Raw genomic sequence first — 55,793 nt, forward strand, 5'->3', positions numbered from 1 at the left:
TCGCCAGGCTTCTAAACCCAATCCCGCAGTGCGTCAGTGCTGCGGGATTTTTTATGGGTGACGAATGTGCTGGATCGACGCCTCTTTGCGCATAGTGTGTTGCACCGTGAGAGGGGATCAGCGTATTCTTCCCTCGCGTCACTGCCTCGCAGGTTAGGCGCTTGTCACAAGTGCAGATTCATAATTCATAGCAGGCATGCCCAATGGAAAACTCTCCTGGCCTAATAGGTTTGCTCCCCATCGCTCTCGTTATCGGCGTCTATTTGCTGGTGCGGTTCTACCGTCGCTGGAAGGAGAAAAAGATCCTTGTTACGCCGCTTCCGCGAGACATGATCAGGTGTCTTGAAGGCTCTGTGCCCTTTTACATCGCGCTTGATCTGGAGGCTCAGGAACGCCTGAGGGTTAAGATAAAGCGCTTTCTTGCAGAAAAAACGTTCTATGGCTGCGCCGGGCTGGTGATTACCGATGACATGCAATTAATCATCGCAGCCGAAGCCTGTCTCTTGATTCTGAATCAGGAGGGTCAAATTTATCCTGGCCTAACCTCGATTCTGGTCTACCCCAGCACCTTTGTCGCGAAACGTGAGGAGCTATCGGAGGATGGCACCCGTTCTGTCTCATCACGCGATTTACTCGGTGAATCGTGGGATACGGGAAAGGTCGTTCTTGCCTGGGACGCAGTAGCGAAGGGAGTCGCTGATTTTGCCGACGGTAACAATGTTGTGCTGCACGAGTTTGCTCATCAACTTGATTCAAGCTCCGGCCGAGCAAACGGCGCGCCGCCATTATCAAACAATAGTTACAAGAACTGGGCGAGGGTTTTGTCAGCCAATTACGAGGACCTCAGGTTGCGCAGTCAGCGGGCCTTGCCCACTGTTATTGATACCTACGGCGCCACCAACCCCGCTGAGTTTTTTGCTGTGGCGACCGAGACATTTTTTGAGCGCCCCCATGAGCTGCATCATCGGCGTCCTGAGTTGTTTGAACAGCTCAGTATTTATTACCGTCTTGATCCGAGAGACTGGGCCCCGCGTGAGGATCCCTGATCAAGTCTCTGTTCGGTAGTGCTTGATTTGCACTTCTTCGCCATAGTCTCCGTAATCTCCCTGGGCTCGCAGCTCGCGAAACTCTCGCCAGGAGAGCCGGCGATAATGAGGCTTATCTCGGCTATTGATGGCTGAGGGGAGGGGTGTGACGACGCAGTCCATAGCCGGGTTCAGAAAGAACACAATGCTGTATCGGTCGCTTCCTGAACTTGCGCGCACTCGGTGTAGCGGCGCTTTGAATCGGTCGTTGGACCAGACTTGCAGCATATCGCCGATATTGATCGTTAGGGCACCCTTCACGGGGCTAACATCATGCCACCCGTCGTGGTAAATCTGCAGACCAGCCACATCACCTTGCTGCAATACTTTAAGCCCGCCTGCATCTGTGTGTTCACTGATACCGAGCGGGCCTGCCGCCGGCGCATCGGTGTCGGCCAGCGCGTCATTCACCGGGTAGTAATTGAGTCGCGTGAAGGAAGAATGGGCCGGATCGAAAGCGTTTCGAAGCGCACTGCTCTCGGCGCCCAGCGCCTGGCTGAACGCGTCCAGAAGATCGAGAGATAAGTGACGACAGCGATCTGAGTATAACTCCATCGTGCGCCGAAAGTGCTGCCGCCCCGCAGGCCACGGAATCGAGAACCCGGGCCCGAAATCGAAGATTTCCTTGCGATCGCGGCGCTGCTTCGTGAGTTCCCGGTCGTAGTAGCCCCAGGGATTGTCTAGAGTTCGAACGACCGCCTGCTTTTCCGCCATGGACTGGGTAAAGAACAAGGTAGTTTCACTCAGTGCGTCACGGTTGATGTCGTTTGCAAGCGGATGGTTAACCAGGTTGAAAATCCCATAGTCCTCGCAGGCCTCTATGATTGCCTCCCGCACGGTGGCTGGGTCGTCCTCGAAATTAATCAGTGGAATTTGGGTCATAGCACTACGGCAACTGTCTGCCAGGTATTGTTATTGCAGGGGTGTTGTTCATTGCGTTTTTATACCGCGAGGTATTTGTCCAAATCAAGTACCTCCGGCGCAGTATCGTGCAAAAATTCTTTCGCATAACGTAAATAGATTTCTTCGCGCAGGAAGAGTTCAAAACAATCCCGGTCGAGATGGTCATCCAATACCATCTTGTGCAGGATATCGATGGCTGCAGCAACTGTTTTGGCTTTTTTATAGGGCCTGTCGGCCGCTGTGAGTGCTTCGAACACATCTGCAATGGCCAGCAATCGCTCGGGAATACTCAGTTGATCGCCGGGCAAACGGCGCGGGTAACCTGTGCCTTTCAGAGTCTCGTGATGTGTTGATGCATAGCGGGGTACGTTTTTTAGTTCCTCCGGAAACGGCAGGCTCTCGAGCATCTTGATGGTGCTGATCATGTGCTCGTTAATCTTGAAGCGATCCTCTTTGGTCAGGGTGCCACGTGAAACCGTCAGATTATAGATTTCCCCCTGGTTATAAAGATTGTCCGGAATGTCCATGTCTATGCCGAGAGCAGGCGGATAATCAGCCGACTGTTCGCGACCGATGACGTGCTCGGGCTTGTCAGCCAGCAGGTGTTCCGTTGCGGGCAGGTCTTGTCTGGTGGTTTTGTTGCGCAGTTCTTCCAATGGTGATAACCCGAGACGGTTGTCGAAGTGGCGTTGCCAGGTGCGTTGGGCAATGGTCTTGATCCTCTCCTGCTTGTCCGCGTCAAGAAACTCTCCGCCGATATTACAACTGGCAACGAAGGCAAAATCTTTCATTAGCTGAGTCTGTTTTTCCTCTAGCCGATCGAAATGCATCGGCTGCAGATCAGGCGCTGCTGCGCATTGTTTCAGGTAGTCAATTTCTGCATCTCGCCAAAGCACCTCAAAGCGCATCCGGATTTCGTGTATCCGGTTGTAGATGGTTTCCAGCTTACTTCCCTTATCTACAATGTGTTCCGGCGTGGTGATCTTGCCGCAATCGTGCAGCCAGGCAGCGATGCGGAATTCACGCCACTTATCGTCCGAATCAATATGGAACGCCTTAAATGCAGGATGATCACTGGCCGAAGCGCTCTCTGCCAGCATAAGCGCGAGCTCGGGTACGCGCTTGCAGTGTCCGCCGGTATAGGCTGATTTATCGTCGATTGCCTGTCCGATCACTTCGATAAAGGCATCCATCAGCGCGCGCTGGGCCGTCTCGTGTGTCTGTATCGCGCTTACCATGCTCACCATGGATTCAGACAAATCGTCGAGCTCGCGGATATGGGAATTCACCCGGGTGACGCTGGCGTATTCCCGTCGCCGCACCTTGTCGTTCTCCAGTGCCAGCTGTTTTACCGGTCGAACAATCGGATTGGCAAGAAACCAGGTGACAGGAACGAGTAACAGCAGAAATAGTGCCGTGGCGATCATTGATACTCTGACTTGTTCAAGAAACGGCCTGACCACGGCATCTCTGGGGGACAATACACCCAGAAACAGCTGGTGCTCCCTAGCGCCTGTCGAGGCCGCATAGGCCAGATAAATATCGTCATTTAACGATGTCTCGACCAGTGTGCCCTGGAGCTCGGGATTGTGGGCGATGGTTGTGAGTATTTGGGTGGGAATTGCCTCCGAGCGATGCCCGGCGGGCGTCTTGTCTGTGGCGCTCATAGCGCGAAGGTCCGGTTGGGTTACGATAGAACCTCCTGCATTTTCGTGCGCTGTACGTATCGGTAACGGAGGGGCAGCTACTGCAGTCTTATCGGCCTTACTGGAAGCGATCACCTCGCCCGCGCGATTAAACAGGTAAATCTCTCCCTGGTTGGCGACATGATGTTGCCGCAGGTACGCGGAGACCGTCTCCATCGTCATATCGATGGCGACCACAGTGCCCGTCTCTTGCAGCCGTTTCGACATCGTACGACCGGGAATGCCCAGCTGCGCGAACATATAGGGGGACGTGACGTGAACTCCGGTGGCTGCCATTGCGCTCGAATACCAGGGGCGTGACCGTACATCAAAACTAGTAGGCTCCGATCTACTGATCCGTGTCTCCAGTTCTGCGTTGAGGTAGCGATAGTGTCGCTCCTTACCATGTTTTTTTATCTCATCGGAGATGACGACCCAGCGGTCGGCGGGTGCTGCCTGTAACGATGTGCGTGCGAGTTGACTGGCATTGAGGTTAATCACCTCGTAAAAGCTGTCGTCTTTCCTGCCCAGGTAGATGCCGTGGTACAACGGGTTTTTCAGTAATACTTCGGTGAAGATCGTCAGGTGCGCGGATTCCGACTGCGGATCTTGCAAGGCCGGGTTATCAGCAAGCAGGTCGATAATGTTGGCGTTGATAAGGCCGATGTTACGCAGTTCGCCGGTCACCCTGTTGGCGGTTGCGGTGTAAATATCGGTGGCGACCTCGCGCGCCATGGCCTGACCAAAATAGTACTGCAGGCCAATCGCCAGGCTCGCGGTAAGCAGTGTGACAACAATAAAGGCGGTCACCACGGTAAAGCGAATTGTGGAGTGCGTTTTTCGAAAAAATTGCAGCATCAGTTAGCGTACCACAGCGTTTTGTGTAGACACCATGCGCTAATTTTATTATCAATCAGTTTTGCTTGCTGCGTATTGAGGTTGCAGCCAGATGGGAGATGGGAATGAAAAAAAGCCGCAATGTGATCATTGCGGCTGTCTGTCGTGAAGATGAAGCGCAGCATCGCGTGCTATTGGCGGCTCCTCGAATGTGAGTAGAAGCCGCTAAAATAAACTAGCGGTGACGTTAAATATCTGCAGCCTCAAGATCAAATGTCTTTTGGTCTGTTGTCTCTGAATTGGTGACTTTAATGGTGACTTTGTATTGCCCCGCGACGATGTTACCGGCCGCCCACCCCAGCACCCCCGTAGAGGCATTACCGGGTGGCGTAAAGTTGGGCCCGTTTGCAATCGTGGGCACGGTGTTTACCACTTCCCAAGTGCTTGTGGGGCCGCCGCCGCTTGAGCTTATTGTTGTGGTGTATTCCACTCCCACCGCAGCATTTGGCAGCGGGTTGCTGCTGACGATCTGTATGCCCGCCGGGCTGACCATGAGGATAAAGGATGACTGAACGTCGGTGGTGCCATCGAAGACTTGTACTACAAGTCCATAATCGCCTACCGCTGCAGGCGTCCCAGATAAAACGCCGTATTGACTGAGCGTAAAGCCTGTTCCGTCATCATCGACGATATCCCATATGTAATTGGCCTCCACACCCCCCGATGCTTGCAGCACAGCAACGTATCTTGTGCCGACTTCGGCTTCGGGCAAAGATGATGTTGTGATTGTCAGTGGATTGCCACCTACGTCCAAGATAAATGTCTTGGTGTTGGTGCTCACTCCATCCCCCACCGACACTGTCAATGCATATTGGCCGTTAGTAGGCGCGGTGCCGTTGAGGAGGCCGTCGGGCCTCAACTGCAGGCCGCTGCCACCACCATTTTCCAGGTTCCACTGATAGTCGTCGCTTTGACCACCGGTAGCGACAAGGAGTGCGTTATAGTCGGCACCCGGAGTGGTGGATGGTAACGAATCAGTAGCGATCTTCAGCGGTCCGGGGTCGCGGCCTCCCGTCACCGTGAGAAGATAAGAGGTCCGATCTGTACTGCCCGCATTATCTCGAACTTGAATAGTCAGTCCATAAGTGCCGCTTTCGAGCACTATACCGTTGAGAATACCGGCGTCGTTGATCGTAAGTCCGGTGTTGTCATCATTGAGGATGACCCATGAATAGGACCCTTCTCCCCCGTTAGCCTCGAGCAATACAGTATATTCGACGCCTACAATGGCCGTAGCTAATGCGGTGGTCGCGATGGTGAGCGGCGGAGGCAGTGGCTCATTACCATCAGGGTCGTAAAAGCTGCCACCGCCGCCACCGCCACCACAGGCGATGAGGGTAAACACGACGGCGAAGAAAATAGCCAGACGGCTGATGATGTGGGCGCCTCTGATGATCATTGTTATCCCCTGCTGTCTGCCATTATTTAGCAGATCGTGTGGCTTTATCGGCTTTTGTCGGCCCCGCAGCGTTTGCCTCTGGGATCAACCTGTAAACACTTCGACTCGTTAGAGCTTAGCACGACACCGCACAAAAACTCGATTTATAACATAATGATAGGCGCTTTTTGTGATTATTTACACAAGGTTTATGGCGGCGCCTCGGCAGGCGCTTATCCTGCGGCCCCCAGGGTGTCTGCTACGCTGTTGGCGGGTATCTTGCAAGTGCGCCGCCGTGGCGGTTTCAGTGGCTTCGATGCTTGCGCCGCCACGGGCAACTGCTACCATCGGCGCGATGGCGGCCCCCTCTACATTATCTGTTCAGCTCTCCGTATCGATTGTTCTGCACGACAGCTGCCTCAGTCTTTTGCACAGGACCCTGAGCAGCCTGTCGGTCGCCGCAGGGCAAGCGCAGGAGTCAGGCTTGTTGCGGGGTCTCACGGTGACCCTTGTCGACAATGCGTCAGGCGCGACTTACCGCGAGCAATTAGCGGCGCTGGTGAATGAGTGGCCCAGTGATGACTTACGACTGCAATGCGAGTGGCAGTCAACTAATCGGGGTTTCGGTCCCGGCCACAATGTGGTGATCCGCGAGCTTGATAGCGATTACCACCTGGTCCTTAACCCGGATGTGGAGCTGCAGCCAGACACCCTGCAGGCGGGTCTGTCCGTCCTGCAATCACACAGTGATATTATCCTGGTTAGCCCCTGGGCGGCGGGCGGGAGCGGCGAACAGGAGTTCCTGTGCAAGGACTACCCAAGTGCACTGGTACTGCTGCTGCGAGGCTTTGCCCCGCTGGCGGTGAGACGGCTGTTTCGACGGCGCCTGAACGCTTATGAGTTGCGTGACCGGTGCAGTGGTAAGGCGCGAGTGGAGGTGCTTATAGCCAGCGGCTGCTTCATGCTCGCCCGAACCGCTGAGCTGCGCGCCGTCGGGGGGTTCAATGAGCAGTTTTTTCTCTATTTTGAGGACTTCGACCTGTCATTGCGGCTGAAAAATAAGGGCCGACTGGTGTTTGACCCTTCAGTGCGTATTGTGCATCACGGTGGTTACGCGGCCAGCAAAGGCTGGAGGCATCTGCGCTATTTTGTCGCATCCGGCATCCGTTTTTTCAATCATCACGGCTGGCGATGGATATAGTGCAGTCGTCTTTACTGTTAAACTACCCATTTACGAGGTCGTATTGTCATGGATAGTGGTTCGCAGGAAATGCGGCGGCTGGCGTATCTTGACGCACTGGGTGTCGACACCTATGTCTCGCGCGAGCAGCTGCCGGGTGCTGCACCAACGCGGAGGCTGGCCATTGTGCCACCTGCTCACCCTGTGCAGCCGGCAGGTCGCCCGGAGTCCACCGCCCAGCCCGCTACGCCACCGATGCCGCGACTGAACGCGGATCAGGCTGCCAGGTCATCGCAGCCTGACAGCGGGGTCGGCGTAACAGCTGTTACCCCGGCTGCGTCGGTTGACGTGCCGCGCTTTAGCCTCGCCGCGATTGAGGCAGGAAACTGGCTATGGGTAGAGGAGCTGGCGGGCATGCCCCTTACCACTGAGCAAGTGCAGCTGGTTAAGTCCATGGCAGGTGCTCTGGGCCACGCTGAGGGCGCGGTCGAGTCCGCTCCCGGGCAGCCGCAGGTGCAGCAGTTCGACTGGCCGATGCACAGTAATCAACAGTTGGATCAGGGTGAAGCATCCGCCCGTGCCGCGGTTGCCGGTTTTATCGGGCGCAAGCTGGATGAATCGGGTTGCCGTGGCCTTGTCATGCTGGGGGGAGGGTCTGCGCAGCGGCTGCCCGATTTGGGGTTCCGGACTGTCAAAATCGAAAGCAGCGCGGAACTCCTGCAGCGCCCGGATCTGAAGCCCGCCGCCTGGCGGGCGTTGCTGACGTTGGTCTCAGCAGCGTGAAACGGTCGCAGTGCTGATATGACAGTACCTTTTGGCTCTGGCCGCGCTCAACCCTATATAACCCGTCCAGGCACACCGCAGGAGGCCGCGATTATGGCGACTATCGCCGCCGCGGTCAGCCTGTCGCCGTGGTCTGAGGAGCGTCTGTTGGCCGCCTGCATGGACGAGCGGACGACCGGCCCTGTGGTCAGGGTCATCGAAGAAGCGGGCGAGGTGCTTGGCTTTATGGTTTACGCCCGCGTGCTGGACGAGGTGACCGTGCTCGAAATCGCCGTGTGCGCCGAGTATCAGGGACGAGGCCTCGGCCAGGCTCTGTTGTGCAGCGCCCTGCAGGAGATGCGGCGAGTCGGTGCGGTTCGCTGCCTCCTGGAGGTGCGCGAGTCCAATCAGCCCGCTCGCCGTCTGTATCAGCGCAACGGGTTCAGCATAGACGGAACGCGCAAGCAGTATTATCCGTGTGCGGACGGGCGAGAGGACGCTCTGTTAATGTCCGCGCCACTATGAGGATTGACCGATGAATGTGCTGGATACCGAGTGGTGGAGTATGGCGATTCCACCGGAGTGGTGGGCAGATGCCGAGGACGATAGCGTTCTTGTCGGTGACAGGGACGATGTGGGTTGTATTCAAATCAGTACACTGCACCGTGATTCGGGCGAGTTCGGGCGAGACGAGCTGGCTGCTATCGCGCAGCGTGAGTCGGAACAGACCCTGTCATGGGAGGCGGTAACATTGGGGGAGTTTGCGGGTGTTACCAGCCGCTACCGCGAAGAGGACAGTGCGATGCGCGAATGGTACGTCGCCAGTGGGTCGCTGTTGTTATTTATTACCTACAGCTGCGACACGGAGAACGAGGCAATGGATGACGCCGCTGTAAACGAGTTGCTGGATACACTGATGGTGCTGGAAAACGCTACCTAGGATACCGCGCCGGTAACCCTGACCCGTTTTGAGCCTTTGATCGGCCTTTCCTTTAACGCGTCTTGGCGTTTCTTGATCATGCTGTCGATCAGGTTTTTCAGCACAATGATCAAGCCGGTGAATATGAATGCGCCGGGCGGAAGAATCGCCAGCAGAAAGGGCTCGTAGTTCGGTAACACAACAAGTTTCCAGTCAGCGGCCACCGGACCGAACAGTAAATCCATGTTGGCAAACAAAGCGCCGGTTCCGGCCAACTCCCGCATCCCTCCCAGTACAATCAGCACAGCGGCAAAGCCCATGCCCATGGCAAAGCCGTCGTAAAGCGCGGGCCCCACTGAGTTCTTGGCAGCAAAGCCGTCGGCGCGACCGAGAATGACACAGTTGGTGGTAATCAGCGGTAGGAATATCCCGAGAATTTGGAACAACTCATAGGTAAACGCCTGCATGAGCAGCTCGATACAGGTGACCGCCGCAGCGATAATCATCACGAATGTTGGCAGGCGTACCGCGTCCGAGACCACGTTGCGAATAAGTGAGACTGACGTATTGGAGATAACCAGTACCATGATGGTGGCAAGGCCAAGGCCAATGGCGTTTACCACGCTACCGGTGACAGCCAGTAGAGGGCACAAGCCCAGCAATTGGACGATTGCGGGGTTATTTTTCCAAAGGCCATTGACCGACAGGTCCTTGTAACTGACTTCCGCCATTAGGATTTATCTCCGGTGGGGCCGAGCTCCTGCTCGCCAAACAGCGTATTCCTGTTTGCCTCGACAAATTGTAAAACCCTGAAGGTTGCTGACACAACCGCTCGCGGGGTGATGGTGGCTCCGGTGAACTGGTCGAACACCCCCTTGTCTTTTTTCACGGCCCAACCTTCCTGTTCCGGGTTTTGCAGGGAGCGGCCATCGAAATCCATTATCCAATCGGATTTCTTCAGGTCTATCTTGTCGCCCAATCCTGGCGTTTCACGGTGCGCCAGAACTCTGACGCCGGCGATACTGCCATCGCGATTTACGCCGACAATCATATCGATCACGCCGCTGTAGCCGTCGGGAGCGACGGCGGGAATAATGGCGGCGACTACCTGGCCCTGCGCGCGAGCGAGATAGATTTTGCGGCCCTCCGCCAGCCCCAGTCCGTCAGCGTCGGGCCCGGCATCCAGAGTATCGTCCAGCATGGAATTGTCGTGGCGGGAGCGTGGCACGATTTCCAGTAGTGCCCGTTCTTCCGCCATACGTTTCTGCAGGGTGATCTTGTCTTTGGTAAACAGGAAGGTTCCCGCAATCAACGCGGTGGTGCAGACCGCGAAGAGCGCAAGTAGCAAGCTGTTCCTGCTAATGGACTGCCCTAACATTATGGTTCGCCCCGCTCGCCGTGCCCGTAGGTTCTTGGTTGCGTGTAGTAATCGATAAACGGAGCGGCAAAATTCATGATTAACACCGCGAAAGCCACTGCATCCGGATAGTTTCCTCGTACCCGGATGATGTAGATCAGTGCACCTATCAATGCGCCATAAATCAGCCGCCCGCGCAGTGACACAGCGGAGCTGACGGGGTCGGTAATGATGAAGAATGCCCCAAACATGGTGGCGCCGCTCAGCAGGTGAAATAGCGGGGATCCGCCGCTGGCGGAGCTGCCGCCATCATAAAAAAGGGCGGACAACAAAGTGAGGGTGGCCAGCATGGCGATGGGTGCGTGCCAGGTAAACACGCGCTGCTGCATCAGCCAGAGACCACCAGCAAGAAAGGCTATGTTGACCCATTCCCAACCGAGGCCGCCCCAGCGGCCAAACAAGGGATTCTGCGTCCAGAGATCTTCGATGAGCAGGCTGCTATTTTGCTTTAACAAGTCCAGTGGTGTTGCCATCGTGATACCGTCAAAGGCCGCCGGTATGAAACATGCTTGCACGGATTCGAGAAAACCCGGTGTAGCCGCGAGCCCGCGCGGTGCGGCCCAACTCGTCATTTGTACCGGGAAAGAAATCAGCAATATGACATAGCCGACCATCGCCGGGTTGAAGGGGTTGTAGCCCAGTCCGCCGTAAAAATGTTTAGCCAACAGAATGGCACTGGCCATACCTGTGGCGATCAACCACCACGGTGAGTAGGGCGGAAGTGCTATACATAAGAGAAAGGCCGTGACCAGCGCGCTTAGGTCGGACAGGTAGAAGCCAATGGGCCGCCCTCTCAGCTTCAGCGCAAGTGCTTCAAAGGCGAGTGCGACCACGCTGCCGAACAGGATGTTGACAAGGGTGCCGTAACCAAAGAACCACGTCAGTACTATAATGCCGGGGACGGTTGCCACTAGCACCTTGAGCATAACCCGCTGAGTGCTTGCTGGCCCGTGGGCGTGTGGTGACGAGAGTCGCATTAAGGCCATATCAGTTCGTCTCGCCCAGTGCCTGTTGCGCGGCGTCGACTTTTTGCTCGAGTCGTTGCACCGTGGCGGCAAGTGCCTCGATCACTTTCTCTTCCCCGGCGGACGCTTGGGTTTGTGCCAGTTTGTTGCGCGACTTTTCCAGTCGCTGCTCGAGTTTATCGAGATCAGACTTTGCTTTTTCGGCAGGGCTTAATGCGGTCTCGGCTTCTCTGGCGGCCATGGCCCTCTGGATAGCGGCTTGTGCCGCGTCGGTAGGTTCGCTCTCGGTTGCTACAACCGCATTTGCTTCCCCAAGTGCGGCGAGTGCTTTCTCCGCGGCATTCAATTTGGCGCGAGTTTTGTCCAAGCCGGTCTGCAGCGCGTCGACCAGCTCGCTGCCCTGGGCTTTGGCTTCCTCAAGTTTTGTTGAGGCGGTGTCCAGACGCCTACGTGCGGCAACTACCGTTTTTTCCAGTTTTTCCTGTTCGCTCTCATCTTCGCCAGCCTGTTGTGCGGCTTTCTTCGCCTGTGCTCGCGCGATCGCTGCCTGTATTGGGTCTTCCCCGTCGCCGTCGTCTACTGCGGACTTGGCACGCGCTTCAGCGGCTTTTTTGCGGGCGGCCCGCTTGGCTTCTTTGTCTACTTCCGCCTGCTCGAGGCGCTGTTGTCGAGTTTCAAAGCGCAAGCGCGCTTGTTCTGCTTTCTCCTGCTCCTTGCGCTGATGCAGTATGTCGGCTTTGGATGCGCGATAGTACTGTACCAATGGAATGCTGCTGGGGCAGGCGTAAGAGCATGCGCCGCACTCGATGCAGTCGAACAGGTTGTGGTGTTCCAGCTTCTCGAATTCCTTGCCTTGGGCGAACCAGAACAACTGTTGCGGTAGCAGACTTGCGGGGCAGGCTTCCGCGCACATGCCGCAGCGGATGCAAGCTTGCGCAGGGGGTGGAACCGGTAATTCCTGTGGCGTGGGTGCGAGCAGGCAATTGGTCGTCTTGACTACCGGCACGGAGGGATCTGGTACGGTAACACCCATCATGGGCCCGCCCATAATGAGCCGGTTGTTTTTTGATGGTTCGTAGCCCGCTTTTTCCAGCAGGTAACTGACGGGCGTTCCAATCAAAACCTCGAAGTTCTGCGGCTCATCCACCGCATCGCCTGTTACCGTGGTGATGCGTGAAATCAGTGGCTTGCCTTTCACCACCGCCTCGTAAATCGCCACCGCACTGCCCAGATTCTGGCAGACGACACCCACATCAGAAGGCAGGCCACCACTGGGTACCTGCTTGCCGGTCAAAATTTCTATCAGCTGCTTCTCTCCACCGGAGGGATACTTGGTAGGAAAAGAAGCGATTTCGATACCGCTGCCTTCAGCCGCTTTGCGCAGTGCGGCGATACCTTCCGGTTTATTGTCCTCCACCCCTATGATTGTTTCTCCGGGCGCGATCAGGTGACGCAGGATTTTCGCACCCGCGATAATGCGGTCGGACCGTTCGCGCATCAGCACGTCATCGGCGGTAATGTAAGGTTCGCATTCGGTGCCGTTGATGATCAGGGTATCGATGGTGATGCCGGCTTTCACCGATAGCTTCACAGCACTGGGGAATCCGGCGCCGCCCATACCCGCGATGCCAGCGTGTCGGATAAGCTCTAGCAGTTCCGATTTATCAAGAGACTCGTAGGGGCGGGTGTCTGCTAGTGGCGCCCACTCATCATTGCCGTCGGTAGCGATCACGATACACGGTGCCGAATGGCCGGAAGGGTGCGCGATGAGCCGCTCTTCAATCGCTATAATTGTGCCAGAGCTCGGCGCGTGTTTGGGTACGCTGACAAAGCCCAGCGCTTCAGCAATGACCTGACCTTTAAGCACGTGATCGCCGACCCCAACGACTGGACTGCTGGGTGCGCCAATATGTTGCGAAAGCGGAATCACCAGCTCTGGCGGTATACCAGCATTAGCAATAGGTGTACGCACAGACTGGTGCTTGTTCTCCAGCGGATGGACGCCACCATGAAAATCAAACACTTTTCTCATGCTGCCCTGTCCCGGGGCGCGTCGCCCTCTGTGCTGTCAGTGGCAATGATTTCAACCTGGCGACCCACGGGATCAGGGAGGTGCCAGTGCCAGTTTTGCAGAGACGGTGACTCGTGAATCATATCGATGCAATCGACTGGGCAGGGCTCCACGCACAGATCACAGCCCGTGCACTCGCTGGCGATCACGGTATGCATTTGTTTTGCCGCGCCAAGGATGGCGTCTACCGGACAGGCCTGAATACACTTGGTGCAACCGATACATTCATCCTCTCGAATGTAGGCGACCGCGGGTGTATTTGCCTCTTCCCCGTGCTCCTCGTCGAGGGGCAGTGGCTCCACGTCGAGCAGGTCAGCCAGGGCTTGTATACCGGCTTCTCCGCCAGGGGGGCACTTGTTGATATCTTCCCCATCGGCGATGGCCTCAGCGTAGGGGCGGCAGCCGGGATAACCGCACTGACCACACTGGGTTTGGGGCAGGATATTGTTGATCTCATCCGCGATCGGGTTGCCCTCGGTTTTGAAATGGACAGCGGCAAAGCCAAGCAAGGCTCCGAAGGCGGCGGCCATGCCTACCAGGGCAAGCAGAGCACTGAACAGCGGAAACTGTAGGAGTAAATCGATCACGTGCGTCTATACCAGCCCTGCAAAACCCATAAAGGCCAGGGACATAAGCCCGGCGGTAATCATGCCGATGGCCGGCCCCTTGAAAGGTTCCGGTACATCTGCCACGGCAAGCCGTTCACGCATGGCGGCAAAGAAGACCAGTACGAGTGAGAACCCCGCGCCAGCCCCAAACCCATAGAACAGTGCTTGCAAAAAATTATGGTCTTTGCTGACGTTGAGCAGTGCTACGCCCAGCACCGCGCAGTTGGTGGTGATCAGGGGGAGATAGACGCCCAGAACCCGGTGCAGAAGCGGACTGGTTTTGCGGACCACCATTTCCGTGAACTGCACTACGACAGCGATGACCAGAATAAAGGCGATGGTTTTCAGATAGCCGAGTCCCAGGGGCATCAGCAGCAGGTGGTAAGTCAGGTTACTGACTGCCGACGCCAGGGTGAGTACAAAGGTAGTCGCCATTGCCATACCCATGGCTGACTCCAGTTTATTCGAGACACCCATGAACGGACACAGTCCGAGGAACTGCACCAATACAAAGTTGTTGACCAGGATCGCGCCGATCAACAGGATTGAATACTCTGCCAGCATGAACGTGTCACTCGTGGCCTCGCACCCTTCTACAGGCGCAAGCCAACTCGTTGATTTAAGGTAGCTATTTTAGCGATTTTGAAAAACGAAACCAGTCTAATTTTGTAAACTAATATCCATTAGTCTATTGTTGCCGCCCCGGTTACTTCACCTGCATGCCGGGCAGGGCGCCATCGTGGGGTTCCAGCAGGAATATGTCCTTGCCCCCCGGGCCTGCCGCCAGCACCATTCCCTCGGATAGTCCGAAGCGCATTTTCCGCGGAGCCAGGTTTGCCACAACCACCGTCAGCTTACCTACCAGGTCTTCCGGCTGATAGGCGCCCTTGATACCAGAGAATACCTGGCGGTGGTCCTGCTCATCACCCAGGTCGAGCATGAGGCACAAAAGCTTATCCGCGCCTTCAACGTGCTCGGCGGAGACGATTTTGGCGACACGCAGGTCCACTTTGGCAAAATCTTCGAATTTGATGGTGTCTCCCTCGATGCCTTTTTCCGCTTGTGCGCTCGCAGGCGCTTTGGTCGGTGTGTTCGATGATTTGCTGGCTTCCACCATCGCCTCCACCTGTGGCATCTCTATCCGTGTCATCAGCGGTTTGAACTTCGCAAGCTTGTGCTCCAGCAGGGGCCCCTTAAGGCTCGTCCAGTCGAGCGAGCAGTTGAGAAAAGTCTCGGCCTTTTCGCTCATCGCGGGCAATACCGGTTTCAGATAGGTCATCAACACGCGGAACAGGTTAATACCAACACTGCACGTGTCATGCACTTCCCGCTCTGTGCCTTCCGCTTTCGCCAATGCCCAGGGTTTTTTCTCATCGATGTATTGATTGGCCCGGTCTGCGAGAGAGATTACCTCGCGTATCGCCTTGTTAAATTCCCGTTGCTCGTAAAGCGCGGCAATTGTGTCACCACGCGCGGCAAACTCATCCCAGAGCGCCGGCTCGGCGCAATCGGTTGACAGAGTGTTGTCATAGCCCTTGCGCAGGAAGCCAGCACAGCGGCTGGCGATGTTGACAACCTTACCTACGACATCGGTATTGACCCGCTGCACAAAGTCCTCAAGGTTCAGGTCGATGTCATCAATCGAGGCGCTCAGTTTGGCGGCAAAGTAGTAGCGCAGATACTCTGCGTCCAAATGCTCGAGATAGGTGCTCGCGTTAATGAAGGTGCCCCTGCTCTTCGACATTTTGGTGCCGTTTACGGTCAGGAAACCATGAGCGCAAATGGCGGTTGGAGCGCGCAGTCCCGCAGAATCGAGCATAGCGGGCCAGAACAGGCCGTGGAAATTGATGATGTCTTTGCCGATAAAGTGATAGAGCTCGGCGACACTGTCCTGGCGCCAGTACTCGTCAAAATCGCGTCCACTTTGGTCGCAGTAATTCTGGAAGCTGGCGATATAGCCGATCGGCGCATCCAGCCAGACATAAAAATATTTGCCCGGCTCGCCGGGAATTTCGAAGCCGAAGTAGGGCGCGTCTCTGCTGATATCCCACTCTTGCAAGCCCGCGTCCAGCCATTCCCGTAACTTGTTTGCCACCTGCGCTTGCAGAGTGTCAGACTCGAGCCAGGATGTGAGCAGGGCTTTAAACTCAGGGAGCTTGAAAAAAAAGTGGGTGGACTCCTTCTCTATCGGCGTAGCGCCCGACAATGCGGACACAGGATCGATCAGATCGGTGGGGCTGTAGGTCGCCCCGCAGGCTTCGCAATTATCGCCGTACTGGTCAGGCGTCTTGCAGCGAGGGCAGCTGCCCTTGATAAAGCGATCAGCAAGGAATAGTTTTTTCTGTGGATCGAAGGCCTGAGTAATCGAGCGCGATGTAATGTGGCCATTAGCCTGCAGGCAGTCATAAATGGTTTCGCACCAGTAACGATTCTCCTCGCTGTGGGTGGTGTGAAAATTGTCGAAGCCGATCAAAAATCCAGCGCTATCGCGCATGTGTTCCCGGCGAATTGAGTCGATCTGCTGCTCAGGTGTGATCCCACGCTTTTCTGCGGTGAGCATGATTGCCGTGCCGTGGGCGTCATCGGCGCACACGTAGAGGCAGTCGTGGCCGCGAGATTTTTGGAACCGCACCCAGATGTCCGTTTGCACCTGTTCCAGTAGATGGCCGAGGTGCAGTGGCCCGTTGGCATAAGGCAGGGCGCTGGTGACCAGTATCTTGCGGGGCTCGAGTGCCGGCATGCGGGGCTGTCTGTATACGGGAAAGGAGCAGTACTATAGCGTTTTTGGCGTGGCTTTTCATCACTCCGGGCACGATGATTATGCACTTGCGGGCCGGGGTAAAAGCGGGCGCAGTGCGCTGCAGTGTTAAGACCCGGCATTGTTGATCGGTAGCCAACTCCCTATACTAGGCGCACAAGGGTGGACCTTTTTCCAGCCCCTCCAGCCACAGACATGCATCAATGAATCAGATCAAGCACATTATCGCCATCGCATCCGGGAAAGGTGGGGTTGGCAAGTCCACCACCGCAGTGAATCTGGCCCTTGCATTGAAGGCGCACGGATTTTCAGTGGGTCTGCTGGACGCCGATATTTACGGCCCCAGTCAGCAGGTGATGTTGGGTATTCCTGATGACCAGCGTCCTGAACAAAAGGATGGCCAGTTCCTGCTACCGGTGGAGGCCCATGGCCTCAAGACGATGTCTATGGGGTATCTTGTCACTGAAAGTACACCGATGGTGTGGCGCGGGCCCATGGCCGGCGGTGCGCTGGCACAGATGTTGGAGCAAACCCTGTGGGGAGAACTCGATTACCTGGTGATTGACATGCCACCGGGGACAGGCGACATCCAGCTGACTCTGTCTCAAAAAGCCAAGGTATCCGGCGCCGTGATCGTGACCACCCCGCAGGACATTGCCCTGCTGGATGCGCGCAAGGGTATAGAAATGTTCCGGAAGGTCGATGTGCCGGTGCTGGGCATCATAGAAAATATGGCGGTACACGTGTGCAGCAAGTGCGGTCACCGGGAGCATATTTTTGGTGAAGAGGGCGGCGTGCGTATGTCGAGAGACTACGACCTGCCTCTGCTCGCCAGTTTACCGCTGGCGCTTGCCATTCGCGAGCAGACCGATGCAGGCACGCCCACTGTGATAATTGAACCGGATTCAGATCTGACAAAAATGTATCTCGAAGCCGCTGCAGCGGTAGATGAGTCACTGGCGAGTAACGCCGGAGATGCGGGACATCAGTTCCCGGAAATAAAAATATTGGATGATTAGGAACAGGTGAACAACACGTGAGCATCAAAGCAGATCGCTGGATTCGCAGAATGTCCAATGAGCATCGTATGATCGAGCCCTTTGAGGCTGGACAGGTACGATCTACTGCCGAGGGTGAAAGACTGATTTCTTACGGCACGTCCAGTTACGGATATGACGTGCGCTGTGCCCGCCAATTCAAGGTGTTCACCAATATCAATTCTGCTACGGTAGACCCTAAGGGGTTTGACGAGGGCAGTTTTGTCGATGTTGAAGACGACGTTTGTGTGATACCGCCCAACTCATTTGCACTGGCGAGTACGGTGGAGTATTTCCGTATCCCACGCAATGTGTTGACAATTTGCCTGGGTAAATCTACCTATGCTCGCTGCGGCATTATTGTCAATGTGACGCCGCTGGAGCCGGAGTGGGAGGGTCATGTTACGCTGGAATTCTCCAATACCACCACCTTACCAGCCAAGATCTATGCTAACGAGGGCGTAGCGCAGATGCTGTTCTTCGAGTCGGATGAAGTCTGCGAGGTGAGCTACAAGGACCGCGGGGGCAAGTACCAGGGCCAGCGCGGAGTGACATTGCCCAAGGCTTAATCCTGTTGCTGTGCGGTGCTGGCTCACAAGTTGACCTGGCTAGATAACGATTAACTAAACGGATAAACAATCGATGGAAACTATTATTAGACGGAATACAACGCCAGCGGCGGTCTATTTATTGATCGCTTTTATAGGGTGCATGCCGATCACCGTCGCCTGGTCGCAGTCAGGTCTGGTTGAAGAACGCGTGACTAATGAAAATGGCTTCATTAAGACCTGCGGTATAGGCGAAGGCCTGTCCCCCTGCCGCGACATAAATGGCGAGACCTATGAAGATGAAATCAAGGGTCCCGATATCGACAGCGAATCGACTGACGAACTCGCTGCCGAGGCGAAGCGGATTCGCAACGAATCCCCCGAACAATTAGATAACACGATCAGTGAGCTGGAGCAGGGCATCAACCCTGATGACCGCGCCACGGAAGGTCTTCCGCACTAGATGCTCTATCCGCGCTGTCCCCGGTAACGGGTAAGAGTCCCGAGACCGCTGCGAGTCGACGCGGGTTCAGCCCGCGGGACAGTCGGTTTCCGCCACGATGCCTGTGGCGGGAATCACTGCCCCGTCCAGTGTGGCTTTAGTCCCGCGAAGCGCCACCCGGCCCTCCAGGAACCACTGCGCAGCCAGCGGGAAAATAGCGTGTTCCTGCATCGTGACCCTTTCTGCGAGTGATTTCGCAGTATCCCCTTGCGCCACAGGGACTCGTGCCTGAACAATGGGGGGGCCGCCATCCAGTTCTGCGGTAACGAAATGCACCGTTGCTCCAGCTTCCTTGTCGCCCGCGTCCAGCGCGCGCTGGTGAGTGCGCAGGCCGGGGTATTTGGGCAGCAGAGAGGGGTGGATGTTCATCAGCCTCCCCAGGTAAGGCTCGATCAGCACGGGGGTCAGAATACGCATGAACCCCGCCAGAATGACCAGATCGGCATCATGTGCTTGCAGCGCGTTGACCAGCGCTGCGTCGAATTGCTCACGTGACGCATAGTCTTTATGGTTGATGCAGATATGGGGTATGCCGCTTCGCGCAGCTCTCTGCAGACCGGCGGCATCGGGTTTGTTGCTAATGACGAGACTGATATTTGCGAGCAGCTTGCCACTGGCGCAGGCATCAATAAAGGCTTGCAGGTTGGAGCCGTGCCCGGAAATGAGGATAGCCAGGCGAGGCAGCTCCGTCGTGGTCACGACAGCAGGTCTACCTGGTTGTCGCCGGTGACGATGCGACCTATTTCCCAGGTGTCATGTCCCTCAGTCTGCAGAATGGCGATGGTTTTTGCTGTATCTTCGCGAGCGACGCAGATGACCATGCCCACGCCACAGTTGAAGGTGCGATACATCTCGTGGGTTTCGACGTTGCCCTGCGACTGCAGCCACTGGAACACCTCTGGCCATTGCCAGCTTGCGGTATCAATTTGAGCGTTGCAGCTATCCGGCAATACCCGCGGCAGGTTCTCCAGCAAGCCGCCGCCGGTAATATGAGACAGGGCTTTCACTTTTACCTGACTGAACAGTGACAGGAGCGCTTTGACGTAAACCGTGGTGGGGGTCAGCAGGGTTTCTCCGAGAGTGCTCTCGCCCATGGGTTGTTGTAAATCGGCAGCGCTGACCTCGATGATTTTTCGAATCAGGGAATAGCCGTTGGAATGGGGCCCACTACTGGCGATGGCAAGCAAAGTGTCCCCCTCTTGGACACTACTGCCATCAATGATGTCTGATTTTTCCACCACGCCGACACAGAATCCGGCGAGGTCGTAGTCGTCGCCCTCATACATGCCGGGCATTTCGGCGGTTTCGCCGCCGACCAGGGCGCAGCCCGCCAGCTCGCAGCCATGGCCAATGCCTGTTACGACGTCCGCAGCGGTATCCACGTTGAGTGCGCCGGTGGCGTAATAGTCAAGAAAAAACAGGGGCTCGGCGCCGGCCACCACCAAGTCATTGACGCACATGGCGACAAGATCAATACCGATAGTGTCGTGGATGCCGATATCCATGGCGAGCTTGAGCTTGGTCCCCACGCCGTCGGTGCCAGACACTAGCACGGGCTGTTTATAGCCCTCGGGGATTTCGCACAGTGCGCCGAAACCGCCAAGCCCGCCCAGCACCTCGGGCCTTGCGGTGCGCGCAGTAACGCCCTTGATGCGCTCAACGAGTGCGTTGCCGGCATCGATATTGACGCCCGCGTCTTTGTAGCTGAGGGCAGATTTGCCCGCCTTGTCGCTCATGGCGTAATGTCCAATCAGTATGCGGGTGGTACGAAGTGCACTATTTTATCCTGCATGAGGTATTAGCGCACTCCCCAATTGTGCCCGCAGTTCGCTCGGGCTGTTACAATACGACGGTTTTTGGGTCGATGGAGAGAGTGCTGTGCGTAGTAAATCCTTGTTAGTGCTGTGTCTTTTCTCGGCGTTTTTGCCCGCGCTCAACGTCCGCGCCGAGATGGTCACAGACTTGTATGGCGCCACGGTATCGGTAGCTGACCAGGGTTCCAATGCCCTTGCCGGCGCGTCCCGACGCGGCCTGTCGGAAGTGTTGATAAAGGTCACCGGATCCAGGGCGGTGCTTAAATCCCCGGCGGCGACCGAGGCGCTCCAGTCCGCGCGAGGCCAGGTGCAACGCTTCGCGTATGTCCGTAATAAGCCGCCACAGCCGCCTTTATCGGTGCGGCTGGAATTCGACAGTGTCTGGGTGATGGGTGTCGTGCGCCGGTCGGGCGCGCCCCTGTGGACGGCAAATCGCCCTGTGGTGCTGGCCTGGGTGGTCATGGAGGGCGCAGAGGGCAAGCAATTCGTGACGCCGGAGGGCACGCCGGCTGAGGCCGATCTGTTACGCGCCGCATTTTCTCGCCGGGGCGTACCCGTGCAGCTGCCGGTGTTCGACCTTGCCGATATGGCGGCTCTGACTCCGGACGCGGCTTGGCGGCTCGATTCGGCTGCGCTGGCTGCGGCGTCGGCTCGTTACAATGTGAATCATGTGGTGGCGGCGCGCATGACCACCCTCACGAACGGCGAAGCCACCGGTGACTGGAGTTACCAATTTGAGGGAGAACGAATAAATCGCGCTCTCAGCGTGCCCGACATAACCGCATTTTATGCCAGCGGTGCGGGATTAGTCGCCGATGAAATGGCGGCCCGCTATGCTGTGTTGCCACGCGCAGACGGCGCGGGAGAAATTCATATGCAGGTGATGGGCGTGACAAGTTATGCAGACTATGCCTCGGTGGTGCGCTTCCTGGAAGACCTCGAACTGGTAGAGGCGGCGACGGTCCTGCGAGTGCAGGGCAGTCAGTTGGAACTCAGCCTGCAAGTGTCTGTGGATGCCGCGCAGCTGGCGAACCTGATCGCGCTGAATGATCGCCTTTTGCCCATGCCTGCTGTTGGCACGACGGCCGAACTGAGTTACCAGTGGCGGAATTAGGCCACGGCACTGGCGCAAAGGCGGGGCAAAAACAGCTCCCTCTGAAGGTGCAGCTGCGTGACGACGCCACCCTGGATAATTTTCTCGCGTTATCCGGCTCCCAGACACTCGTGGATGCCTTGCAGTGCCAGCCGGGCGACGGGGGTGAACCTATTATCTATCTCTACGGGCCGCCCGGCGCTGGTAAATCCCATCTTTTGCAGGCGGCCTGTCACTTCGATGGTGCTGACACCCTGTACTTACCGCTGTCTGACCTGGTGCAGTATCCTGCCGAAGAGGTCTTGCAGGGTGCGGAGTGCGTTGATCGCATCTGTCTCGACGATATCAATGCCGTGCTTGGGATTGCAACCTGGGAGCGCGAACTGTTCAACCTGATTAATGTCGCCCGGGAGAGGGGGTGCCGGCTGGTGTTGTCAGGGCTGGCCGCCCCGCGCGCGCTGCCGGTTGCGCTGGAGGACTTGCGCTCGCGTCTTTCCTGGGGAATCGTTTACCGGTTGCATGAGGGTGATGACAAGGACAAGGCGATGATTTTGCAGTTTCGCGCCGATCGCAGGGGTATTGCCCTGCCGCAAGGAGTGGCTAACTATATTGTCAGTCGAGCGCCCAGGGCGATGGATGCGCTGCTCGAAGTGCTCGATCGGCTGGATGAGAATTCCTTGGTGCACAAGCGATCCTTGTCCATACCGTTTGTGAAAGAGACCATGGGCTGGTAGGCCGATGTATTCAGCTGAATTGTTAGGTCAGGTCGAAATCATCGGCATCAAGGTGGCAGGGAAATGAATTCCGATAGGCAGTGAGAGCCGCGGCGTTCAGCGTGGTGGTGCATGCCCCGCTGGAGTTCTCTGCATCTTTTACTAGCGATCCATCCGCACTGACGACCAGACTATCGCCGCTGTAGGTCCACCCCTTTGCATCGGCCCCGATCCGGTTAACGCCTATGGCGCAAGACTGGTTCTCAATAGCTCTGGCGATGAGTAACTGACGCCAGTGCTGGCGTCGCTTTTCAGGCCAGTTCGCCACATAGAGCAGCAGGTCGTAGTCGCCCCTGTTGCGACTGAAAACCGGAAAACGCAGGTCGTAGCAGACCTGCAAATTTATCCTCCAATCTCGCCAGTTGGCCACAACACGTGCACTGCCGGCAGCGTAGCGTTTGTCTTCTCCGGCCATGCGGAAAAGGTGCCGCTTGTCGTAATGTGTGACCTCTTTGGGTGTGACGAACAGCAGACGATTAAATACGCGCCCACCCTCCTGGACAGCGATGCTGCCGGTAACTGCACAGTCATTCTCCCGAGCGATCTCCTTCATCCAGCGTTCTGTATCGCCATCGGCGTGTTCTGCGTTGGCCAGAGCGTTCATGGAGAAACCGGTGGTGAACATCTCGGGGAGAACGATGAGATCTGTAGGTTGCTCAAGGCCGGCGATCAGCGCGCCTATCTGTTGCCGATTATACGAAGGGTGTTCCCAGGCCAGTTCGCACTGAATCATCGTCACTACTAGATTTTGCATAATCTGTCTGACGCCTCCAGCAGTACATCATCATTTTTTGCAAAACAGAACCGTAAATAATGACCTGGGGAAGAATCCTGGTAAAAGACAGAGATGGGAATAGAGGCAATGCCGATCTCCCGAGTCCACTGTGATGCCAGTTCCTGGTCGGGGGTATCGGATACTTTACTGTACTCCAGCAACTGGAAGTAGGTGCCCGCACTGGGTGCCAGATTGAACCGCGATGACGACAAGGCCTGACAAAACAAGTCCCGTTTCGCCTGATAAAAATCAGCGAGTGTGCCGGGATAGTCGGGCTCTGCCGCCATGAAATCGGCAAGGGCCAATTGCACCGGTGTATTGGCGACAAAACAGACGAACTGATGCACCTTGCGCAGCTCGGCCATGAGTCCATGCGGGGCGATGCAGTAACCGGTCTTCCAGCCGGTAACGCTGTAGGTTTTGCCGAAGGAAAACACCGCGAAACTGCGCTGCCGTAATGCGGGGAGTTGCAGCACGCTGTGATGATCTTGTCCGTCGAACACCAGATGCTCATAGACCTCGTCACTGATGACCAGCAAATCGTGCAGCTCTGCCAGCCGCTCTAGCTCAAGCAGGTCATCCCAGCTTAGAATGGCTCCGGTTGGATTATGGGGTGAATTAACAACAATCATGCGTGTTCGTGGCGTAATGCTGTCACCGACCTGCTGCCAGTCGATAGCGAAATTATCCGGTGTCAGAGAAAGGTGAACCGCACGGCCGCCCGCCAAAGCGATGGCGGGTTCGTAGCTGTCGTAGCAGGGGTCGAAAAGCAGGACCTCATCACCGGGATGAATGCAGGCCGTTATGGCGCAAAAAATACCTTCGGTCGCTCCGGGCACAACCGTAATTTCAGTATCCGGGTCGCACGTAACTCCCCGGTATCGTACCAGCTGCGCGGCGATCTGCTCTCGCAGTTCAGTAACGCCCGCCATGGGGGCGTACTGATTGTGTCCTGCGGACACCCGCCGGACCAGTGCATCCAGTAACGGCTTTGGCGCACCGAAATCCGGGAATCCTTGTGACAGGTTGAGTGCCCCACATTCATGTGCCAGGGATGACATACGAGTGAAGATAGTCGTCCCCACATGGGGAAGCTTGCTCTCAATCATGATGGGTCTGCCAAGTGACTAGCTTTCCTTCTGGCCGAGGTTGGCGTGCAAAATTGCACCATTGATTACTGGGTTATGATGCGCCCAACGGATCAATTCGGCAATTTCAGCCGGATCGATAAGTCGACTAAAGCTATTCATGCCCGCGACGGCGGCCTCTACCTCTGGATCATTTCCGAGATGCGTTCGCAGCATTTCTGTGTCGGTAAAACCCGGGCAAATCATTGCTGTATGAATACCGCTACCCATAAGATCCTGGCAGGTAGCGCGCATCATGCCTAGCTGTGCATGCTTACTGGTGACATAACTGAACGAGTTTGCCACCGCTTTTTCAGACAGGGTCGAGCCAATGTAGAGCACGCTCGACGAGGCCTGCATCATGGGTATGAGATATTGATTCAGGCTGTTAATCCCAGTGACATTGATCGCCAGAACATGGGCCAGATCATCGCTTGCACAGCCATCCACGCGATCCTTGAGCATCTGGCTGGCATTGTGCACCAGGGCAATTTCCTCGCAGTCCACGAGTTCCCGCTCGAGGCGCTGGCAGGCATCGTCAATAGAGCCTTGGGTAGAGAGATCGCACTCGATACTGTTGACTCCGGAGACAGGGCATTCGCGGCGAGCGAGGCAGTAGACGATGTAGCCTTCCTGTGCGAAAAGTTCTGCTGTCGCGCTGCCAATGCCGACGCTGGCCCCGGAAATAATGGCTGCTTTCATGGATTGCCTCCCAAGTCTGGCTGGCGTGGCCGGCCATCTCTCTTTTGATCTAAAACTGTGAGGCTCCGTGATTTCAGCGGTGACGTCAAGTTGTGGCTCCGTTACACTGTGCCCTATGGAAGAGTTGACGACATTATATATCGATAAGGAAAGCCACAAGTTTTCCGTTGCCCATTACACTATATTTTCCGCGACTGAGCGGGAGCGCCTGCACGGGCACAATTATTCTGTGTCGGCGAAGATTGTAGCTCCGATGGGTGATAATGGTTTTGCCGCAGATTACAACGTGTACAAGACTCGATTGGCTCGACTCTGCGATGAATTAGATGAGTATATGCTGCTCGCGGGTGAGTCTCCGTATCAAATGATTAGCGAGTCAGATGATTTTTATCGGGTAGTCTACAACGGGCAAGAGATGCTGTTCCTGCAAGCGGATACATTGGTGCTGCCCATTCGCAACGCGACAGTCGAAGAGTTCTCCCGCTACCTGCTGGGCAGGCTGGTTGAGGATAGCGCGGGAGATGACCTGCGGGAGGTGCAACTCTGTGTTGCCTCCGGCCCCGGTCAAAAAGGCTGTACTACGTGGGACCCTCGCTGAATGCCTGGTTGACTTTGCGTTGGTAATTCCTGGTGCTGCTGCCTAACCGGTAATCCCGCTGTGACGTAACAGGGGGTCAATACTTGGCTCCCTGCCGCGGAAGGCGATAAACAGTTCCATTGCGTCCTTTGAGCCACCAGCCTCCAATATGTTTTGCCTGAATGCTTGCCCCGTCTGTGTGTTGAATATGCCTTCCTCCTCAAAGCGGGAAAAAGCATCAGATGATAATACTTCTGCCCATTTGTAGCTGTAGTAGCCCGCTGCATAACCGCCCGCAAAAATATGAGAAAAGCCGTTCTGAAATCGGTTGAAGGAGGGGGCTTTGACCACGGCGACCTGTTTGCGCACCTCGTCAAGCAGGCCCTGCACTGAGGTAATGGTTTTTGAACCCCAATCTGCATGTAGCCGAAAATCAAAGAGCGCGAACTCCAGTTGTCTCACCATAGCCATGCCGGACTGAAAGTTCCTGGCGGCGCCCAGCTTCTTCAGCAGTTCCTCAGGCAGCGGTTCACCGGTCTGGTGATGCCCCGAGATGAATGACAGTGCCTCTGCCTCCCAGCACCAGTTTTCAAGAAATTGACTGGGGAGCTCCACCGCATCCCACTCGACGCCGTTGATGCCCGAAATCGCGGCTACCGTTTGTTGCGTCAGCATATGATGCAGGCCGTGACCAAACTCATGAAAGAGCGTTGTCAGTTCATTGTGAGTCAACAGTGACGGCTCATTACCCACAGGCGGCGTAAAATTGCACACCAGATAGGCAACGGGCAGTTGCAGGCCCTCGTTCGTTGCGCGGCGCACGCGGCACTCATCCATCCACGCGCCGCCGCGTTTGTGCGCCCGCGCGTACAGATCGAGGTAAAAGCAGGCAATGACCTTGCCCTCCGCCAGTACCTCGAACAGCTGCACGTCGCAGTGGTAACGATCAAATTTTTCTACTTCCCGCACCTCGAGTCCGTACAGCCGTCGCACGACTTCAAACAGGCCCGGAAGCACTCGGTCGACTGGCAGGTAGGGGCGAATGTCCTCCTGCGATACCTGATAGCGTGTCTCGCGCAGTTTTTCGCTGTAATAGTTGATGTCCCACGCTTCCAGACTCTCGAGGCCGTCTTCCTGTTTGGCGTATGCTTCCAGTTCAGTCCACTCCCGGCGTGCTTGGGGCAGCGACTTCTCCGCCAGCTCATCCAGAAAGTGTCTTACGCTGTCGGGGCTGTCGGCCATCTTGGTTGCCAGAGACAGGTCTGCGTAGTGCTCGAATCCCAGAAGTTGCGCAAGCTGGTGTCGCAGCTCCAGCGTTTCCGTAATCAATTCGGAATTATCCCACTCGCCAGCATTGGGGCCCTGCTGTGACGCGCGGGTGCAGTGAGCGGTATATACCTCCTCACGCAGCGCGCGATTGTCACAGTAATTTAATACAGGAGACAGCGACGGAAATTCCAGGTTGATCAGGTAACCGTCGTCGCCGGACTGCTCGGCCGCCTGGAGGGCGTTGGCGAGAGCGGTTTCCGGCAGACCCGCCAGCTCCTCCCGAGTGGCCAGGCGAGACCAGGCGTTGGTGGCATCCAGAACGTTTTCGGAAAAGCGGCTACCGAGGCGGGAAAGATTTTTTTTGAGTTCGCCATAGCGCACTTTCTCCGCTGAGGACAGGTCTACGCCTGCTAGGCGAAAGTCACGCAGTGCTTTTTCCACTGCACGTCGTACACCGCTGTTCATGGAGGAGAAGTGAGGGCTGGCGGCAATGTCTCGATACGCGGCACACAGCTTTTCATGCTGTCCTTTCCACGTTTGGTACTCGGACAGCAGGGGCAGGCAGGCATTGTAGGCTTGGCGCATTGCTTCGTTGTTACAAACGCTGTTGAGATGTGAGACCGGAGACCAAGCCTGGGAAAGTGCGTCCTCCAACGCTTCAACAGGCGCAAGCAAGGTGTCCCAGTCGTACGTGTTCTGCTCATCAAGGAGTGCGTTGATGCGCGTCTTATTGCATTCAATTAACTGTCTTATTGCAGGTTCGACCTGTTGTGGTTCGATCGCGTTAAACGGCGGTAAAGTGTTTTCTTCAAGCAGGGGGTTGGGCATGAACACGTTTTCCAGATGAATTGTCAGAATGGCATTCTAACTGAATCCCGTCCGGGGTCGTATGTTCGCTGCCAAAATATACTGGGGTTAGAAAAATTCCAGTCTGGCGTCTATCATTGTGGCTGCAGCGGCCATTGCTCCAGAGCGTGATAGCTGACGCCCTTTTTTCCCTGATGGGATTCGAAAAGAGTGCAGTGCGTATAGGACAGTCTGACGTTTGGCTCATACAGGGGTGCCGTTGGTGGGTTTCGGCATCGCCTGTGCAGGGTGACGTGAGGTTGGAAGGGGCGGTTGTTGCCCTTGCCCCCGGCGGCGCAAGATAGGTGCCGCAGTTTTTGTGACAAGCGAGTCAGAGGCTGGGGCCACTGGCTCGGGCCTATCCAGAAAATGCCCGGTTTGGACCAGTAGCCCACGGTATCCAGTACCAGTGTACCGCCGCCAATAGCATTCTTGGCGAAATAGCTTTCGGCGGCATCGGCGATTTGCTCCAGCGCAGTCCGCTTGATATCGCCGATGAAGGCAAGTGTAATGTGGAGGTTGGCAGGCGGAACCGGTTTGCCTTCGCAGGCACAGGCCTGATCACGCCAGTCTGTGATGCGGGTCCTGTCGCGCCCCTCGAGCCCGATTCCGAAAAAGGCGCGAATCATTTCCCGGGTTTTTTTTTCAGGGGAGAAAATCCATCGTTTTCCACCGGAGTCGCTCTGCGTCGCGCACGCCCTGATGACTTATCTGGCGGGGAATTGGCGCTGCTCTTGTTCTCAGCCCTGATCGTCTTACGCTGTTCGTCGGTATGGGGAGTGTCTGATGCGGAAGGCGCATGTGTGCCGTTGAACCTGGCTGTCAGTCCGGGCAGTGAGAGGCTCTCGAAGTCCAGTGACAGATAGCGCTGGATACTTTGTACCTGTTTCCATTCAGCGGCGGAGGCAAGGGAAATCGCCATACCGGAGGCACCCGCTCTACCGGTGCGCCCTGTGCGGTGCACGTAATCGTCGCCGCTGTGTGGTATGTCGTAATTGATCACGACTTCGATACCCGATACATCCAGCCCGCGAGCGGCGACGTCGCTTGCACACAACACATTGATCTTGCCGTTGTGGAAGCGCTGCACGACCAGCTTGCGCTCTTCAGTCGTCATCTCTCCATGCAGGCAGGCGCAGCGCAGAGACTGTGTGCCTGCGAGATCGGCGAGTCGGGAGGCGGTTGTGCGCTTGTTGCCAAACACGAGCGCGCGCGTGTAGTCGCCCTGTTGCAGCAGTCGCAGTAACAGCGCGTTCTTGTGTGTTTGACTGTCGGCCATGATCAACTGGTGAACGATGTTGTCATGAGCCGCTCGCTCCTTTCCGGTACTGACGGTTTCTGGATGTTTGAGCAGTGTGTCTGCCATCTCCTTAACCCCGCGATGAGTCAACGTGGCGGAGTAGAGCAGCGTCTGTGGGCTGGAGGGGGTGGACGCAGCGATAGCCAGCACGTCCTCGCGCAAGCCAAGATCCAGCATACGATCTGCCTCGTCCAGTACCAGCGTTTGTAATATCCCAAGGTCGGCACTGCCTCGCTTGCAGTGCTCGAGCATGCGCCCTGGTGTCGCGACCAGAATTTCCGGATCTTTGCGCAATGCCGCTCGCTGGTACCTGAACTCCTCACCGCCGGTAATGGCTTCGACACGTAAAGGTGACTTTTTCAGCAGTTGCCGACAGTGTTTGAGAACTTGCCTGGCCAGCTCACGGGTAGGCACTAACACCAGTGCCAGTGTGCCGCCCGAGCGTGTCTGTTCTGTCGTAAGAATGCGCTGGGCCAGAGGCACGAGGTAGGCCAGCGTCTTGCCGCTGCCGGTTTCGGCGCAGACCATCATATCCCCTCCTTTGAGGGCTATAGGTATTGACAGGGCCTGCACGGCCGTTGGCTTGCTGAACGCGAGTGCATCCACTCCCAGCTGCAACTGGCGATCCAGTTGAATATCGTCGAACACGCGAGTTAAACCTCCGGGGGCTGCGAATCAGCGGGCGTCTACGAGTGGAGAGGGTACGCTCAAATTCCGGCTTTGCAAGCCCGCTGGCTACCCCGTCGGCGATGGGTCGCCATACAAGGTATGATGGCGCCGTTATTTCAGCGAGTGGCGATTGTGCTCGTAGAAATATTTCCGTATCAGTAAGCTGTGAACGTGTTGTGTGGAGATCTTATGATAAGCGCGGTGAGGATTAATGAGACCGGTGGGCCCGAGGTTATGGAGCTGCAGGATGTGGCGATTGGGCCCCCTGGCCCAGGTATGGTGACGGTGGCGAACAAGGCGATCGGGTTGAACTATATCGATACCTATCACCGCAGTGGTCTCTATCCACTGCCATTGCCGACGGGGCTCGGACTGGAAGGCGCGGGGGAAGTGCAGGCTGTTGGCGAAGGTGTAGATCTGGTCGAAGGCGATCGGGTGGCGTATTGCTCTGCCGGCTTTGGTGCTTACGCGGAGGCAATTAATCTGCCAGCGATGCGACTGGTGAAGATACCGCAGGGAGTGGGCTTCGAGCAGGCGGCAGCGGTGCTGTTGAAGGGGCAGACCGCGGAGTATCTGCTGCAGCGCACCTATCCGATAAAGGCGGGGGAACCCTGCCTATTTCACGCGGCAGCGGGTGGTGTCGGGTTGTTGTTTGGTCAGTGGGCTAGAAACATTGGCGCTACTGTTATCGGTACTGTCGGATCTGAAGAAAAGGCCGTATTAGCACGGGCGCATGGTTATACTCATGTCATAAACTACCGCACCGAGGATGTCCTTACCCGCGTGCTCGAGATCACTGGCGGCGAAAAACTGCCTGTAGTTTACGATGGCGTGGGCCGGGATACCTTCGAGGTGTCACTGGACTGCCTGAGACCAAGGGGGCTGATGGTCAGTTTCGGCAATGCCTCGGGTGCGCCAGCGCCGCTCGATTTACAAATATTGGCCAACAAGGGTTCCCTGTTTATAACAAGACCTACAATGTTGACCTATACCGCCAGTGAGGCGGAGCTGCAGCAGTCGTCGGAGGATGTATTTTCGCGTGTTGTCTCAGGCGAATTGATGGTGGAGATCAATCAACGCTATGCGCTGCAGGATGTTCAACAGGCGCATCGGGATCTGGAGAGTCGCAAGACCAGTGGTTCCACGATTCTTGTCCCCTGACTAGCATAGGACGATCGTTGCAATGGAGTGTGAGTGAATGAGTGATTTTCGTGTACGGGAGCGTTGTCATGCAGGTTAGGCCGGTGGTACTCGCGGGTCGCCGGGTGCGCCTTGCCCCACTGGATGCGGACCATGCACAAGGACTTTATAATCGCGGGCAGCAGCAGAGAGATTGGGACTATCTGCCCCGTCCGTGCTTTATCGACCTGGCAGATACGCGTCACTGGATTGATGAAGCGCTGTCAGCCAGCGATCAGGTAGCTTTCGCCATCGTGGAAAATGGTCGGGGGCGTGCAGTCGGCAGCACGCGTTATCTCAACATTAGGCCAGAGCACCGTAGTCTGGAGATTGGCTGGACGTGGTTGGGCCGCGACTGGCAGCGAACCGCGTTAAACACAGAGACAAAATTGCTGTTGCTGACACATGCTTTCGAGCAGCTGGGCTGCGTGCGGGTAGAGTTCAAGACGGATTTGCGTAACGAGCGCTCACAGAAGGCACTGCAGCGAATGGGCGCGACGCGGGAGGGCGTGCTGCGCAATCATATGATCGTTCAGGGCAGCCACGTGCGCGATTCGGTTTACTACAGCGTAATCGACCGGGAATGGCCGACTGTCAAACAGCAACTGCTGAAGCTTCTTGCGCGTACGAAGGGGGCATAGTGATCAGGTAATGGTGGCCTGAACCTTCTCGTTATCGGAGAAGCTGTCGGCGAAGAGAGCTGTAGAGAGGTAACGTTCGCCGGAATCCGGCAGGATAGCGACAATGAGCTTTCCTTTATTTTCCGCCTGCTGAGATAGCCGGTGAGCGACTGCCATAGCTGCGCCGGAGGAAATGCCCGCGAGGATACCCTCTCTTTGCATCAGTTTGTGCGCCCACTCCATGGCCTCTTCGCTCGACACCTGCTCTACCTGGTCGACCAGATCCAGCTGCAAGTTCTGCGGCACGAAGCCTGCACCAATGCCCTGTATTTTGTGCGGAGCATGGGTGGGGTCTGCGCCGGCTTTGGCAGCAGTGATCATGGTCGTGGTGTCCGGCTCTACCGCCACACAAAGCACGTTCTTGCCGCGCGTTTTCTTCAGGTATGAGGCGACACCGCTGATGGTGCCACCGGTGCCTACGCCGGACACAAAGATGTCGACGTCACCCTCCGTATCATCCCAGATTTCGGGCCCCGTAGTCTGCTCATGGACAGCCGGATTAGCGGGATTCTCGAACTGGTGTGGCCCCCAGTACTTGCCCGGATCTGAGCTGATGATGGTGTCCGCCCGTTCTATCGCGGCGGGGATGCCTTTGGCGCCGTCAGTGAGAATGATCTCGGCCCCCAATGATTTCATTAACATGCGACGCTCAAGGCTCATTGTATTGGGCATTGTCAGGATGCAGTTATAGCCTCGGGCGGCGGCCACAAATGCCAGGGCAATCCCGGTATTGCCGCTGGTGGGTTCGACGATTGTCATACCAGGCTTGAGGCTGCCATCTTTTTCTGCTGCGGCGACCATGCTGGCGCCGATGCGACATTTCACCGACATAGCGGGGTTGCGATTCTCCAGCTTGCCGTAGATGTTGCCATCGCTGATGTGATTTATTTTGACCAGGGGTGTGCCACCGATGGTCTCTGCGTTGTTTTGATAAAGTTTTGTCATTGTGAGCCGTATTCCACAGGTCGAATTTTGTTAACAGACTAGCTCTGATGACGGGTAGTGTCCATCTCGGGAGCTCAATCCTGAGATCGTAGGATAATTCGCGTCAGGAGTGAACTTTATCCGGGAGGCGGAGTCATAATGGTACGGTAGCCGCTGCCCATGAACGCTGGAGTGAGCTTGTGTAGCGGATATGCCGAGCTGGATTCCATCCAGGTCACGCACTATGAAGTGAGGGTAGTTGCCTCTTTGAACCGGTCTTCTTATGGCCGGTTTTTTTATTTTCTGTTGCCTACAGCGGTTTGTTCCGTTGCCAGCGACAGGGAGCCGAGTGTTTGTGGCCCCAACAGGGTCTCTTTCAGTTCGCCGCGGGGGGACACGATCAGCGTAGTTGGCAGCGCCACGGGTCGCGGGATGCCCAATTGGCCGGATGGGTCATGCTTGAGCGTGGGAAAGGCAACGCCCAGCGAGCGGGTCTGGTTGTCGAGGTCAGCGCCGGTCGCGCCATCATAGTTGACGCCAAGTACGGTCACCGTGTCATACGCCTCGTTCAGTGCGTTCAATTCTGGAATTTCTTCAATGCAGGGTTTACACCACTGGGCCCAGTAGTTAATGACGACCCACTGGCCCCGCAATTCGTCCAGCTCAGGCGCGGGTGCTTCGCCTTTGTCCGCACAGGCTGTGAGCAGGGTCAGCAAGAGTATGGCTGCCGCGCGCCTCATTTTTGAAATAGAGCCACAAGGCTGTCAGACAGCAGCGTTCTTTGATCCTTCTGTTCCGCAACCAGCAGCCCCTCTGCTGCGCCAAGCCACCCATCTGCTTCTTGCCCAAACTGCTGGTCAAGGGATAGCTCGCCTTCTATCCACTCCTTTAGCTGCCAGAAAGAGACGGTATTGAGATCCCGGCTGAGCAGATAATGGCCCTTGTCGTTTTGGGTAATGATGCGCTGATCGAGGAGAATATTGCGTATTGTTCCCCATGTTTCACTGTCTAGTCCGCGCACGATTTCGTGCTTATTATTGAGTAATTCGAGCTCGCGTACCGCATCACCGCTAAGCTGTTTTTGCCAGAATAAGTGCAGTACCTGGAGCGCCTTCATGACGATGGGTCGCTCTGCCTGTTCGCGACTCTGGTAGGCAGACAGGCTGTGCACCAGAATGCCGCCCATCAAGACGATATTCCACGACAGATAAACCCAGAGCAAAAACAAAGGTACCGCCGCGAATGCCCCATAGATGAACGTAATACTCGATTCGGCAACCAGTTGGGTAAACAGGCTGCGGGCCGCGTGAAAAACCAGTGCCACAATAAGGCCGCCTATCATAACGTGCTTGAACGGCACACGGCAGTTAGGTACAGCGGCGTACATCAGGCTGAAACCCATCGTGGATAATAGCAGTGGCGTTATGCGCAACAGAGCGGCTTGGGCGCCAAAAATATCATAAGACGCGAGGGTGTCTGTGAATGAGGAAAGATAGGTGCTCATCGCCAATGCCAGGCCGATCAAAATCGGCGCCAGTGTCAGCACAGCCCAATACAACAGGAAGCTGGACAGGGGGCTGCGATTCTCTCTCGCACGCCATATCAGGTTAAAGGCTTTTTCAATATTGCGCAGCATGAGTACCGCGGTGACCAGCAGAAAAGCAACTCCCGGTCCGGTCAGGTTTTTTGCCTGCTGTGAAAAGTTTTCCAGATAGCCTTCAATCTCTGCGCTGCTCTGCGGCACCATGTGTTTGAACAGAAGCGTTTGCATCTGGCTTTCGGCGCCCTGGAATGCAGGGATGGCAGAGGCCATGGTGTAGAGCACGGTCAGGAGCGGGACCAGCGCGAACAGACTCATGTAGGTCAGTGCAGCTGCGTTCTCCGAACAGCGATCCGCACCAAACCGCCCAATGAGGTAAGTTATCCGACGCCAGATTTCACGGATGATCGAGATAGGGTTCATGGCAATAGTATGGCATGAAGGGGGTGGCCGCTGCACGGGCTGAATCACATGCATTCCGCTTTCAGGCACTGTGTCTGCTGCATTTTTGGTATACTTGCTGTCCTGTCAATATCGCCCAGAGGTCTTGCATGGCTGACGTTACTATTTACCATAATCCCCGGTGTTCAAAGTCGCGCACCACACTCGCGCTGCTAGAGGAAAACGATGTGACCCCGAGTGTCGTGCTTTACCTTGACACACCTCCAGATGCGAGCGAGATCAAGGGTCTACTGAAGAAGCTGAATATCAGCGCAGGAGAACTGGTGAGGCGGGGTGAGGCCGACTACAAAGCCAGCGGGCTGGGCAAGGAGTCGGTTGAGGCGGATATCGTTGCGGCCATGGCCGAGTATCCCAAACTGATTGAGCGCCCTATCGTCGTAAAAGGCGCTAAGGCGGTGCTGGGCCGGCCACCGGAAAATGTTCTGGCGTTGATCGGTTGATGGCCGACGCGTATGTGCTGGTGCTTTATTACTCCCGCAACGGATCTACGGCGATGATGGCGCAACAGGTGGCGCGAGGGGTTGAGCTCGTCGAAGGCATGTCGGCACGCGTGAGAACGGTGCCCCCGGTGTCCGCCAGTAATGAAAAGACGGAAGCAGAAATACCTGAAACAGGTCCCCTGTATTGCGAGCCCGAAGATCTCTCCGGTTGTTCCGGACTTGTGCTGGGAAGTCCGACGCGCTTGGGTAACATGGCCGCGCCGTTGAAGTATTTTATCGATCAGACATCTGCTTTATGGCTCAGCGGTGCGCTCATTGACAAGCCTGCGGCCGTGTTCAGCTCTACCTCCAGTATGCACGGTGGTCAGGAGTCGACGCTGCTTAGCATGATGTTGCCGTTACTCCATCATGGCATGATTATTACGGGTATTCCCTACAGTGAAAGCGGATTGATGACCACCACCTCCGGGGGCACTCCCTACGGTGCATCCCATTGGGGCGGCGCCGATAATCGACGCGAATTGGATGACGTGGAGGCACGGTTGTGTCGTGCACTGGGGCAGCGTGTGGCGGGTTTGGCATTGAGGGCCACAGAATGAGCGAGCGCTTGTGTAGTATTGCCAGTCGCTGTATGTGGGCGGCATACGTCGGCTTGCTTCTGCAGCAGTCGCTGGATGCTTTTTTACACCAGGCGCCCTGGTTTATCTGGCTGGTGAAGTTGTTACCGTTGTTGATTTTTTTACCTGGGATGCTCAAGGACAGGTTGCGCACTCTCATCTGGTTATGTTTTGTCTGCCTGGGTTATTTTCTGATACTGGTGCAGCGAATTTTCGCTGAGCCCGACAGTCCGGTCGTGATCAGCGGATTAGTGGGTGTTGTGATACTGTTTGTCGCCGCCATGATGTACGTGCGCTGGCGGGCCAGAGCGTTGCGTGGCGACTGAGCCGACTGGAGATAAAGTCATGAGTAAACCATCATTGTTGCGCCGGATAGCCGCGGGAACCTGGACGGCGATTACACGTATCCGGCTCGCCATGGCCAATATTCTGTTTCTGGTCCTACTGGCGCTTATCTATTTTGTCTACATGGGCGGCGGGCCTGAGCCCCTTCCAGAGCAGGCGGCACTGTTGCTGAATGTCAGTGGCACAGTGGTAGATCAGAAGACTGCGGTGAATCCACTGCAGGCAGTACTTTCGGAGCCGTCGCCAGAACAGCACGAGGTGTTACTCAGAGATATTATCGAGTCGATTGAGTACGCTGCAGATGACCCTGCGATTAATTCTCTTGTCATGGAGCTGGATTCCCTCGTGTATCTCGGGATCAGCAAGACACAGGAGATTACTCCCGCGCTGGAGGCTTTTCGGGAAACGGGCAAACCCATAATCGCGCTTGGCGACTACTACACTCAGGATCAGTATTTGCTGGCCAGTTATGCGGATACAGTGATTTCTCACCCCCTGGGTGGTGTCATGCTCGAGGGGTTCAGCAGTTATCGTAATTACTTTCGTGAGGCGCTGGACAAGCTCTCAATTAACGTACACGTTTTTCGGGCAGGGGAACAGAAGTCTTACGTCGAGCCCTTTTTGCGCGATGATATGTCCGAGCCGGTGAAAGAGCTTACGGCTCGTTGGTTGGGAGACCTCTGGCAGCAATACACGTCTACGGTAGAGTTGCAGCGTAACCTTACTGAGGGAGCACTGGATAACTACGTCAATAACTTGCCGGATTTACTTCGTCAGCAGGGCGGTGATGCAGGGCAGGCGGCGCTGAAAGCGGGTCTGATAGACAAACTGTTAGGCCGGTCGGAAGGCAATGATTATCTTGTCCAGCTGGTTGGCGCCAGCAACGATGACGGTCTTTATGAGGCGATAGAATTTGAGCGCTACGTGGGCCGCAAGAGGCCTATGCAGCTAGGAACTGCAGCAGGTGATCGCATTGGTGTTATTACGGCCACCGGAAATATTCTGCCCGGTGACCAACCGCCGGGAAATATCGGTGGTGATTCCCTCGCACGGCTGATCCGGGGTGCTGTCGACGAAGACGATATCAAGGCAATCGTATTGCGAGTTAATAGCGGGGGAGGCAGTTACTTTGCTTCTGAGATTGTTCGCCAGCAAATTCTATACGCCCGTGAAAAAGAGAAGCCCTTAATAGTGTCCATGGGTGCTGTAGCTGCCTCGGGCGGTTATTACATTGCCGCCGATGCCACTGAAATCTGGGCGACTCCGGCAACTATCACCGGCAGTATCGGCGTCTTCGCTGCCTTCCCAACATTTGAGGGCTTGTTGCAGCGAATGGGCATTCATACTGACGGTGTTGGCACCACTAAACTGGCCGGTGCCCTGCGACCAGATCGTCCGGTAAAACCGGAGCAGAAAGCCGTTATTAACAGTGGCATTGAGTTTGCCTACAGGAATTTCTTGCAGGTTGTGGCAGATGGCAGAGAGATGAGTGTGGAGAGCGTCGACCCTCTCGCTCAGGGTCGTGTGTGGAGTGCTGCAGATGCTCTGGAATCAGGTCTGATCGATCAGCTGGGAGGGCTTGAGGAGGCGATTGCTTCTGCTGCTGAGCATGCGGGCCTGTCGGACTACAAAGTGGATTTTGTAGAGCTGCCCGTATCGCCCCGGGAGCTGTTGATGAGGCAACTGGCCAACCGCGGTATGAGCCTGAACCTGTGGGAAGAGTCTGCTACTGGCGCTATGTTTCTTCGCCTCATGTTGCCAGTGCGAGCTGCTGTCCGCGAATTAACGACGTTGCAGGATCCGAATCATCTGTATGTACGATGTCTGGCCTGCGGATTGACGCCTGAGCTTTAGGGGCTGCCCAGTTCTGGCTTTCCAGTCACGGTGTTCGATTTGCCACGCGCTGCCCACCATATCCCGAGGTCCTGAAGAATCATGTAAAGACAGGGTATGAGCAGCAGTGTGATGACAGTGGCAAATACAATGCCATAGGCCAGCGATATAGCCATAGGCACCATGGACTCCGCTTGGGCGGTTTTTTCCAGCAACATGGGTGCCAGACCAAAGAATGTAGTGAGGGAGGTCAGCAGGATGGCTCGAAAGCGCCGTGTCCCTGCATCAACGACCGCGTCGAACCGCTCTTTGCCTTCTGCGATCGCCTTGTTGACGAAATCGACCATGATCAGACTATCGTTCACCACAACACCGCTCAGGGCGATCACGCCCATCAGGGACATCATGCTCAGGGGGTGTCCCATGACCCAGTGGCCAAAAATCGCGCCAATCATGCCAAAGGGTATAACGCCCATTATGATCAGTGGCTGCAGATAGGATTTTGTTGGGATCGCGAGCAGAGCATAGACCCCAAACAACGCGAGGCCAAAGCCGACAATCATGCTTACCGCTAACTTCGCCTCCTCGTCGGCGGCACCAGAGATACCGTAAGTGAGGCCGGGGTATTTTTTCTGCAGTTCCGGTATCAGATTTGTCTCTATATCTTTCATGATCCGGTCTGGTTCGACCGTGCGCTTGTTGGCTTCGGCAGTCAGTTCCGCTGCGCGCTGGTAGTTGATGCGAGTTGCCTTTATCAGCCCCTGTTTGACGTCCAGTTGTGCGACCGTCTGGAAGGGCACCTCGTCGCCGCTCGGTGTGCGGATGTACATATTCTTGAGCGCGTTTACGTTTTCCCGGTCCGCCTTCGGATAACGTACCATCACCTTGATTTCATCCATGCCGCGCTGCACTCGCTGTGCTTCGGCACCGTAAAAGGCGTGGCGCACCTGGCTGCCGAGGTCGAAACGCGTGATGCCGAGGGACTCTGCCTCAGGCAGGACGTCCAGGTGAAATTCGTCCGTGGTATCGCTCACGCCATTGCGAATGTCATACAAACCCTCGTAGTGACGCAGGGCTTCTTCAAAGTCCGCGGCAGCCTTGCCCAGTGTGGCGAAATCGCGATGCATCAGGTCGAAGGCGATAGATGGGCCGAAACTGGGGCCCTCGACACTGGTAACAGCGAACACCTCGGCGCCGTGGATTTGACCGACGGTGTCCCGCCAGCGTTGCTCGACTTCACGCGTACTAATACTGCGCTTGTCCTCTCGCGTCAGTTCAACGTCGATGCGCCCGTTTATTCTGTCAAAAACGTAGGTGGCCATGTGCTCCAGCAACTGCTCTTCTTCGCCAATTTCCAGCAGGTAGTTTTCTTCCATGGTGCTGAATGCCTGGGCAATCTCGGAAACGACTTGCTGCGTGCGTTCTTCGGGCACGCCCTGAGACATGCGCAGCTCGACGGTGAGGAACTCTCCAGGGGTGTCCGGTGCCAGCACGGTGCGCACCGCTCCTCCAGCCAGCAGTCCTGCCGAGAGGATTAGGAGTGACAAGAAAAAAGCCAGAGTCATGTAGCGATTCTTCACGCATTTCAACATAAACGGCTTGTAGCGAAAATCTATGAAGAAGCGCAGTCGCTTGTTCACTTTTTCCTGTACGCCATCGATCTTGAGCAGTATGCGGTTACGCGCAGGTTTGCTGTGTGCGAGGTGCGCGGGCAGAATCCATTTTGACTCGACCAGTGAGAAACATAGACACAGAATAACCACCCAACCACACGCCTCTGGAAACGCGCCGAACACGCCCTGAATAAACAGGGATGGCAAGAACGCCATGATGGTAGTCAAGACACCGAAGGTGGCGGGAGTGGCGACCCGGTAGACGCCGTCGACAACGCTTTTGATGCTGTGGCCGTGCTTTTCCTGTTCGGCGTAGGCACTCTCACCCATGATGATGGCATCGTCCACTACGATACCCAGCACCAGTATGAAGCCAAAAATACTGATCATATTCAGGCTTGCATCGATATAGGCTGTATTGATCAGTGTCATGGCGCCGAGGAAGCACACTGGAATGCCCATCATTACCCAAAACGCCAGCTTGATCTCGAGAAAAAGGGCAAGAATAATGAAGACAAGCAGTGCACCCAGGGCGAGGTTCTTCAGCATCATGGAGAGCCGACCCTTCAGGTAGTAGGTGGAGTCGCCCCAAATAGTCAGAGACACATCGTCCGGTAGTTGGTGCGTTTTGTTTGCAACAAACGCCTTTGCTGCATCGGCTGTTTCAATGATGTCTTGTTTGCCCATTGCGAACACGTTGATGCCTAGCGAGTATTGTCCGTTAAAGGCAGCAAACCCCTGCGCATCTACGAACCCATCCTTCACCGTAGCAATATCGCCAAGCATAAGTCGTGTGCCATCCGGCCAGGTTTTTAGCAGGATCGCTTCGAAGTCCTGCTGCACGTAAGCCTGTCCCATCGTTCGGAGCATGATTTCGCCGTTTTCCGTGCGCACGGAGCCCGCTGGCAGATCCAGCGATGACGCCGAGATGATGTTGGCGACATCCCCGAGGGAAAGATGATATTCCCGTAGCAACGGCTCCGATATTTCCACAGAGATTTCGTATTCTCGAGCCCCGACGACGGACGCAGCGGAAACCGAAGGATAGGTAAGTATTTCGCGGCGCAGATCATCAGCCAGCGATTTCATACTGCGCTCGCCGATATCACCCGACAGCTGCAGTGTCAGCGCTGGAAACAACAGCTCTGGCTGGCTTATGACCGGTTTTTCTGCTTCCTCGGGAAAATGCTGGATCGCGTCGACACGATTCTGAATATCGGTCATCAGTTTGCGAAGTTCTATTCCGTCGTGCGGTTCGATCATCATCATGGCAGCAGACTCAAACGAGTCAGATTCTACGCGCTTGATGCCATCGAGATCGTTGATGGCTTCCTCGATCTTGAGAACTAGTCCTTGCTCTACTTCTTCAGGAGCTGCGCCAGGATAGGCCAGATCAATCACGATCATTTTTATATCGAGCATTGGGAACATGGCGCGCTGGATATTCAGTGCTGAGCCAAGCCCTACGATAATAATCACCAGCATAAGCAGGTTCGCCGCCACTGGATTGTAGGCGAACCAAGCGATAATTCCCTTGCGTTCGGACGGTTGCATCAGCTGTCAGCTTTCTGCGCGTGAGGTTTGGGCCGGGGCCTTAGAGACTTCGGCGTTACCGTGCCCCTGTGCATCTGCAGGCATGCCGCTTTTGTCCAGCTGGTTCGTGGGTGTTTGCGACTGTATAACGATCTCTGAGCCGTCGAAGGAGTTGTCCAGTGTGGTCAGCGATACGAGGTCGCCGTTGTTAAGGCCGCCACTGACATAAATAAAATCACCGCCCGTGTTAAGCAGCGTGACCTTGCGGTTGCGCAGCCGCTTGCGCTCATCGACAACCCAGACGATATCGCCGGCGCGCAGGACATATCGGGGTAGCGTAACAATGTCTTTCAGCTCTCTACCTTCGATATTGGCATTGACAAACGTACCTATGCGCAGTGGTTCTCCGCTTTTCTGGTTCAGGTCGTAAGGATCGTCGATGCGTGCAACTGCATACAGCGAGCGGGATCGCTCGTCAAAAACGCCCTCAGTGCGGTGCAGATGCGCAGTCCAGTGGTTGATTTCGCCAGCGACGTCCGTGTAAAGGTCGATGACTGAACCCTCACCCGTTTCCCTGGGGCCGGGCAGATCGAGATAGTCAAGCCGATTCTGGGGTATGGGTAGGCGAACCTCGGCTGTTTCTATCGAAAAAATATTAGCCAGTGCGCTGCCGGGTGCGACGAATTGCCCCAGCTCACTCTGTTTGTGGCGGATCAGCGCTGCGTAGGGTGCCCTGATAATGGTGCGTTCAAGATTGTCCTGAGCTGTGTTCAGATCAGCCTGGGCGGCAAGCATTTGTGCCTGCGCCTGTGCCAATTGCGGTTGTCTCAGGTAAAGCGCTTTGGCCTCTTCGCTACGTTGGCTGCCCTTGGGTAACTTCTTCCATTCACTTTCGGCAACCTTTGCCATGCCTTTTTCCTGCGCCAGGCTGCTTTGCGCAACCTTTAGTGCGGCTTCCGCACGCAGCTGGTTTGTCTCGTGATCACGCGGATCAATACGCAACAGCATTGCATCTTTATCGACGAATCCGCCCACTGTAAAGGACGGTGATACTTCGATGATGCGGCCACTGACCTCCGCTAGAAGCGAAGTCTCCTGCAGTGGTGTAACCGTTCCCTGTGCTTGCACCTCGATGCGTAAATTTTGTTTTACTACTTCGGCAACATCAATGGATACGGGCGTGTAAACAGGCACTGCAATTTCGGTAGGTGGCCGATTGATATACAACAGCAGCGTAATGGCGGCTGAGCCTGCCAGCATGGTGAGCGAGATCAAGAGCTGCTTTTTTCTTGAGGCCAAAATGTGTTCCAGTCGTTGTCTTGCGTGGTTGGAGAAGGAACCGTTCCGTGGCAGGGGTGACGCCTAATGCTTCCGGGCGAGTTTTATACCATAATAAGCAGGCTTTTTACTGTGAAATACTTGTAATGAATCGGTTATAGCGGCCCTAATTGCCCGGCCAGCGGTCGCTTGTGGCCCACAAAACGTGATGGAGATAACACTTATGGCTACTCGCTTCGAAAAACCCGCAGACTTGCTCGATGCGGTAGGAAAGCACCTGGGCTTCAGCGATTGGGAGACAGTTGATCAGCAGCGCATTGATCAGTTTGCCAATGCCACTGGAGATCACCAGTGGATTCACGTAGATCCAGAGAAAGCAGCAGATGGGCCTTTTGGTAAAACCATTGCGCACGGCTATCTCACGTTATCCATGGCGAACCTTTTCCTGCCCCAGGTGATGCAGGTCGATAACACCTCCATGGGCGTCAACTATGGTTGTGAGAAAGTGCGCTTTCCGTCGCCGGTACCGGTTGGCAGCCGAATTCGCGGTGGGGGTGAAGTGATGAGTGTCGAAGAGGTCAAGGGCGGTATTCAGGTCGTTGTGCGCATGACTATTGAAATTGAGGGCGCGGATCGACCCGCGTGCGTGGTGGATACTATTAGCCGTTTCTACCCCTGATGGGATGACGGTGTATTCGTCGCAAAGGAGATATTTTTGCTGGAGATTAGCGATATAGTGGAGCCGGTCTATCCTGCAGCGACCATTGTGTTGCTGCGCGACGGGCAGACCGGACTCGAGGCTCTGCTCGTGCAGCGCAGCAGGGAAGTGAAGCACATGGGTGGTATGTGGGTGTTTCCTGGTGGCAAGGTTGACGAGGCAGATTATTCCGGCAACCCAGATGATTACTCGGCCGCGGTCAATGCCGCTATTCGTGAAACGCGCGAGGAAGCAGGCCTTGAGGTGCATGCGGATCAGCTGACATACCTGTCTCACTGGACGACCCCGGAAGGGGCCAAGCGGCGTTTTGCGACCTGGTTTTTCGTGGCTATTCTGAAAGAGCATCAGGAGGTGCAAGTGGATGGAGGAGAAATTGCCAGGCATCGATGGGTGAAACCAACGAGCGCTTTGGAAGAATCCGCCAGCGCTGAACATGCTATGCGCCTGATGCCTCCCACCTACGTTAGCTTGGTGCAGATCGCCGATTGCGAGACCTGTGCGCAAGTCAGCGATCGGTTAAGTGTGACCGAGCCGCTCGTCTATGCCCCGCGGATGGTCCCAATCGATGGGGGAATCTGCTTTCTGTACGCAGCTGATGTTGGATACGCGGAAGGGACGCTCGATGCAGAAGGGCGGCGCCATCGCCTTTACATGGTCAATGACCGCTTAGATTACGTATGTGATGCCTGATGGCGAGCGTGCACACGCAGGTGCAGAGGCACAATGAAGCTGACTGGTGCCGGCTTGGTCAGCGTTTGACAATGACCGAGCTGCCGTGCCCGAACAGGCCCTGGTTGGCGGTTATGCCAACCCTCGCTCCCTCAACCTGACGATCCCCTGCGTCGCCGCGCAGCTGCCATGTCAGCTCGCAGACCTGTGCCAGTGCCTGGGCGGGAACGGCCTCGCCAAAGCAGGCCAGCCCACCGGACACGTTAATCGGTGTTTTGCCGCCAAGCGCCGTGTCACCTTTGCGCAGCATAGCGGCTGCCTCGCCACGTGGTGCCAGTTGCAGATCCTCGATCCAGTCCAGTTCCAACGCGGTAGACAGGTCATAGACCTCTGCGAGGTCTACGTCCTCCGGACCAATGCCCGCCTCTTCGTAAGCTTTCACCGGCAGGCTGGCCCGGTAGGCCATTGCCTCGACCCCGTCTGCTGCCGCGGAGTCTGTGGCAATGTCCGGCATTTCCACTACGGCGCTGGCGAAGGTGGGCGTTACCGTTGAAATAGCGGCTATCCGCGGGGCGTCCCCGCGGCCTAATTTGCGAGCATACTCCAGGCTGGAGACAATCAGGGCCGCGCCCCCATCGCTGGTTGCACAAATATCCATCAGCCGCAGGGGGTCCGCGACCATGGCAGACGCCGCGACATCCTCGGCGCTGAAACATTTGCGGTAGCGTGCCCGGGGGTTCTTGCTACCGACCAGAGAATTCTTGACCTTCACTGCGGCGAAGTCCTCCAGCGTATCGCCGTAGAGATCCATGCGACGCCGTGCATACAGTGCGAAATAAGTGGGGTTAGTGATGCCCAGGTAGAATCTGACCCAATCCGGATCTTCTGGACGATATCCGCCCGCTGGGGCCAGAAAACCCTTGGGCGTGGTATCCGCCCCCACTACCAACGCCACATCGCAGGCGCCGGAAAGAATCTTGTTGCGCGCAGCCGCCAGGGCCTGCGAGCCGGAGGCGCAAGCCGCATAGGACGTGTTGACTTCAGCACCTTGCCAGCCCAGAGCCTGCGCGAATGTGGCCCCCGCCACGTAGCCTGGGTAGCCGCAGCGTATCGTAGCGCCGCCAGACACATAGGCGATGTCCTGCCAGGGTATTTCGGCGTCTGCCAGTGCTTCTCTTGCAGCAGCCACGCCGTACTGGACAAAGTTGTGGCCCCACTTGCCCCAGGGGTGCATGCCCGCGCCGAGAATCGCGATTTCATTGGACATAGTATTTTTACTCCAGCTAATTCGGTGGTTACTGCGCGACGGGTTGCCACTTCCAGGTGACTTTGATGTCCTCATCGGTTTCATGCAATGGTTCAAGCACCAGTTCCATCGACATGCCAACTTTCAGGTCGTCAACGTTCAGACCCTCCACAACTTGCCCTAGCACGACCATTTGTTCTTTTTCCAGTTGTACGCCGGCAATGCAGTAGGGCTTAAATGGTTCGGCCGCGACAAACGGTTCCGGAGGCTTGTAGCAGGCATTGGTATAGCTCCACACATTACCGGTGCGGCTCAGTTCCACCTCGTCGAAGTCGGTGCTGTCACAGTGGGGGTTTTTGCAGAAATCATGCTGTTTAGGAAAGAAGTAGGTGCCACAGGATTTGCAACGTGTCCCGAGCAGGTGCGGTTTGGCATCCATGGTGTGCCAGCCCTCAATGGCTGGTACTTGAGGTTTCGCGCTCATAGTTCTCTCCCTCCAAAATCGGGGCACAGGGTACTACTGCGCAGCAGATTCAGGCAAGCGACCGCAGCGGCGGGGGTTGAATGGGTGTCCGTGGTGCGACAGGTCAGACTGCGCTTGCTCCCCCGGGTGCTTTTCGGCACAGTCATGCCATGTGTGGACGATTTAACGTGATTGATAGCCCCGGATTGCAGAACTTGCTCAAGGATATGGGAATTGGGTTCGCGTTGCCGCCCGCGGTGAATCTGGCGCCTACGGAGCGGATATCGCTGGTCAAACAGGGCGGAAGCGGCCTTGTGATCGACTCCGCCCGCTGGTGGCTGACCCCTTCCTGGTCGAGAGAAGTGAGTCAGACCTATTCTATGTTCAATGCTCGTAGCGAGAGCCTTGTCAGTAGCAAAGCGTTTCGTGGCCCCTTCAAGCGCCAGAGGGGATTGGTGCCGATGAGTGGGTTTATTGAGTGGCGTACGGAAAATGGCGCCAAGCAACCATGGCTTATCAGTAATGACACGCAGGCGCTTGCGGTGGCGGCGCTCTGGGACATATGGGAAGGCGGGGAGGAACCCCTGTTGTCGTGCACGCTCATCACAACGGAAGCGGCTCCGTCTTTTCGCCCCTGGCACGCTCGTATGCCGGTTGTTCTGACCTCTGATGAATGGCCCCAGTGGTTGGATAACGGTCGGGCTGTAGCGGCGGACAGCAGTATCTTTCGCAATGAGTTGAAGACGGACTGGCGTTTGAATCCGTTGGATCGAGTGGTGAGTAATGCTCGCAACAAGGATGCCGCTGCGATGGCCACACTGGGAGATGCGGTTCACCTGGTGGCAACAGGTTGCTAGTATCGCCCCTACTCTCAAAGGGGTAATGATATTTGGCCTATTGGCACATGGTTCTGTAGTTGGAGACTGTGCAGTATTTCAGATGAGTGGTATGTAAGTCATAACAGGGATGGAAAGGGTGGTGACGAAAATGCGAACGTTTGCTATGACAGGTGGTGCCACCGGAATTGGCGCAGAACTGAAAGAACAGCTACTGGCAGCGGGTGACAGGGTGATCTCAGTAGACATCAAGGAGGGCGATATTATCGCTGACCTGTCTACTGATGACGGTCGTGCGCTTGCAGTACGCGGTGTGCGAGAACTCGCGCCCGAAGGCTTGGATGGTTTTATCCCCTGCGCCGGTCTGCCTCCCGTGGCGACGCCTTTCTCGTTGATTGCGAGGGTCAATTATTTTGCTGTGATAGAGACCGTAGAAGGTTTGCGTGACCTGCTTGAGCGAAAGCAGGGGAGCGTTGTGTTTGTGTCCTCGAATTCGGCGCCAATGGTACCCACTGACGATAGCTTCGTGCAGAAATGCTTGTCGGGAGATGAGGCCGCAGCGTGCAAGGAGATCGACGACCGTGATGGTCATTCGGCTTACGCCGGGTCCAAGCGCGCCGTTACGCTTTGGATGCGGCGGCACGTAGTTGAGTACGCGGGTAAGGGTGTGCGTCTCAATGCGGTCGCCCCCGGAATCACTATGACGCCACTCACGGACCGTGTATTTGAGGACGAAGAACTGGGTGCGGCGATGAAGGCCTTCGGAGACTCTGTACCGGTGGGCAGAACTGCTCAGCCTGCAGATATCGCCAATGTCATGCGTTACATGCTCAGTGACGAGGCTGCCTATCTGTGTGGCTCAGTTATTTTCGTCGATGGCGGCTCTGACGCTATGCTGCGGTCGGACGACTTTTAGATTCAGGTTGAAGCGTCGCGAGCCAGCTATGGCTCGCGCAGTTCTGCTTCAATAGCGGCTGCGATGGTTTCGCTCAGTTGGAACAGCAATACGCTGTAGGCAGCGGCGATGTCATCGGCATCCGGTTCATTTCCGGTAAAGGACTGACTGATCTGCTTGATATTTCGGCTGCGTGGTTGTTGCTTAGTGGTTTGAATTATCTGCCACTCCGCCGCTAGCGTTGCTTCCTTATCATTTGCATCAAGTCGAAGTACATTGACGCTTATGCTGTAGTCAGGTGCCGCGGAGCGCGCCCACGGGTGCAACCGTATGTTCTGCGTGTCGAGCAAGCTCGCCAGGTTCATTGCCAGCACACGCTGAATACCTTTCTGTAGTGGCTCCGCCCAGCGGTCGGAGTCAGCGATAAACAGCGCATTTTCCTCGCTGTTAAAGACCATATTTTCGCGGTTCAGGTATTCCGGTATCGTCACAGTCCCCACTCCGATTATGGGCGATGTACCGGCGGGGGGTGAGGTCGACGGGGAGGACAGCACATAGTAATTGATGGGAGAACTGCTGCCACACCCGGTCAGAAAAGACAGGGACAATAAACAGAATATCGAAAAAATTATCTTTGCCATGCTCAGTCTCCGGTTCGGCCTCGAATCAATGACTCGGGTTGTCTTTCCAGTGTCGTTGTAAGTAGTCGTAGCGACCTGCTTGCTCGGCTGACTTCATTAAGAGCCTCATTCATCTGATAGACCGTAGTAGAGTCAGACGAAACAAGTTCCTCCACGCTTTGCATACTGTTTTCAAAGCTCTGGACGGCATCGTTGAGCTGACTGCCAGTGCTGGCGATCGTGGTTGTAGTTTCATCCAGCATCGCATCAAGTCTTGGCCCTGAGCTTGCTAGCTGTGTTTGCATTTTTTCACTCAGCCCCCTCAGTGAGTCCAGCGTTTCGTTCATATTGGCGGGGAGCTGCTGGATTTCTTTACTGCTGACCAGCTTATCGATGCCATCGCCGATCGTCTCTATTCGCGTGGCTAACTTGTCGATATCGAAGTTCTGCAGCTGAGTGGCAAGCCGCTCAAGATTAGTCGGTACGGTCGGGAATTGGGGCAGGTCAGAGTTCACGTCATAGTGTCTCACCGGGCTTTCCGGGTGAAAATCCATTTCGATGTACAGAAGGCCTGTTACCAGACTTTGCATGTTGAGTTGGGCGCGAAGTCCGCGCTTGATCAGAGCCTCGGTATCCACCGCGTCGGGATCACCCTCGTAGTAAATGCTTGTCTCGTCAATCTCTGCCTTTACCACGACAAGCACATCTGCCGTTTTGGTCTCGAGCACCACATCCACATCGGTGACCTGACCGATCTGAACCCCACGCAGGGCAACAGGCGCACCGGCACTCAGGCCTTTGGCAGCCGCATCAAAGACCATAATAAAACTTTCACGTTGCCCGAATCCTGAGCCGAGCAGGTACAAAACTACGGCTACGAAAATAAGCAGGGCGCCGACCACGAAGGCGCCAGTGGTTGCGTATTGTGTTTTTTCGCTCATGCGCTGTCCTCATCGGCTGTGGCACTGCGACTCAGGAATTGCCGAACAACAGCCTTTTGGCTGTGATCGCGCAGTTGTGCCGGGTTTCCGTATTCGATCATGGTGCGGCTGATATTGTCGAGATATACCGAGTTGTTGGCGATGGCAAAAATACTGGGCAGTTCGTGGGTAACCATCACGACAGTGGCCCCCATCGACTCTTTAATTTGGACAATCAGATCGTCCAGCAAACTGGAGCTGATCGGGTCCAATCCCGCCGATGGCTCGTCAAAAAAAAGTATTTCCGGATCCAGTGCGATTGCGCGAGCGAGGGCGGCGCGCTTGCGCATGCCGCCACTGATCTCGGAGGGATAATAAGCCTGGTATCCGGCAAGTCCGACGAGTGCGAGCTTGTAGGCGACAACGTCTTTGATCTCTGCTTTCGTATATTCGGTATAAAGTTCGAGCGGAAGAGTAATATTCTCTTCCAGCGTCATCGCGCTGAACAGGCCGCCTGACTGATAGGTGATTCCCCAGCGTTGTCGCATGGAATCCCGCTTCGCCTTACTGGCGCTGTAGAAGCTTGTGCCACTGTACAAAATATCACCGACATCAGGAGTGATAAGCCCGAGCATGTGTTTTAGCAAAGTGCTCTTGCCGCAGCCGCTACCTCCCATTATTACGAAGATGTCTCCCTGGTAAATGTTGAAAGTGAGATTACTTTGTATGACGTTGGTACCGTAGGCCATGGTGACCTCGCGGACCTCGATCAGTGCCTGTTTTGGTTCGCTTGAACTCATATGCCCAACTGTTGGAACACAATGTTAATGGCAGCATCGGCCACGATCAGATAAACCACTGATGTGACAACCGCAGTGGTGGCAGCCTGACCGACAGCAGCCGAGCTGCGCCCTGAATTAATCCCGGCGCGGCAGCCGGCTATGGCGATAAGTGCTGCGAATACGACGGCCTTTATCAGACCCACAGCGATTTGGGTGATCGATAGAGCCGCCATTCCCTGGGCGATATACTGTGGCGGAGAAATACCCATGCCGCCCGCGACAATGCCGCCGCCCACGATTCCTAACAGGTCTGCATAGACCGTGAGCAGGGGCATTATAATGATTAGGGCGAGCATACGTGGCAGTACGAGGAATTCAATGGGTGATATACCCATAGTGGAAATGGCATCGATCTCTTCATTGGTCTGCATCGTGCCAAGCTGGGCCGCATACGCGGCTCCTGTCCGCCCGGCCATAACTACCGCGGTCATCAGCACACCCATTTCTCTCAGGGTGCCTATGACAACGAGGTCGGCCACATAGATCTCAGCGCCAAACTGCCGTAACTGCACCGCCCCCAGGTAAGCCAGGATCATGCCCACCAGAATGCTGGTCAGGCTGATAATGCCAAATGCGTTTGGTCCCGTCTGATAGCAGAATGCGGCAAAGTCCCTCAGGCGTGTATTGGCTCTGCCCGTAACGAGGCGGCCCATCGCGATAGTGACCTCGCCAATGAACGCCAGAGAATCGCGGGTGCCGCTGCTGGCTTTGCGCAAAAGATTGGCTGGATCTAACGTCGATAACCACGGAGTCGGTGTTTCCTCGGGCTCTTCGTGTGCCTTGACGGCGGTGGCGACGTCCAGCAGCTCCACGGTGCCCTGAGGCAGTTGTCGGGTATCGAAGGCAATCCCTTGCGTTCTGCAAAAGTCGTGACACTGAAGCAAAAATGCCATGAGCAGGGAGTCCCAGTGGGTGATTTTTGTGCCATCAATAGTCAGTGCGTGCGGGGGGTTGCTGATCAGTCGTGATGCAATGGTCTTGAAGGGTTCCGGGTTATGACCTTGCGCCCAGGCGCCCGACAGTGCCAGCAAGGATTCGCCTTGGGACTCGCCCAATAGCTCGTATCCAGGGGGGCTTGAACTCATGCGGTGCCATTAAGTCGGTAGTCAGTCACCAGTCTACTGGCTGTTGCTCGCAAATGCCAAGTGCTATTGAAAGGGCCTTGCGGGCGTGTTTGCTTTTACTAATCTCGCTGCCCTCTCGTAAATACCGCTCACCGCGGTCATGTCTCCCGCGGTTCGCCGCCGTGAGATCATAGTGACGGGGTAAAGGAAGAAATCGCTGTCTTGGTAACGCAGGGCGCGGCTGCGTCCGGCCTGATCGGTGTATACGACCCAGTTCATATCGAATTCTGCGGCCAGCAGGTCGCCCATCATGATACCCATTGCCTGCATTTCGCTGACTTGGTCGGGTCCTACCAGCCCCTGTTCCAGCATGTTTTGCAACAGGGCGATGTCCCTTTCTCTCTGGCCGCTGAACTGTCTGCCCAAGTTGGTAGCGGCAATAGCTCTCAGGTCGTTGCGCTGCTGTTCCATGTAGGTCAGGTCAACCTTGGACAGGTTCTCAATGCGGGGATAGGGCTGCGCCAGTGCCAGGTGAGCCCAGCTGGCGATCAGTAGCAGGAATACCGTTAGTGGGTGTTTTAATGCCATTCTTAACTCCAATTGTGTCTGCATTGAATGCCTGGCCATTTGCCATGACTTCCATTTTAGCCCACATGGTTGTCATCCTGCTCGCGTCATGGATAATGACCAGCTTTCCCGTGGGCTGAGCTATGCTGTCATCCCGCGAGCGCGAGAAGCGGAGACCGTCAATGATTATCGGTAGTATTGTCGCCCTGGTTACCCCTATGCACGCTGATGGCAGTGTCGATTGGAAGGCACTGGAGCGCTTGCTGGATCTGCATCTGGAGTCGGGTACCGCGGCCATCGGCGCTGTGGGCACCACAGGTGAAAGCGCTACCCTCGATGCGTCAGAGCATTGCGAGGTAATCAAGCACTGTATCGATTACCTGGCGGGCCGTTTGCCAGTCGTGGCAGGCACTGGTTCGAATTCTACTCGTGAGGCCATTTACTTTACCGAAGCAGCCGCCAATGCTGGCGCTGACGCCTGCCTCTTGGTGACTCCCTATTATAACAGGCCCACGCAGCGGGGTCTCTTTGAGCACTACAGGGCCGTAGCTGAGGCCGTCGATATCCCCCAGATTTTATACAACGTGCCCGCACGTACTGCGGTCGACCTTGCCAACGACACCGTTGTTCGACTGGCGGAACTGGATAATATCGTTGGTTTGAAGGATGCGACCGGTGAGATGGACCGTGCGAGAGAGCTGGTGCAGCGCTGTCGCAAAGATTTCGCTATTTATTCTGGTGATGATCCGACGGCGAGGCAGCTGATGTTACTGGGTGGCAAAGGCAGTATTTCTGTGACGGCCAATGTCGCTCCGCTGCTTGTCGCTCAAATGTGCCAGAGTGCGCTGGCGGGGGATGAAGATGCAGCCGCCTTGGCCGATGAAAAATTGGTTGATCTGAACGAGGTGCTTTTTCTGGAACCCAACCCCGTGCCTGTGAAGTGGGCGCTGTTTGAGCGCGGTCTTATCGAGGACGGTATCAGGCTACCTTTGACGGCGCTGGATGATCAGTACCATGCCCGGGTTCGTGAAGCACTGGAAGCGGCGGGGGTTTGATGAGCAAGGTAGATAAACATTTTTTCCGTATTGCAGCGGCTGTGCTGACACTGTCTCTGTCAGCATGCGGTTCTATTTTCGGTGATGAGGGTGTCTTCCGCGATCGTTCTGAGGACTACAAGCAGGCGCCCCAGATCGCACCGGTTGAACTTCCCGATGGTATGAAGAGCGCCGAGATGGAGGATATTTACGTCATCCCGCCGGTGCAGGACGCCTACCTCGACGACGAGGAGTTTGAGGTGCCGCGACCTACGCCCCTTGGCAGCAGCGCGACGCAGGAGTTGGTCAGGATTCAGCGCCTGGGCCTGGACAGTTGGATACTGGTGGGCGTTGCCCCCGGGCAAGTTTGGCCGCAGGTGCGGAATTTTATTTCCGCCTCGGGCATGCAGGTTGCGCGGGCAGATGCTCGAGCGGGCACTATGGAATCCAACTGGGTGACATTGGAGGGGCGCCCTTTGTCCAGCCGCTTTCGTTTCCGAATGGAGCAGGGCGTGCAGCGTGGTACCAGTGAATTACACGTATTACAAATGAATCAACGAGGTGGCGAAGAGCTCTGGCCGGCGGAGTCAGATGACGCTAGTCAAGAGGCGGAGATGTTGAGGGCACTCGCTCAGTACATGGCCGATAGCGCTGAGACCGCGCCCGTTTCAATGCTGGCGGAGCAGGGCATCAGGGCAACTGGTAAGATCGCTCTGGTCGAAGCGCCCGAAGGCTACTTTTACCTTCGCTTAGACCTCCCCTATGATCGCGCTTGGGCTTCCCTCGGCCGCGCACTGGAGAAATCGTCTTTTATAATCTCTGACCGAAACCGCAGTGAGGGACTTTACTATGTCCGCTTCAGTGCAGATGGCAGTGATGACGAAACAGGATGGTGGTCCAGGTTGTGGGAAAATCAGGATGATGTAATTGATGAAGACCAAATATTACTGGTCTCCATGGAGCCATTGTCCGAGGAGTCCATGAGCATCCGGATGAACCCGCAGGATGCCGCTATTGTTCTCGATAAGCGGGAACAGCAGGAGTTGCTAGTCGCCATCAAGGGCAATATCAACTAGCCGCGCAGAGGAGCTGTTTGGTGCAATTCGCCTCTCTCGGTTCGGGTAGCAAGGGCAACTCCACTCTCGTTCAGGTGGGTGAGACGCTCGTGATGATTGATTGCGGCTTTTCTCTGCGAGAAACGCTGCGCAGATTGGCTCGTCTCGGCGTAGATCCCGTTCAAATTGACGCGATTCTCGTTACTCATGAGCATAGCGATCATTGCAGCGGCGTGGCTGCTCTCTCGAACAAGTACGATATTCCTGTGTATCTCACACACGGTACAGCGGGTACGGGTCGTTGCGATGGCTCTCACGACTACTGCCTGTTTAACTGTGAGGCGGCCTTTGACATTGGCGAATTACAGATCAAGGCTGTGGCGGTGCCTCACGATGCAGTGGAGCCCTGCCAATATCGGCTGTCCACGGCAGATTTAAGCGTGGGTATTCTCACAGATCTCGGCAGCATAACCCCTCATGTTATCGATAACTTTCGTCACTGCGACAGCCTGTTGCTGGAATTTAATCACGATGAGGTAATGTTGCAGGAGGGTTCTTATCCGCACCATCTCAAACAGCGTGTCGGTGGTGACTGGGGGCATTTGAACAATCTCCAGGCAGCTGATTTTTTACAGCAGGTAGGTTCCGGCTTACAACACCTGGTGGTGGCGCATATCAGCGAGAAGAACAACAGCCTGGAACGGGCGCAAGATGCCATACTTGGAGCGCTGGGTTCACTTGACTCAGTGACATTCGCCGCGCAGGCCGGGGGGTTTGACTGGTTGACTTTGAAGCGAGGTTAATCGTGCGCGGCGGGTGGCAGCGCAACTAGTTGCAGTGCGTCGGTAAGACCAGGGTCGCGACCTGTTCGAGGCTCCCTGACTTCGGGCATTGCAGGGCGGCGTTGCCCGATAATTCCAGTTCTCGTAGTGCCGGTAGCCGGTAAAGTGGAACAGGGTCGATTATTTCGTTGTCATCCAGATAGAGCACCTCGATTGAGTCCATGGCGCCCAGTTCCACCAGGTTGCGAATTTCATTATCCGAAAAACGAGCCGCCTTGAGGCCGGTGAAAACCGAGATGCCCTCCAGGCTCTGTATACCCGCGGAACTGCAATCGAGAATGTCCAGTTGCTGGGGCTCGGTAACGCCTCGGTCCTTGATGGTTTGTTGCAGGCACTCCCGCAGGCCCTGATCCGGTGTTGTATACTCCCTGTATAGGGCGGGGGAATAGACCACCTTGTCGTTCACCTTGAAATCGTAGTCCTGGCAAGCGCCAAGACTGAATATGGCTGGAATAAACAAGATATAAACGAGTCGCTTGAGCATATCGGGAGCTCCCACCTGTTAACTTCGCTGTTAGAGGGGCGTGGCGACCACGCCGTAGGGGTCTTATAATGCCAGTTGTTGCGTCACAGATCACCACCACCGTGGGATATTCGCGTTAGCGGGACAAGTCTATGCCGGATACGTTAGATACAGGCAGCCTTGAGGGTGCTCCTCCGGGTGCCCCGAGAGACGATATTGTCCGGGATACAATCAGTATTGTGCAGCGTGGCAATCTCAAGGCGCTGGAGACGACGCTGCGCCGTCAGTGGCGAACGGGCCAGAATATCGTGCTGTGCTGGAGCGCGGATGAGCGCGGTGTCTTGGTGATACTGGTGCCCCATTACTTCCTGGGCAATTACTGCGCGGTCGCAGATGGGCCCGAACGGTCGGAGCAAAATAATGAGGGTTTTATTCGCGCCCTTATTTCCGGTGTTCGGCGGAAAACCCGTGAGGAGCTTTTCTCGATCAGTAAGCGTCTTGATGTTGCCCCCACCTTTATCAAGCTGGAGACCAGGCTGGCCGAGGAGCCACCGGTCATTGATGCGGTGGAACAAATTATTCGTCGCTATGGTTTGAGTTATGTGGATAGCAGAGCGGTACTGCTATTCGATATTGTGGACTTTTCACTGCACACGCCCTTCGAGCAGGCCAGCCAGTTAAACAGTTTGTCCTACTCACTCAATTCTGCTTACAACAAGTTGTCGGCCCAGGGGGTTGAGGTGAACTTCTCGCGTACAACTACGGGAGACGGATATTACATCTGGAATCGCGACCTTGGGGCCCATGCCAACAGGGACTTGTTTCTTTTCATGTTGCTGGTGGTGGCAGATAACGCTGTGGCTAGAGCCGCATCCAAGGGTAACACGGCTCCTGTGGTAAGAACGGGCTACCATATCGGCGGCCACTACGAGATGTATCTGGCCGAGGGCGTCAATCCTTCCGGCTTTAGTTATATCGTTGGAGATGTGACCATAGAGCTTGCGCGCATGCTGGACAGGGCGCTACCCAGTCAAGTCCTTGTTGGTGAGTTTCATTGCGAACAGGCGGGTCAGCCGGCGAGCAAGTCGGAGTCGATAGCACCCGTATCGGCAGAGATATTTATCAACGCCTGTAGTCTCGGGTTGGCCTCGTTCCGCGGTATCCCCTTGTCAGGGAAAGGCATACAGAATATCGCCTGTGGTCTAACGGAAGGCGTTGAGACGGATGGTCAGCGCAGGCCGCGGCGGTTTCGTGTCGTCGACAAGCATGGGCTGTCCCGCTTTGTATACAATTTGCAGATCGATATCGCACTTGAAGGTGCCGAGCTGCACCTTGGTCTGCCTGAAAGCGAGTTGCCCGGGGGTCGTGAATTTTCTGCGGGAGAGATGGATCTTGTGGACACCGTGCAGAGTACCGCGGAGCTGGTGGACGACTTGACTGATATGTTCGGTAAGA

56 protein-coding genes (1 of these 56 running past the window's edge) are annotated in these 55,793 nt (G+C 55.9%); 25 read left to right on the forward strand and 31 right to left on the reverse strand.

The features are described 5' to 3' along the window. Positions 1 to 203 precede the first annotated feature (203 nt). Positions 204 to 1,046, forward strand: a complete 843-nt coding sequence (locus EYC82_RS00005; protein WP_279247502.1) for a M90 family metallopeptidase — start codon at positions 204 to 206, stop codon at positions 1,044 to 1,046. Here the strand turns inward: EYC82_RS00005 and EYC82_RS00010 are convergent, their stop codons facing one another. From EYC82_RS00010 to EYC82_RS00020, 3 genes are all read right to left on the reverse strand, one after another. Further along, a complete protein-coding gene (locus EYC82_RS00010; protein WP_279247503.1) occupies positions 1,047 to 1,967 on the reverse strand; it encodes an isopenicillin N synthase family dioxygenase in 921 nt (306 codons plus the stop codon). It lies immediately after the preceding gene. 59 nt (positions 1,968 to 2,026) lie between these two features. Then, the gene (locus EYC82_RS00015; RefSeq protein ID WP_279247504.1) at positions 2,027 to 4,531 is read right to left on the reverse strand and encodes an HD domain-containing phosphohydrolase; all 2,505 of its coding nucleotides are present in this window, start codon (positions 4,529 to 4,531) and stop codon (positions 2,027 to 2,029) included. Positions 4,532 to 4,757: 226 nt separating this feature from the next. Next, complete coding sequence (locus EYC82_RS00020; protein WP_279247505.1) at positions 4,758 to 5,969, reverse strand: putative Ig domain-containing protein; 1,212 nt, start codon at positions 5,967 to 5,969, stop codon at positions 4,758 to 4,760. Between the two features lie 295 nt (positions 5,970 to 6,264). Between EYC82_RS00020 and EYC82_RS00025 the strand changes: the two genes are divergently transcribed. The 4 genes from EYC82_RS00025 to EYC82_RS00040 are packed head-to-tail and all read left to right on the forward strand — an operon-like array spanning position 6,265 to position 8,830. Next, complete coding sequence (locus EYC82_RS00025; protein ID WP_279250622.1) at positions 6,265 to 7,149, forward strand: glycosyltransferase family 2 protein; 885 nt, start codon at positions 6,265 to 6,267, stop codon at positions 7,147 to 7,149. Between the two features lie 48 nt (positions 7,150 to 7,197). After that, positions 7,198 to 7,911 carry a hypothetical protein gene (locus EYC82_RS00030; protein WP_279247506.1) on the forward strand — a complete coding sequence of 238 codons (714 nt, stop codon included), beginning with the start codon at positions 7,198 to 7,200 and terminating at the stop codon, positions 7,909 to 7,911. Positions 7,912 to 7,929: 18 nt separating this feature from the next. Beyond that, positions 7,930 to 8,415, forward strand: a complete 486-nt coding sequence (gene rimI / locus EYC82_RS00035; protein ID WP_279247507.1) for a ribosomal protein S18-alanine N-acetyltransferase — start codon at positions 7,930 to 7,932, stop codon at positions 8,413 to 8,415. Between the two features lie 10 nt (positions 8,416 to 8,425). Beyond that, the gene (locus EYC82_RS00040; protein ID WP_279247508.1) at positions 8,426 to 8,830 is read left to right on the forward strand and encodes a hypothetical protein; all 405 of its coding nucleotides are present in this window, start codon (positions 8,426 to 8,428) and stop codon (positions 8,828 to 8,830) included. Here EYC82_RS00040 and EYC82_RS00045 read toward each other — a convergent pair. From EYC82_RS00045 to metG, 7 genes are all read right to left on the reverse strand, one after another. Continuing rightward, the gene (locus EYC82_RS00045) at positions 8,827 to 9,540 is read right to left on the reverse strand and encodes an electron transport complex subunit E (RefSeq protein WP_279247509.1); all 714 of its coding nucleotides are present in this window, start codon (positions 9,538 to 9,540) and stop codon (positions 8,827 to 8,829) included. The genes EYC82_RS00040 and EYC82_RS00045 overlap by 4 nt on opposite strands. Further along, on the reverse strand, positions 9,540 to 10,187 hold the full coding sequence (rsxG, locus tag EYC82_RS00050; RefSeq protein ID WP_279247510.1) for an electron transport complex subunit RsxG: 648 nt from the start codon (positions 10,185 to 10,187) through the stop codon (positions 9,540 to 9,542). The genes EYC82_RS00045 and rsxG overlap by 1 nt, the downstream gene beginning before the upstream one ends. After that, a complete protein-coding gene (rsxD, locus tag EYC82_RS00055) occupies positions 10,187 to 11,212 on the reverse strand; it encodes an electron transport complex subunit RsxD (RefSeq protein WP_279247511.1) in 1,026 nt (341 codons plus the stop codon). Before rsxD ends, rsxG begins: the two co-directional genes overlap by 1 nt. Before the next feature lies 1 nt (position 11,213). Beyond that, positions 11,214 to 13,223 carry an electron transport complex subunit RsxC gene (rsxC, locus tag EYC82_RS00060; protein WP_279247512.1) on the reverse strand — a complete coding sequence of 670 codons (2,010 nt, stop codon included), beginning with the start codon at positions 13,221 to 13,223 and terminating at the stop codon, positions 11,214 to 11,216. Then, positions 13,220 to 13,849, reverse strand: coding sequence for an electron transport complex subunit RsxB (gene rsxB / locus EYC82_RS00065; protein ID WP_279247513.1), 630 nt, complete (start codon positions 13,847 to 13,849; stop codon positions 13,220 to 13,222). Before rsxB ends, rsxC begins: the two co-directional genes overlap by 4 nt. Before the next feature lie 6 nt (positions 13,850 to 13,855). After that, entirely contained in the window at positions 13,856 to 14,434 is a 579-nt protein-coding gene (gene rsxA / locus EYC82_RS00070; protein ID WP_279247514.1) for an electron transport complex subunit RsxA, read from the reverse strand. A 142-nt stretch (positions 14,435 to 14,576) separates the two neighbouring features. Further along, entirely contained in the window at positions 14,577 to 16,610 is a 2,034-nt protein-coding gene (metG, locus tag EYC82_RS00075; protein WP_279247515.1) for a methionine--tRNA ligase, read from the reverse strand. A gap of 221 nt (positions 16,611 to 16,831) precedes the next feature. Here metG and apbC point away from each other — a divergent pair, with 221 nt between their 5' ends. The 3 genes from apbC (at position 16,832) to EYC82_RS00090 (ending at position 18,676) form a co-directional block, all read left to right on the forward strand. Then, a complete protein-coding gene (apbC, locus tag EYC82_RS00080; protein WP_279247516.1) occupies positions 16,832 to 17,647 on the forward strand; it encodes an iron-sulfur cluster carrier protein ApbC in 816 nt (271 codons plus the stop codon). Positions 17,648 to 17,664: 17 nt separating this feature from the next. After that, entirely contained in the window at positions 17,665 to 18,234 is a 570-nt protein-coding gene (gene dcd, locus EYC82_RS00085; protein ID WP_279247517.1) for a dCTP deaminase, read from the forward strand. 73 nt (positions 18,235 to 18,307) lie between these two features. Then, on the forward strand, positions 18,308 to 18,676 hold the full coding sequence (locus EYC82_RS00090; protein WP_279247518.1) for a hypothetical protein: 369 nt from the start codon (positions 18,308 to 18,310) through the stop codon (positions 18,674 to 18,676). Between the two features lie 66 nt (positions 18,677 to 18,742). Here the strand turns inward: EYC82_RS00090 and purN are convergent, their stop codons facing one another. After that, positions 18,743 to 19,414 (reverse strand): phosphoribosylglycinamide formyltransferase, encoded by a 672-nt coding sequence (gene purN / locus EYC82_RS00095; protein WP_279247519.1) that lies wholly within the window; start codon positions 19,412 to 19,414, stop codon positions 18,743 to 18,745. Continuing rightward, positions 19,411 to 20,451, reverse strand: coding sequence for a phosphoribosylformylglycinamidine cyclo-ligase (gene purM / locus EYC82_RS00100; protein WP_279247520.1), 1,041 nt, complete (start codon positions 20,449 to 20,451; stop codon positions 19,411 to 19,413). Before purM ends, purN begins: the two co-directional genes overlap by 4 nt. A gap of 142 nt (positions 20,452 to 20,593) precedes the next feature. On the opposite strand from purM, the gene EYC82_RS00105 reads away from it, so the two are divergent. Both EYC82_RS00105 and hda read left to right on the forward strand, forming a co-directional pair. After that, positions 20,594 to 21,643, forward strand: a complete 1,050-nt coding sequence (locus EYC82_RS00105; RefSeq protein WP_279247521.1) for a DUF2066 domain-containing protein — start codon at positions 20,594 to 20,596, stop codon at positions 21,641 to 21,643. After that, complete coding sequence (hda, locus tag EYC82_RS00110) at positions 21,631 to 22,356, forward strand: DnaA regulatory inactivator Hda (protein WP_279247522.1); 726 nt, start codon at positions 21,631 to 21,633, stop codon at positions 22,354 to 22,356. The genes EYC82_RS00105 and hda overlap by 13 nt, the downstream gene beginning before the upstream one ends. A 22-nt stretch (positions 22,357 to 22,378) precedes the next feature. Here the strand turns inward: hda and EYC82_RS00115 are convergent, their stop codons facing one another. From EYC82_RS00115 to EYC82_RS00125, 3 genes are read right to left on the reverse strand one after another with little or no spacing between them, the layout of a single operon-like run. Continuing rightward, a complete protein-coding gene (locus EYC82_RS00115; protein WP_279247523.1) occupies positions 22,379 to 23,149 on the reverse strand; it encodes an amidohydrolase in 771 nt (256 codons plus the stop codon). Further along, positions 23,137 to 24,279: a methionine aminotransferase gene (locus EYC82_RS00120; protein WP_279247524.1), complete on the reverse strand. Its 1,143-nt coding sequence runs from the start codon at positions 24,277 to 24,279 to the stop codon at positions 23,137 to 23,139. The genes EYC82_RS00115 and EYC82_RS00120 overlap by 13 nt, the downstream gene beginning before the upstream one ends. An 18-nt stretch (positions 24,280 to 24,297) precedes the next feature. Beyond that, entirely contained in the window at positions 24,298 to 24,999 is a 702-nt protein-coding gene (locus EYC82_RS00125) for an SDR family NAD(P)-dependent oxidoreductase (protein WP_279247525.1), read from the reverse strand. Positions 25,000 to 25,078: 79 nt separating this feature from the next. On the opposite strand from EYC82_RS00125, the gene EYC82_RS00130 reads away from it, so the two are divergent. Next, the gene (locus EYC82_RS00130; RefSeq protein WP_341475045.1) at positions 25,079 to 25,597 is read left to right on the forward strand and encodes a 6-pyruvoyl trahydropterin synthase family protein; all 519 of its coding nucleotides are present in this window, start codon (positions 25,079 to 25,081) and stop codon (positions 25,595 to 25,597) included. A 42-nt stretch (positions 25,598 to 25,639) separates the two neighbouring features. On the opposite strand, the gene prlC is transcribed toward EYC82_RS00130, so the two are convergent. From prlC to EYC82_RS00145, 3 genes are all read right to left on the reverse strand, one after another. Beyond that, positions 25,640 to 27,673, reverse strand: coding sequence for an oligopeptidase A (gene prlC, locus EYC82_RS00135; protein WP_279247526.1), 2,034 nt, complete (start codon positions 27,671 to 27,673; stop codon positions 25,640 to 25,642). A 113-nt stretch (positions 27,674 to 27,786) separates the two neighbouring features. Next, positions 27,787 to 28,320, reverse strand: coding sequence for an RNA 2',3'-cyclic phosphodiesterase (thpR, locus tag EYC82_RS00140; protein ID WP_279247527.1), 534 nt, complete (start codon positions 28,318 to 28,320; stop codon positions 27,787 to 27,789). Then, positions 28,317 to 29,639, reverse strand: a complete 1,323-nt coding sequence (locus tag EYC82_RS00145; protein WP_279247528.1) for a DEAD/DEAH box helicase — start codon at positions 29,637 to 29,639, stop codon at positions 28,317 to 28,319. The genes thpR and EYC82_RS00145 overlap by 4 nt, the downstream gene beginning before the upstream one ends. 210 nt (positions 29,640 to 29,849) lie before the next feature. Between EYC82_RS00145 and EYC82_RS00150 the strand changes: the two genes are divergently transcribed. Both EYC82_RS00150 and EYC82_RS00155 read left to right on the forward strand, forming a co-directional pair. After that, positions 29,850 to 30,821: a quinone oxidoreductase family protein gene (locus EYC82_RS00150; protein ID WP_279247529.1), complete on the forward strand. Its 972-nt coding sequence runs from the start codon at positions 29,850 to 29,852 to the stop codon at positions 30,819 to 30,821. Between the two features lie 68 nt (positions 30,822 to 30,889). Continuing rightward, entirely contained in the window at positions 30,890 to 31,480 is a 591-nt protein-coding gene (locus EYC82_RS00155) for a GNAT family N-acetyltransferase (RefSeq protein WP_279247530.1), read from the forward strand. Between the two features lie 3 nt (positions 31,481 to 31,483). Here EYC82_RS00155 and cysK read toward each other — a convergent pair whose 3' ends face one another. The 3 genes from cysK to EYC82_RS00170 form a co-directional block, all read right to left on the reverse strand. Further along, a complete protein-coding gene (cysK, locus tag EYC82_RS00160; protein WP_279247531.1) occupies positions 31,484 to 32,464 on the reverse strand; it encodes a cysteine synthase A in 981 nt (326 codons plus the stop codon). A 275-nt stretch (positions 32,465 to 32,739) separates the two neighbouring features. Further along, complete coding sequence (locus EYC82_RS00165; RefSeq protein ID WP_279247532.1) at positions 32,740 to 33,183, reverse strand: TlpA disulfide reductase family protein; 444 nt, start codon at positions 33,181 to 33,183, stop codon at positions 32,740 to 32,742. After that, positions 33,180 to 34,460, reverse strand: a complete 1,281-nt coding sequence (locus EYC82_RS00170; protein ID WP_279247533.1) for a YihY family inner membrane protein — start codon at positions 34,458 to 34,460, stop codon at positions 33,180 to 33,182. The genes EYC82_RS00165 and EYC82_RS00170 overlap by 4 nt, the downstream gene beginning before the upstream one ends. Positions 34,461 to 34,534: 74 nt before the next feature. Between EYC82_RS00170 and arsC the strand changes: the two genes are divergently transcribed. The 4 genes from arsC to sppA are packed head-to-tail and all read left to right on the forward strand — an operon-like array spanning position 34,535 to position 37,701. Further along, positions 34,535 to 34,885, forward strand: coding sequence for an arsenate reductase (glutaredoxin) (gene arsC / locus EYC82_RS00175; protein ID WP_279247534.1), 351 nt, complete (start codon positions 34,535 to 34,537; stop codon positions 34,883 to 34,885). Next, positions 34,885 to 35,484, forward strand: a complete 600-nt coding sequence (wrbA, locus tag EYC82_RS00180) for an NAD(P)H:quinone oxidoreductase (protein WP_279247535.1) — start codon at positions 34,885 to 34,887, stop codon at positions 35,482 to 35,484. The genes arsC and wrbA overlap by 1 nt, the downstream gene beginning before the upstream one ends. Then, complete coding sequence (locus tag EYC82_RS00185; protein ID WP_279247536.1) at positions 35,481 to 35,828, forward strand: DUF2069 domain-containing protein; 348 nt, start codon at positions 35,481 to 35,483, stop codon at positions 35,826 to 35,828. Before wrbA ends, EYC82_RS00185 begins: the two co-directional genes overlap by 4 nt. A gap of 19 nt (positions 35,829 to 35,847) precedes the next feature. Further along, positions 35,848 to 37,701, forward strand: a complete 1,854-nt coding sequence (sppA, locus tag EYC82_RS00190) for a signal peptide peptidase SppA (protein ID WP_279247537.1) — start codon at positions 35,848 to 35,850, stop codon at positions 37,699 to 37,701. Here the strand turns inward: sppA and EYC82_RS00195 are convergent. After that, positions 37,698 to 40,847, reverse strand: a complete 3,150-nt coding sequence (locus EYC82_RS00195; RefSeq protein WP_279247538.1) for an efflux RND transporter permease subunit — start codon at positions 40,845 to 40,847, stop codon at positions 37,698 to 37,700. The genes sppA and EYC82_RS00195 overlap by 4 nt on opposite strands. A 6-nt stretch (positions 40,848 to 40,853) precedes the next feature. Next, the gene (locus EYC82_RS00200; RefSeq protein WP_279247539.1) at positions 40,854 to 42,125 is read right to left on the reverse strand and encodes an efflux RND transporter periplasmic adaptor subunit; all 1,272 of its coding nucleotides are present in this window, start codon (positions 42,123 to 42,125) and stop codon (positions 40,854 to 40,856) included. Positions 42,126 to 42,327: 202 nt separating this feature from the next. Between EYC82_RS00200 and EYC82_RS00205 the strand changes: the two genes are divergently transcribed. Both EYC82_RS00205 and EYC82_RS00210 read left to right on the forward strand, forming a co-directional pair. Next, positions 42,328 to 42,783: a MaoC family dehydratase gene (locus EYC82_RS00205; protein WP_279247540.1), complete on the forward strand. Its 456-nt coding sequence runs from the start codon at positions 42,328 to 42,330 to the stop codon at positions 42,781 to 42,783. Positions 42,784 to 42,819: 36 nt separating this feature from the next. Beyond that, entirely contained in the window at positions 42,820 to 43,512 is a 693-nt protein-coding gene (locus EYC82_RS00210; RefSeq protein ID WP_279247541.1) for an NUDIX hydrolase, read from the forward strand. Between the two features lie 58 nt (positions 43,513 to 43,570). Here EYC82_RS00210 and EYC82_RS00215 read toward each other — a convergent pair whose 3' ends face one another. After that, entirely contained in the window at positions 43,571 to 44,758 is a 1,188-nt protein-coding gene (locus tag EYC82_RS00215; protein WP_279247542.1) for a lipid-transfer protein, read from the reverse strand. 28 nt (positions 44,759 to 44,786) lie between these two features. Next, on the reverse strand, positions 44,787 to 45,221 hold the full coding sequence (locus EYC82_RS00220) for a Zn-ribbon domain-containing OB-fold protein (protein ID WP_279247543.1): 435 nt from the start codon (positions 45,219 to 45,221) through the stop codon (positions 44,787 to 44,789). A 149-nt stretch (positions 45,222 to 45,370) separates the two neighbouring features. On the opposite strand from EYC82_RS00220, the gene EYC82_RS00225 reads away from it, so the two are divergent. Together EYC82_RS00225 and EYC82_RS00230 are read left to right on the forward strand one after the other, a co-directional pair. Next, entirely contained in the window at positions 45,371 to 46,057 is a 687-nt protein-coding gene (locus tag EYC82_RS00225; protein ID WP_279250624.1) for an SOS response-associated peptidase, read from the forward strand. Positions 46,058 to 46,187: 130 nt separating this feature from the next. Beyond that, complete coding sequence (locus EYC82_RS00230; protein ID WP_279250625.1) at positions 46,188 to 46,952, forward strand: SDR family oxidoreductase; 765 nt, start codon at positions 46,188 to 46,190, stop codon at positions 46,950 to 46,952. Between the two features lie 26 nt (positions 46,953 to 46,978). Here EYC82_RS00230 and EYC82_RS00235 read toward each other — a convergent pair whose 3' ends face one another. From EYC82_RS00235 to EYC82_RS00255, 5 genes are all read right to left on the reverse strand, one after another. Continuing rightward, positions 46,979 to 47,572 carry a PqiC family protein gene (locus EYC82_RS00235; protein WP_279247544.1) on the reverse strand — a complete coding sequence of 198 codons (594 nt, stop codon included), beginning with the start codon at positions 47,570 to 47,572 and terminating at the stop codon, positions 46,979 to 46,981. A 2-nt stretch (positions 47,573 to 47,574) separates the two neighbouring features. Next, positions 47,575 to 48,492 carry an MlaD family protein gene (locus EYC82_RS00240; protein ID WP_279247545.1) on the reverse strand — a complete coding sequence of 306 codons (918 nt, stop codon included), beginning with the start codon at positions 48,490 to 48,492 and terminating at the stop codon, positions 47,575 to 47,577. Beyond that, positions 48,489 to 49,271 carry an ABC transporter ATP-binding protein gene (locus tag EYC82_RS00245; RefSeq protein ID WP_279247546.1) on the reverse strand — a complete coding sequence of 261 codons (783 nt, stop codon included), beginning with the start codon at positions 49,269 to 49,271 and terminating at the stop codon, positions 48,489 to 48,491. Before EYC82_RS00245 ends, EYC82_RS00240 begins: the two co-directional genes overlap by 4 nt. After that, on the reverse strand, positions 49,268 to 50,398 hold the full coding sequence (locus EYC82_RS00250) for an MlaE family ABC transporter permease (protein WP_279247547.1): 1,131 nt from the start codon (positions 50,396 to 50,398) through the stop codon (positions 49,268 to 49,270). Before EYC82_RS00250 ends, EYC82_RS00245 begins: the two co-directional genes overlap by 4 nt. A gap of 63 nt (positions 50,399 to 50,461) precedes the next feature. Further along, a complete protein-coding gene (locus EYC82_RS00255) occupies positions 50,462 to 50,965 on the reverse strand; it encodes a DUF3806 domain-containing protein (protein ID WP_279247548.1) in 504 nt (167 codons plus the stop codon). A gap of 161 nt (positions 50,966 to 51,126) precedes the next feature. Here EYC82_RS00255 and dapA point away from each other — a divergent pair, with 161 nt between their 5' ends. Genes dapA through EYC82_RS00270 form a run of 3 tightly spaced genes read left to right on the forward strand, consistent with a single transcriptional unit; the run spans position 51,127 to position 53,836 of the window. Continuing rightward, a complete protein-coding gene (gene dapA / locus EYC82_RS00260) occupies positions 51,127 to 51,999 on the forward strand; it encodes a 4-hydroxy-tetrahydrodipicolinate synthase (RefSeq protein ID WP_279247549.1) in 873 nt (290 codons plus the stop codon). Further along, positions 51,999 to 53,054, forward strand: a complete 1,056-nt coding sequence (gene bamC, locus EYC82_RS00265; RefSeq protein ID WP_279247550.1) for an outer membrane protein assembly factor BamC — start codon at positions 51,999 to 52,001, stop codon at positions 53,052 to 53,054. The genes dapA and bamC overlap by 1 nt, the downstream gene beginning before the upstream one ends. 20 nt (positions 53,055 to 53,074) lie before the next feature. Beyond that, positions 53,075 to 53,836, forward strand: a complete 762-nt coding sequence (locus EYC82_RS00270) for an MBL fold metallo-hydrolase (RefSeq protein ID WP_279247551.1) — start codon at positions 53,075 to 53,077, stop codon at positions 53,834 to 53,836. A 25-nt stretch (positions 53,837 to 53,861) separates the two neighbouring features. On the opposite strand, the gene EYC82_RS00275 is transcribed toward EYC82_RS00270, so the two are convergent. Further along, a complete protein-coding gene (locus EYC82_RS00275) occupies positions 53,862 to 54,359 on the reverse strand; it encodes a leucine-rich repeat domain-containing protein (RefSeq protein ID WP_279247552.1) in 498 nt (165 codons plus the stop codon). Between the two features lie 131 nt (positions 54,360 to 54,490). Between EYC82_RS00275 and EYC82_RS00280 the strand changes: the two genes are divergently transcribed. Beyond that, a protein-coding gene (locus tag EYC82_RS00280; protein WP_279247553.1) for a hypothetical protein crosses the window boundary here: on the forward strand, positions 54,491 to 55,793 show its 5' portion. It continues 29 nt past the right edge of the window; 1,303 of the gene's 1,332 nt are visible here — the first part of the coding sequence; its start codon is at positions 54,491 to 54,493; its stop codon lies beyond the right edge, outside the window.

The organism is Candidatus Marimicrobium litorale, assembly GCF_026262645.1.
GTDB classification, from domain to species: domain Bacteria; phylum Pseudomonadota; class Gammaproteobacteria; order Pseudomonadales; family Halieaceae; genus Marimicrobium; species Marimicrobium litorale.

What these genes read in the sequence shown, in the direction of transcription:
- EYC82_RS00005 (WP_279247502.1), top strand. Translation starts at nt 204, where the DNA reads ATGGAAAACTCTCCTGGCCTAATAGGTTTGCTCCCCATCGCTCTCGTT.
- EYC82_RS00010 (WP_279247503.1), bottom strand. Translation starts at nt 1,967, where the DNA reads ATGACCCAAATTCCACTGATTAATTTCGAGGACGACCCAGCCACCGTG.
- EYC82_RS00015 (WP_279247504.1), bottom strand. Translation starts at nt 4,531, where the DNA reads ATGCTGCAATTTTTTCGAAAAACGCACTCCACAATTCGCTTTACCGTG.
- EYC82_RS00020 (WP_279247505.1), bottom strand. Translation starts at nt 5,969, where the DNA reads ATGATCATCAGAGGCGCCCACATCATCAGCCGTCTGGCTATTTTCTTC.
- EYC82_RS00025 (WP_279250622.1), top strand. Translation starts at nt 6,265, where the DNA reads ATGCTTGCGCCGCCACGGGCAACTGCTACCATCGGCGCGATGGCGGCC.
- EYC82_RS00030 (WP_279247506.1), top strand. Translation starts at nt 7,198, where the DNA reads ATGGATAGTGGTTCGCAGGAAATGCGGCGGCTGGCGTATCTTGACGCA.
- rimI (WP_279247507.1), top strand. Translation starts at nt 7,930, where the DNA reads ATGACAGTACCTTTTGGCTCTGGCCGCGCTCAACCCTATATAACCCGT.
- EYC82_RS00040 (WP_279247508.1), top strand. Translation starts at nt 8,426, where the DNA reads ATGAATGTGCTGGATACCGAGTGGTGGAGTATGGCGATTCCACCGGAG.
- EYC82_RS00045 (WP_279247509.1), bottom strand. Translation starts at nt 9,540, where the DNA reads ATGGCGGAAGTCAGTTACAAGGACCTGTCGGTCAATGGCCTTTGGAAA.
- rsxG (WP_279247510.1), bottom strand. Translation starts at nt 10,187, where the DNA reads ATGTTAGGGCAGTCCATTAGCAGGAACAGCTTGCTACTTGCGCTCTTC.
- rsxD (WP_279247511.1), bottom strand. Translation starts at nt 11,212, where the DNA reads ATGGCCTTAATGCGACTCTCGTCACCACACGCCCACGGGCCAGCAAGC.
- rsxC (WP_279247512.1), bottom strand. Translation starts at nt 13,223, where the DNA reads ATGAGAAAAGTGTTTGATTTTCATGGTGGCGTCCATCCGCTGGAGAAC.
- rsxA (WP_279247514.1), bottom strand. Translation starts at nt 14,434, where the DNA reads ATGCTGGCAGAGTATTCAATCCTGTTGATCGGCGCGATCCTGGTCAAC.
- metG (WP_279247515.1), bottom strand. Translation starts at nt 16,610, where the DNA reads ATGCCGGCACTCGAGCCCCGCAAGATACTGGTCACCAGCGCCCTGCCT.
- apbC (WP_279247516.1), top strand. Translation starts at nt 16,832, where the DNA reads ATGAATCAGATCAAGCACATTATCGCCATCGCATCCGGGAAAGGTGGG.
- EYC82_RS00090 (WP_279247518.1), top strand. Translation starts at nt 18,308, where the DNA reads ATGGAAACTATTATTAGACGGAATACAACGCCAGCGGCGGTCTATTTA.
- purM (WP_279247520.1), bottom strand. Translation starts at nt 20,451, where the DNA reads ATGAGCGACAAGGCGGGCAAATCTGCCCTCAGCTACAAAGACGCGGGC.
- EYC82_RS00115 (WP_279247523.1), bottom strand. Translation starts at nt 23,149, where the DNA reads ATGCAAAATCTAGTAGTGACGATGATTCAGTGCGAACTGGCCTGGGAA.
- EYC82_RS00120 (WP_279247524.1), bottom strand. Translation starts at nt 24,279, where the DNA reads ATGATTGAGAGCAAGCTTCCCCATGTGGGGACGACTATCTTCACTCGT.
- EYC82_RS00125 (WP_279247525.1), bottom strand. Translation starts at nt 24,999, where the DNA reads ATGAAAGCAGCCATTATTTCCGGGGCCAGCGTCGGCATTGGCAGCGCG.
- prlC (WP_279247526.1), bottom strand. Translation starts at nt 27,673, where the DNA reads ATGCCCAACCCCCTGCTTGAAGAAAACACTTTACCGCCGTTTAACGCG.
- thpR (WP_279247527.1), bottom strand. Translation starts at nt 28,320, where the DNA reads ATGATTCGCGCCTTTTTCGGAATCGGGCTCGAGGGGCGCGACAGGACC.
- EYC82_RS00150 (WP_279247529.1), top strand. Translation starts at nt 29,850, where the DNA reads ATGATAAGCGCGGTGAGGATTAATGAGACCGGTGGGCCCGAGGTTATG.
- EYC82_RS00155 (WP_279247530.1), top strand. Translation starts at nt 30,890, where the DNA reads ATGCAGGTTAGGCCGGTGGTACTCGCGGGTCGCCGGGTGCGCCTTGCC.
- cysK (WP_279247531.1), bottom strand. Translation starts at nt 32,464, where the DNA reads ATGACAAAACTTTATCAAAACAACGCAGAGACCATCGGTGGCACACCC.
- EYC82_RS00165 (WP_279247532.1), bottom strand. Translation starts at nt 33,183, where the DNA reads ATGAGGCGCGCGGCAGCCATACTCTTGCTGACCCTGCTCACAGCCTGT.
- EYC82_RS00170 (WP_279247533.1), bottom strand. Translation starts at nt 34,460, where the DNA reads ATGCATGTGATTCAGCCCGTGCAGCGGCCACCCCCTTCATGCCATACT.
- arsC (WP_279247534.1), top strand. Translation starts at nt 34,535, where the DNA reads ATGGCTGACGTTACTATTTACCATAATCCCCGGTGTTCAAAGTCGCGC.
- wrbA (WP_279247535.1), top strand. Translation starts at nt 34,885, where the DNA reads ATGGCCGACGCGTATGTGCTGGTGCTTTATTACTCCCGCAACGGATCT.
- EYC82_RS00185 (WP_279247536.1), top strand. Translation starts at nt 35,481, where the DNA reads ATGAGCGAGCGCTTGTGTAGTATTGCCAGTCGCTGTATGTGGGCGGCA.
- sppA (WP_279247537.1), top strand. Translation starts at nt 35,848, where the DNA reads ATGAGTAAACCATCATTGTTGCGCCGGATAGCCGCGGGAACCTGGACG.
- EYC82_RS00195 (WP_279247538.1), bottom strand. Translation starts at nt 40,847, where the DNA reads ATGCAACCGTCCGAACGCAAGGGAATTATCGCTTGGTTCGCCTACAAT.
- EYC82_RS00205 (WP_279247540.1), top strand. Translation starts at nt 42,328, where the DNA reads ATGGCTACTCGCTTCGAAAAACCCGCAGACTTGCTCGATGCGGTAGGA.
- EYC82_RS00215 (WP_279247542.1), bottom strand. Translation starts at nt 44,758, where the DNA reads ATGTCCAATGAAATCGCGATTCTCGGCGCGGGCATGCACCCCTGGGGC.
- EYC82_RS00220 (WP_279247543.1), bottom strand. Translation starts at nt 45,221, where the DNA reads ATGAGCGCGAAACCTCAAGTACCAGCCATTGAGGGCTGGCACACCATG.
- EYC82_RS00225 (WP_279250624.1), top strand. Translation starts at nt 45,371, where the DNA reads ATGTGTGGACGATTTAACGTGATTGATAGCCCCGGATTGCAGAACTTG.
- EYC82_RS00230 (WP_279250625.1), top strand. Translation starts at nt 46,188, where the DNA reads ATGCGAACGTTTGCTATGACAGGTGGTGCCACCGGAATTGGCGCAGAA.
- EYC82_RS00235 (WP_279247544.1), bottom strand. Translation starts at nt 47,572, where the DNA reads ATGGCAAAGATAATTTTTTCGATATTCTGTTTATTGTCCCTGTCTTTT.
- EYC82_RS00240 (WP_279247545.1), bottom strand. Translation starts at nt 48,492, where the DNA reads ATGAGCGAAAAAACACAATACGCAACCACTGGCGCCTTCGTGGTCGGC.
- EYC82_RS00245 (WP_279247546.1), bottom strand. Translation starts at nt 49,271, where the DNA reads ATGAGTTCAAGCGAACCAAAACAGGCACTGATCGAGGTCCGCGAGGTC.
- EYC82_RS00250 (WP_279247547.1), bottom strand. Translation starts at nt 50,398, where the DNA reads ATGAGTTCAAGCCCCCCTGGATACGAGCTATTGGGCGAGTCCCAAGGC.
- EYC82_RS00255 (WP_279247548.1), bottom strand. Translation starts at nt 50,965, where the DNA reads ATGGCATTAAAACACCCACTAACGGTATTCCTGCTACTGATCGCCAGC.
- dapA (WP_279247549.1), top strand. Translation starts at nt 51,127, where the DNA reads ATGATTATCGGTAGTATTGTCGCCCTGGTTACCCCTATGCACGCTGAT.
- bamC (WP_279247550.1), top strand. Translation starts at nt 51,999, where the DNA reads ATGAGCAAGGTAGATAAACATTTTTTCCGTATTGCAGCGGCTGTGCTG.
- EYC82_RS00275 (WP_279247552.1), bottom strand. Translation starts at nt 54,359, where the DNA reads ATGCTCAAGCGACTCGTTTATATCTTGTTTATTCCAGCCATATTCAGT.